Source organism: Streptomyces sp. 7R007, assembly GCF_054850255.1.
In genome coordinates this window covers 224627-281332 of sequence record NZ_JBTWMV010000004.1, presented here as the reverse complement: position 1 = coordinate 281332, position 56706 = coordinate 224627, and the positions used below count along the sequence as shown (strand labels likewise).

The following is a 56706-nucleotide window of genomic DNA, read 5'->3' as shown; positions in this document are numbered from 1 at the left end:
ACCGTGAAGTGGCCCTGCTGACCAGGGGACTTGGCAAGATCTTCCCCGACGCCTTCGCGCGCTTCCGCGCCGAACTCCCGGCAGCGGAACGGGAAGGCAACCTCGCCGCCGCCTGCAATCGGCTCCTCGAGTCGCCCGACCCCGAGGTGCGCGAGCGGGCGGCGCGGACCTGGACCGACTGGGAGACGGCCACGATCCCCGCCCCGCCGCGCTCCGTCGAGCGGTTCGAGGACCCGGCGTTCCGTATGGGCTTCGCCCGCACCGTCACCCACTACTGGGCCAACGACCACTTCCTGGGCGAGGACAACGACGAGGGCGTGGTGCTCCGGGACGCCCCCGCTCTGCGAGGCATCCCGGGCACCCTGGTCCAGGGCAGCCTCGACTTCGGCAACCTGCTCGGCATCGTCTGGCGGCTCCACCGGGCCTGGCCCGGCAGCGAGTTGACGGTCGTGGACGAGGTCGGGCACGACGCGGGGGCGCCGGGCGTGGTGGACGCGCTGGTCGCGGCGACCGACGGGTACGCCCGGCGCTGAGACTCACACCAGCCGGGCCGCCGCCACCGGCCGCGCGGTGACGTCGTAGGTCCCCGTCGTCTTGGACGAGTTGACGCTCCACCGGTACCGCGTGAACTCGCCGGTGGCGTCGGAGGCGTAGAACATCATGTGGCCGATGCCGACGCCCTCGAAGTTCTCGCCGTCGACGTTGGAGACCATGCGGGTGTCGGGGTACTTGGGGTAGTTGGTGAGCGCGTACACGCCGTGCGGGTCGGAGGTGCAGTCGACGATCTCCACCGCGTACTGGGTCTCGCCGGTGAAGTCCGCCGTGCCGCTGAAGACGCCCTTGACCTCGCGGACGACCACGATGTGCCCGGTGTTGTCGGGGTCGGAGCCGTTGTAGTCGACGGCGACGATGTCGCCGGGCTGGAGGTCGGCGACCTTGGTGACACGGCGGAAGCGGGGACCGGCGGTGGCGTTGCGGAACGCCGTGCAGTAGTCGGCGGCCTCCGGCACCCGGTCCTGGAAGTACTGCGTGAAGTAGTCGTCGCTCGCCCAGCCGTAGGTGTGCTTCAGGACGGCGGTGACGAAGGAGGAGCAGCGGGCGCGCGCCATCCAGCTCGCCGGGTCGCCCGGAGTGCCCCAGGTGACGGTCGCCGCCGAGCCGACCAGATAGACGTTGTTCTGCCGGGCGGTACGGCCGCTGAGCAGGGCGATCTCGTCGGCGCCCAGGGCGCGGTCGTAGGCGCGTACGTCGTCGATCGCGCCCTTGAAGCGGTTGACGGGGGCGCCGTCGAAGCGGGCCCGGCCGATGTTGAAGCCCTGGGTCGCCGCCCAGGACAGCGTCGTCGCCGCGCTGCCCTCCTGCTGCCCGTCGACGTACAGCAGGATCTGCGTGCCGTCCCACACTCCGGTCAGGTGGGTCCACACCCCGAGCGCCGCCCTGGTCGTCGCGACCGCGGAGACCTTGCTGCTCTGGTCCTCGGCACGGACCTTGAACGCCCAGGTGCCGGCCGTGTTGTCGTACTGGAGCAGGAAGCGGCTGGCGGTGGTGCCGTCCTGGCTGACCGCGGTGTACATGCTGGCGAGGTCGGCGTCGGCCGCCAGGCGCACCCAGGCGGAGACCGTGAAGGGCGCCGTCGTGTCCAGCACCGAGCCCGTCGCCGCGTACGCCCCGGACGTCCCGTCCAGGCTGAGCTCCCCGCCCGCCCGCAGGGCCGTCCAGGTCGCGCCGGAACCGGGCGTGACGGCGTGCTCCCGGCCCGAGCGGTCGGCGCCGGTGCCGTCCAGCGGCCAGTGGCCCACCAGGCCGGTCGGCACGTACCCGGCGGCCAGCAGCCGCTGGTAGCGCACCATCCGCTCGGCCTCCGCGAGGTGCGGTGTGCCGACGGGCGTGAACGGCGTGTCGAGCGGTTCGTCGGCCGCGGCGACCCCCGCCCCGCCGCCCACCAGACCCACGCCGAGAAGCGCGGCCCCGCCCAACAGCCCACGTCTGCTGACCATCTATGTGTTCCCCCCCGGCGGTGGGCGTTTCCTAGGCCCCCGCCTCCGGCTCGATGTCACCGAACAGGTGTCTGACGGTGGAACGATAGTTGGTCCGCACATGGGCCAGGGCGTGGGCCCGGGCGCGCTCCGGGTCGCCGGAGGCGATCGCCTCGTACAACTCGCGGTGCTCCACGAGGAGTTGGGGCCACTCCTCGTTGCGCCGGGTCATCCAGCGCAGCCGGCCCGCGACCGGTTCCAGGGCGGCGACGATCAGGCTGTTGCCGGCCATCGCCACGATCCGGTCGTGCAGCCGGCTGTTGACGTCCGTGATCGCCTCGGCGTCCCCCGCCTCGGTCGCGGCGGCGGCCCGGTCGAGGAGTTCCTCCGCCTCGGCCAGGTCCCGCGGTGTCGCGTGCGCGGCGGCGAGCCCGGCCGCGTAGACCTCCAGGGCCTCGCGCAGTTCGAACAGTTCCCGGACGTCGTTCGGGGTCAGCCGGCGTACGACCGTACGGCGTGGCGTCTCGAAGTGGACGAAGCCCTCGGCGACCAGCGCCCGGATCGCCTCGCGCACCGGCACCCGGGAGACTCCGAAGCGGTCGGCCAGCTCACGCTCGACCAGCCGGTCACCCGGGCGCAGGCGGCCGGCGATGATCTCCTGCCGCAGGCTGGACAGGACGCGCTCGCGGACGGCGCCCAGCGGTTCGATCTTCGTCGCGGAGCTCATGGGGCCATCTTCCTCATGGGGCCATCTTCTCCGACGGGCGCCGCTTGCCGGGTCCCCGGGTGTCCCCGCCGGGTTCCGGGGTGCTTGCAGGCGGGTTCCGGGGTGTCTTCAGCCGCATTCCCGGGGTGTCTTCAGCCGGGTTCTCGGGGTGTTTTACGGGTCCTTAACAACCGCGACATCGGTCCGAACGCTTGACGACGGGACCATGGCGGCAGTTTGGTATACCAAACGGCTGCCGTCCTCCGTCCCCTCGCCCATGGAGGCCCCGTGTCCCTCGCCGACCGTGCCGAAGCCACCGGCGCCCCAGCGTTCGTCCCCGACCCCCGGCTCACCAACGAAGACCTCGCGCCCGCCGGCCGGCGGAACTGGAAGGTCTTCGACCTCTTCGCCCTGTGGATGTCCGACGTCCACAACCTCGGCAACTACACCTTCGCCGCCGGCCTGCTGGTCCTCGGCATGAACGTGTGGCAGGTCTTCACCTCCCTCCTCGCCGGCTTCGTGCTCATCTACATCGGCATGAACTGGATGGGCCGGATCGGCCAGCGCCACGGCGTGCCCTTCCCGGTGGTCAGCCGCATCAGCTTCGGCGTCTGGGGCGCCAACATCCCGGCCCTGATCCGGGCCGTGATCGCCATCATGTGGTACGGCATCCAGACCTACCTGGCCTCCGTCGCCGTCAACGTCATGCTGCTGGCGGCCTGGCCGGGCCTGGAGTCCTGGACGCACCACTCCTTCCTCGGGCTTGACGCGCTCGGCTGGTGCTCCTTCGTCTCCCTGTGGCTGATCCAGGCCCTGATCATCAGTCAGGGCATGGAATCCGTACGGAAGTTCCAGGACTTCTGCGGTCCGGCGATCTGGCTGGTGATGATCGCGCTCGCGGTGTGGGTCCTGGCCAGGGCCGACTGGAGCATCTCGCTCACCTCCACCCCGCACCCGGTACCGGTGGGCGAGCAGTGGCGGCAGTGGTTCGGCGCGATCGGCCTGATCCTGGCCACCTACGGCACCCTGATGCTCAACTTCTGCGACTTCTCCCGCTTCGCGCCGGACTACAAGACCGTCCGCCGCGGCAACTTCTGGGGCCTGCCCGTCAACTCGACGGCCTTCGTGGTCGTTTCGGTGATCGTCACGGCCGGCTCACTGGAGGTGTTCGGCACGGCCATCACCGACCCGGCGGAACTCGTCGCCAAGATCGGCAACACCTGGGTGCTCGTCGTCGCGGCCTTCACCTTCGCCGTGGCCACCATGGGCGTCAACATCGTCGCCAACTTCGTCTCACCGGCGTACGACCTGGCCAACGTCTGGCCGCAGAAGATCACCTTCAAGGTCGGCGGCATGATCAGCACGGTCGCCGCGCTGGTCGTGACCCCCTGGAACCTCTTCTCCAACCCGACCGTCGTCAACTACTTCCTCGGCGGCCTCGGTGCCTTCCTGGGCCCGCTGTTCGGCGTGATCATGGTCGACTACCACTGGGTCAAGCGCGGCCGCGTGAACGTGGACGAGCTCTTCGACGCCCGCCCCGGCTCGCGCTACCACTACCGCAGGGGCGTCAACCCCAAGGCGCTGTGGGCGTTCCTGCCCTCCGCCGGGGCCGCCGCGGTGCTCGCGCTGGTGAAGACCTTCAGCGACGTGGCCCCGTACTCCTGGTTCATCGGCACGGCGCTGGCGGCCGGGCTCTACCTGCTGATCTGCCGGTCCGAGCGCACCGCTGCTCCCGAGCCCTCGGAGGTCTGACGGACGTGCGGATCGTCGTCACCAACTGCAACACCACGCAGGAGATGACCGAGGAGATCGTACGAGGTGCCCGGGCCGCGGCCGGCCCGGGCACCACCGTGACCGGACTGACCCCCGCGTGGGGACCCCAGTCCGTGGAGGGCTGGCTCGACAGCCACCTCTCGGCCGCGGCGGTCATCGACCTGCTGCGCACCTACGACGGTCCCGCCTACGACGCCGTCGTGATGGCCGGCTTCGGCGAGCACGGGCGGGAAGGCGCACGGGAGTTGGTGGACGTGCCGGTCGTCGACATCACCGAGGCCGCGGCGCACCTGGCCTGCCTGCTGGGACGGCGGTACGGCGTCGTCACCACCCTCGAACGCTCCTGCGGGCAGATCGAGGACAGCCTGGAGCTCGCGGGAGTGGGCCGCAACTGCGCGGCGGTCGTCGGCACCGGCCTGGGCGTCCTCGACCTCGGCGACACCGACCGCACGGAGGCGGCCTTCCTGACCGCCGCGGAACGGGCCCGCCAGGCCGGCGCCGAGGTCCTGGTGCTCGGCTGCGCCGGGATGACGGGGTTGCAGCGGGTGGTGGGGGAGAAGCTGGGGCTGCCGGTCGTCGACGGGGTCGGGGCGGCGGTGAGGCTCGCGGAGTCGCTGGTCGCGCTGGGGCTGACGACCAGCAGGGCGGGCAGTTACGCGAAGCCGGTGCCCAAGGGCCGTTTGTGGGGCCGGTGTCCGGAGGGTGGTGGGGCTTCGTGAGTGCGTGGGGGGTGATGGGGCTTCGTGAGTGCGCGGAAGGTGGCGAGGCTGTGAGCGCGCCGAGGGTGGTGGGGCTTGGTGAGTGTGCGGAGGGTGGTGGGGCTTGGTGAGTGTGCGGAGGGTGGCGGGGCTTGGTGAGTACGCGGAGGGCGGCGGGCTTCGTGAGAATGAGCCGCATGAACCTTCCTGACAAGCTCGTCCTGCTGGCCGACGGACTGCATCTGTGGGCCCCGCCCCACACCGGCACCTGGGGCTTCGCCAACTGCCTGCTCCTCACCTCCGGCGATCAGGCGGCCCTGATCGACACGCCCTACGACCGGCCGATGACCGAGGCCCTGATCGCCGCCGCCCGCCCGGTCCTGCCGGCCGGCGCCGCCGCCGTGGGGACGATCGTCAACACGCACGCCAACGGCGACCACACCTTCGGCAACGCCTGCTTCCCGGGTGCCGAGATCATCGCCACCAAGGCGAGCGCGGAGCACCTGTGCCGCGAACCCTCGCCGCAGCAGATGCACTTCCTCACCCATGGCACGCCGGCCGACCAGCCGCTCGGCTGGTACGCACGGGAGCACTTCGGCCGCTACCGGTACGACGACCTGGAGGTGGTGGCGCCCACGGTGACCTTCAGCGGCCGGCACGCACTGCGGGTCGGCACCATCGAGGCGGAACTGATCGAGGTGGGGCCGGCGCACTCGGCGGGCGACCTGATCGTGCATCTGCCCGCGCAGCGGGTGGTGTGCGCCGGGGACGTGCTGTTCAACGGCGACCATCCCGTGCACTGGAACGGCCCGCTGGCGCGGATCGCGGACGCGTGCGAGACGATCCTCGGACTGGATCCCGAGGTGGTCGTCCCCGGCCACGGCCCGCTGATGAGTCCCCAGGACGTGCGGGGTTACGTCACCTATCTCCGGGAGCTCGAAGCCCTGGTCCACGCCCGCCACGCGGCGGGGATGCCTGCCGGTGAGGCGGCGGAGGAGATCCTGGCGGGCGGGTCGCCCGGGTTCCACGAGGGGGACCTGGGGCTGCCGGAACGGATCGTGATCCTCACGGCGGTCGAGTACCGGCACCTTGACGGGGTCGCCGGGGACCCGGACCTGGTGCAGCTGGCGGCGCAGGCGGCCGAGTGGGCGTATCGGCGTCGGTGAGGGCCGTGGACCTCAGGGCTGCCAGACGTACCGCACGTCCGGCTCGTGCTCTTCGTTCCCGCTGCCGTCCGTGTACTCGACGGGGACGAAGCCGTGGCGTTCGTAGAAGCGATGCGCGGGCTGGTTGACCTGGAAGGTCCACAGGCTGAGGCCGCCCGGATTCCGCTCCTTGGCCAGCGTGACGAACCGGTCGCCGATGCCACGTCCACGCCAGTGGGGGGAGAGGTAGAGCTGTGACAGCTCGCCGTCGTGCAGCACCATGACCCCGACGACGTCACCCTCCGCCTCCGCCACCCACGTCTCCCGGTACGGCACCACCACGTCCCGGAAGTAATGGCGCACCTCCTCGGCGGACCTGGGGCTGACGACCGTCGGCAGCGCGGCGGCGAAGGACCGCAGCCAGACGTCGGCGGCGGGGCGGGCGTCCGGGGCGGTGGCTCGGCGGAGGGTCACGGGGGCGACCGGTTCGGTGGGCAAGGGCGGATCCTGTCAGTCGTCGAGGGGGTGGTCTTCGAGGTGGGCGCCGTAGAAGTCGGCCTGGCGCGCCATGATGTCCCGCATGGAGGTGCCGCGCGGCACGCCGTACACCGTGCCGGGGAAGTCCAACTCCCGCTGCACCTCCCAGAGCTGGTCGTGCTGCTCCGGTGCGAATAGCGAGGCCGCCGGTCTGCCGACCGCGATCCACCCGATGGGCACGACGGTGCCGGGTGGCAGCACGGAGTTGACCTGGAGCACGCTGTTGATCCGCAACTCTGATCCGGCGCCGACGACGGCCCCCGGGAACACGGAGGCCCCCGTCGCGACGAAGACCTCGTCCTCGATGGTGGCCCCGTTGATGTGGGCGTGCGGTCCGACGAGCACGGCGTCCCCGATCACCGCGGGGTGCGCGGCCCGTCCCCGCACCAGGGCGTTCTCCATGACGACCACGTCCGAGCCGACGCGCACCTCCCCGTCCTCGGCGCTGAGCACGGCACCGTGCAGCACCCGGGTGCGCTCGCCGAGGGTGACGGCGCCGCACAGCACGGCGGTCGGGGCGACGTAGGCGGACTCGGGGACGACGGGCCGTCGGCCTCGGTGCTCGATCAACATACGGCGGCTCTCCTGTTCTTACGGCTTCTTACGGCACGGCTTCTTACGGCACGTCGGGTACGACAGCGGTAGCCGTAATCTCCACCAACTGCCCGGCGTACCCGAGACACGCCACACCGAGGAGCGTCGAGGAATGCGGGCCGGCGCTGAGCCCGGAGGCCTCGACGACCTCCCAAACGGCGGAGAGCGTCGCAGTTTCCGTGCTCACGACGTACACGTCGGTCGCCACGACGTGCGCCAAGTCGCTGCCGACGGCGCGCAGTTGCTCGACGAGGTTCGCGATGACCTGCTCGGCCTGCCGCACGGCATCCCCGTCCCCGACCAATTTCCCGTCGGCGTCCAAGGGCACGGCCCCGGCGAGAAAGGCCAGCCGGGTACCGGCCTCGACGACGGAGGCGTGGGAGTACGTGGGCGGCGGGAAGAGAGCGGGGACGGTGACACGACGCATCATGACGGCGGCTCCTAGGATGGCTGACTCCCAGATCCTCCGGTCACGCGGGCGGGACCGCACCCGAATTTCCACCGGGATGCCACTGGGCCTACGGCACCCACGGGAGTCACGGCAGCCCGAGCCGCCGCTCGCACTCCCGCCCGAGCTCCGGGTAGACTTCGGCGATGGCCCCGTAAACGCGCCGCAGCAACAGCCCCTCGGCGACACCCAGCCCCGAGGCCCCGGACAGCACGTCCATCAACTCGTCGCAAGAAACGACCTGCTGCACCAGATAGTCGACCTTCCAACGATCGAGCACACGCCGCTCCACACTCTCCGCGAACGCGAACGCGAACGCGAACGCGGACGCGGACGCGGACGCGGACGCGGACTCGAACGCGGACTCGGCCCCAGACCCAGACTCGGCCCCAGACCCAGACTCGGCCCCAGACCCAGACTCGGACCGGGACCCAGATGTGGACTGGGACGCGGATTCGGAACCGGACCCGGACTTCGAGCCGGCCCCAGCCCTGCACCCGGGTTCAGCCCTGCACCCGGGCTCAGCTCTGCACCCGGGTTCAGCCCTGCACCCGGGCTCAGCCCTGCACCCAGCCCCATCCCCAGCCCTGCACCCATCCCCAGCCCCAAGGGCCCACCCCTCGCCCGCCCGCTCCTCCTCTTCCTCCGCTCTCACCGCCCTCCTGTAGTGATGCTCGACGGCGAGGGCCGTCAGCCTGCGCGCCTCCAGCTTCGGCACCTCGACCGGCCCCGCCGCGATGCGCGCCAGCACCTCCCGCCGACGGCGCCGCGCAGCCGCCCGCGCCGCCTCCGACCGCCGGGCCGCGGTCGCCGTCATCGCCCGGAACTCCGCACTGCGCTCGGCGCCCTCGACCCGTTCCACGCGATACAGCCCAGGCGGCGGCCCGTCGGCGCCGAAGCGCGGATCCGCCCACCGCAGATCGGGCTCCCCGAGCAACCGCCGCACCATGCCCCGGGTCCACCCCCGCGCCCGTAGCCCGGCGGCGGACACATACCGACGCCGCTCCGACCCCACCCCACCACAGGACGTCACAGCAACCTCCCCCGCGATAACACTGAGTGACGACTCCATTGATAACGCCTGGCACTGACAACGGCCTCCGAGGCAGCCTGAGACCCATGCGAGCGACACCCACCCTGGACGACGAGACGTTCCTCTCCACCACCACCGACCGCCTCGCCACCCTCCCCACGGTCCAGGCCGTCGCCCTCGGCGGCTCCCGCGCCCAGGGCACCCACCGCCCCGACAGCGACTGGGACCTGGCCCTCTACTACCGCGGCCCCTTCGCCCCCGCCGACCTCCGCGCCCTGGGCTGGGAGGGCGAGGTCTCGGAGATCGGTGGCTGGGGCGGCGGCGTCTTCAACGGCGGCGCCTGGCTGACCGTCGACGGACGCCGAGTCGACGTCCACTACCGCGACCTGGACGTGGTGGAAAGGGAACTGGCGGAGGCGGAGGCAGGACGCTTCCGGGTGGAACCCCTGCTCTTCCACCTCGCCGGAATCCCCACCTACCTGCTCGTCGCGGAACTGGCGATCAACAAACCCCTGACGGGTGACCTCCCCCGCCCTGCCCACTACCCACCCGCACTGCGCGCGACCGCCTCCGAACGCTGGCACAACACAGCCCGCGCCACCCTCGCCTACGCCAGGACGGGCCACGCCCCCAGGGGCTCAGTCACCCAGGTCGCCGGCGCCGTCGCCCTCGCCACAACCCAGACCGCCCACGCGGTCCTCGCCGCACGCGGAGAATGGGTCACCAACGAAAAGGGCCTCGTCCACCGAGCGGGCCTGACCAAGGCCGACACCCTGCTCGAACACCTGCCGGCAACCCCCGACGCCCTCACCCGCGCCCTCACCGAAGCCGAAGAACTCCTCGACCGCGCGGTGCAGTTGTCTCGATCGAGTCAGTGAGCGACCGGAACGACGGACGACGTCGAGGGGATCACGAGTTCGCGCAACTTGGCCCGGGTTTCCGCGTCGGTCGAGTAGATCACCGTCCCGATCATCCCGCGGGTCAACAGCACCTTGTACGTGTTGCGGATCAGCCGGTCCACGTCGGCGTCCGGCGTGGACCTCTTGAAGACCGGATCCTTGGAGGCCGTGCGGTCGACGATCCATCGGTCGCCGCGCCACACCAGATCGGGGCCGATGATGACGCCGTTCCAGTCGTACTCGAAACCCTGCGCGGTGTAGACGCAGCCGACCTGGCCGAACCCGGCGGGATCCGTGGCCCACAGAGCGGCCGGGGGAGCGCCGTTCACGGCACGCTCGCCGAACACGTTCCAGGGACGAGCCCAGTCGCCGATCACGACGTCCGCAGGCAGGGACTGACCGGGTGGGACCTTCTTGGTCCAGGGCCAGCAGTATCCGGCGGTCATGCGGGCGCCGTATCCCTGAGCCCGCCTGGCGGCGAGGAGCTCCTCCAACTCCTGCGGGCTGTCGACCACTTCGAGAACGACTTTGCCGTCGTCCTCCCACGGGACCGGGCCGCCGCCCTCCAGACCGAGCAGGCGTACGACCCACCGCAGATACGCGTCGCTGCCGCCGCACCGGAACTGACTGTCCAACTCCACGACCCGGCACCGCAGTCCGCGCGCCGCCGCGGACGACCTGATCTCCTCCACGGTGCCCATTTCTCCCGGCCGTACCACCTGGTGCTGGTCCAGGAGGAAGACGGGTACCCGCGCCACGTCGATGAGCTCGTCGATCTGCCGTTTGCCGGTGCGGTGCGTGGCGGGGGTGTAGCGGTTGGCCGAAGTCTCCCGGATGCGGTGGGCCTCGTCGCAGATCAGCACCGTGAGGCTGTTCTTCGGCGCCGTCACGAAGCTGTTGAAGTACTTGAAGAGATCCTGGACCTCGCGCTTCCGGGCGCCCGCGACCTTGCGCATCGTCTTGGTGAACGACTGCGAGCCGGTCGCGTGCAGGGCGGGCACACCCCGCCGGTACAGCTCTCCGAGCAGCGACAGGGCGATCACGCTCTTGCCGGTACCGGGTCCGCCCGTCACCACGACGACTTCCTTGTGGTCCGACTCCTCGGCCCTGCGGATCGCCGCGAGCACCAGCTCGTAGGCCACCTTCTGCTCGTCCAGCAGCACGAACTGCTCCCGCTCACGCACTTCCTGAGCCGCCACCGTCATCAGCTGACGCGACGGCCCGGGCTTGCCGGCCAGCAGGGCGTCCGCCTCGGCGGCGCCCGGCCGCGGTGCGAGTCTCGACCGCAGGTAGTCGAGGAACTCACCGCGCCGCTCGGCGGTGAACATCCGTCCGTACTCGCTCTGCCGCACTTCGTACAGCCCGCCCACACCGAACTCCGTGGCGTTGTGAAGATAGGCCACACCGGCGATCCGCTCCGGATGACCGGCCAACGCCCCGTTGAAGCCGACCAGGTAGTCGCAGTAGCCGCGCACCTGCTCGACGGGGTTGAGGACGGGCTGGGCGTACGAGTCGACACGGCACAGGAGGGGATCGCCCTCGTCCGGATACGCCTGGCTCCACTGCTTCAGTTCGACCACCACGTACGACGGCTCACCGGTCCTCGGATGGACGCCGGCGAGCACCGCGTCCGCCCGCTTGCTGGTGAGGGGGAGGGCGTATTCGAGCAGCATCTCCACCTGCCCCAGCCCGGCGTCGACCAGGGCACGGCTGAGCGCGGGCAGCGAACGCTCCCAGGAGCGGGCTTCCGACGGCCCGGGCCGGTAACCGTGGTGGTGCACGAACTGCTCGGCGAGGTGCAGGAACAGCGAACCGTCAAGGGCCCGCGCGGTGATCGCTTCTGCGGACTCGCGGAACAGCAAGGAACGCCCCCAGGCAGCACGAAATGACTCGTGCGGGTGGGGGCATGTCCTTCAGGACCCCGCGGGAGCGGAGCGGAAGCCCGGCGGGCCGCAATGACGACTAGTCGAACTCTATCGCGAGCCGCTGTGCGACGATGTGCTCGGCCTTGCTGACCTGCGGCGGAAGCTTCTTCTTCGGAGGTCTGGCCAGGGGGGAGTCGGCGACCGTGCCGCAGATCAGCCTGCGCAGGGCGTGGCGCGTGTCCGTGTCCTCGGCATAGATGACGACGCCGTTGCGGGCGCGGGTGAGCAGTACGTGGTAGGCGTGTCTCACGAGGCGGTCCACCTGCGCGTCGCTCACCTTGGCGGATCTGAGTTTGCTGTCATGGGTCTTCGTACGGTCGACGGTGAGGCGGCCTTCTCGCCACACCAGGTCCCGGCCGATGATGACACCACTCCAGTCGAACTCGAAGTTCTGCGCTGTGAAGATGCACCCGATCTGCCCGAAGCCGCGGGGATCGGTGGCCCACTGGCTCGTCTCGGGTACGTCGTCGAGCGACACGCCGTCCTTCGCGTTCCAGGGACGATGCCAGTCCCCGATGCGCACTTCGAGAAGCAGTTCGCCGTCTTCGGGGGTCTTCCACTCCCAGCAGAAACCGGCGGTCATGCGAGCCTGCGCGTTGTCCTTGCGGATACGTTCCTCGAGGAACGTCTCCATCTCCTCAGGGCTCTCCGCCAGGCGCACGTCGATGCGGCCGTCGGGCACCCAGGCGGGCGCGGTCGTCGGCTTGAGACTCAGCAGCTTCGTCACCCAGTCACGGAACGCGGCGCTTCCCTCGGCGCGGAACATGCCGGGCAACTCGATGACCTCGTGGTCGCAACCGAGGGCCTCGGCCCGTTCGACGAGATAGGCGACCGAGCCGACCTCGTCGGGGCGCAGCGACTGCCAGTCGTCGAGGAGGAAGACCGGTACCTCGGCAGCGAGGATGAGCTCGTCCGCCTGCGGAAGACCGCGCTCCTTGACCCACCTCCTCACATCACGACCGCTGGACCTGATCCGAATACGGTGGGCTTCGTCGGCGATGAGGACGTCGAGGGAGTTCTCGGGCAGGTGACCGAACTGCTGGAAGTACCGGTAGTCCTCGAGCGCCTGCTTCTTCGCGGCGCCCTTCTTGCCGCGCGGTGCGGCGTCCACGGCGGCCTGACGCAGGTTCTTGGTGAACGATCGGGAACCGCTCGCGTGCACGACCTGGTGTCCCTCCTGCCGAAGGGTGCGCAACAACTCCACGGCGACTGCCGTCTTACCGCTGCCGGGACCGCCCTGGATGATGACGACCTTCTTGCGGCCCCCCTTCGCTCCGCCGGCGCGCACCTTCTCGTACACCTCCTGGAAGGCGATCTCCTGTTCCTTCTGGAGAGCGAAGACCGGGTGCGGGCTGCCGACCCTGCTGAAGGCCTCGCTGGACGACGGCGCCTCGTACTGCGCCGCCTGACACAGGACGTCCGCGGCTCGGGCGCCGGAGACTCCTGCCTCCAGACGTGAGGCGAGAAACGCCTCGAACGCGCCGAGTTGATCCCTCGTGTACAGCCGCCCGTGATCGTTGGTCGGCAGGTCGAAGAGGGCGGCCACCTCATGCCTGGCGTTGTGCAGCAACGCGACTCCGGCGACACGTCCGGGATGGCCGTGCAACGGCACCAGGTGCTGGACGAGGTACTCGCAGTAGCGCTGCACCTGGCGCACCGGGTGGAGCTTGGGCTTGTCGTAGCCGGCGTCCACGGCGATCGGATTGGTGGGGGACACCAGCGCCTTGCGCCACTGCTTGAGTTCCACCACCACGTACGAGAGGTCTTTGGTCGTCGGATTGCGCCCCGCGAGGATCACGTCGGCTTCGCCCGCCATGCCGGGGGTCGCGTACTCGATGAGTACCTCGACCTCGTCGAGCCCGCGGGCGAGGAGTGCCTCGATGACGTCGGGGAGACTGTGGTCCCAGGAGGCCACGAGCCCGTTGCCCGGTTGCTTCTTGTTGGGGTGCGACTGGACGTACTCGTTGATCAGCCGCTGCGTCAGCGGCAGATACTTCCCGCCGACGGGAACGATGAGCGGACGCAGATCGGCGACCGACTTCCGGAGCAGCACAGGTACTTCCCCCGCAGGCACGACAGAACTCGTGCGGGTGGGGGCGTGTCCTGGAGAGGAAGCCCGTCGGGCCGCGATGACAGCTTTCGAAGGGGCGGACCCGGAGGCCCGCCCCGCTCCCCGGTCAACCGAGGAGGTGCGCCGCAGCCTGGACGAGGATCCGAACCAGGTCCGAGCCGAGGCTCGCGGCGACACCGACGAGGATGTCGCGGATCCAGGTACGGGGGCGTTCAGGCTTGTACTCGACGGGGCTCATCCGAGAGCGTCTCCTTGCGTCGGTCGGATGGCGGGGAGGGCTCCCAGCCGGGAGCGTCCTGAAATCCGTCCGACCTCGGCGAGGGACACGCACTCGCGGGCTCACGTCGGTACGCCCTCCGCGGAGGGCTGTGGCGCGAGTCAACGCTATCCCACTGCCGAGGTCGGTGAGCAGGGATTTCGGTAGTGCGCGGGGTGGTGGGGCGGCGGGAATCGGCCACTTGAAAGGGTGCCGGGTCCTGGTGTGCTGTCAGCTCGATGCGAGTGGTGGTGGGCTCGGTTCCTGCCACTTGTGGAGGGTGCGTGGGTGGGAGGGAGTTGTCTCGCCGAGGCGTTCGCACAGGTGGTGGTGGCGTTCGATCGCGTCGGCGACCATCTGGCGCCACCACATCAGGCGCTCCCAGCCCGCATGAGTCGACGTCAGTTCGGCGTGCAGGGCGAAGAGTTCGCAGAGCGTGTGGCGTCGCGTTTCCGGTACGGCGGCGGGGCTGTTGTCGAAGCGGTCCAGGGAACGGCCCTCGCAGACACGGCAGTCGCACGGCCAAGGGCCGATCACCGCCGTCCAGTCGCGGAGTTTCGCCACGCGTCTGTACTCCAGGAGCTCCCGCACGAGGACCACCGGATGAGGTGAGCCCGGTGGACCCCCGCTCCTGACGCGCGGGACGAGGCCGTGCCGCAGGGCGGCCGTCATGCCGACCGCGCCGCCGATCGCCCCGTGGGCCAGCGCGTCGAACACGGCCAGGTCGGTGCGCCACAGCAGGAGCCCCGGGCAGGACCGGCACAGTAGCCGCAGTCCTTCGATCACGCCCCTCGCCCGCAGGGGATCGTCCGAGTGCTGCATGATCAGCGCCACGGGGTGGCGGCTCGCCCGGACCTGTTCGACCAGGTGGCTGAGGGAGCCGTCTCGCAGCCAGCGCCAACTGCACGGCAGCAGCACCACGGTGTCCGTCCGCCTCAACCGGTTCGCTTGTCCGATCACCGCCTTCAGGACGCGTGCGTCTCCGGCCTCGTCCTCCCGTATGAAGGCTGTCGGCGTCACCGCGAACGCGGCCTTGTTGGCCAGTTGGCCGTTGAGGATCTCCTCCACGCCCGCGAGGCCGAGGGCGTGCCAGCCCCCGTCTTTCGACCGGTAACCGAAAGGGTGCGTCGGCGTGGCCACCGAGTGTTCGTGTCCGGCGAGGTCGACGGCCACCACGACGTCCGGGAACCTGTTGCGCAGATGCCGGCACCGGCTCGGCGCGTCGGCGCCCGTGAGGACCAGGCCTCCGGTGCGTACGTCCACGTACGGCAGCAGGTCGATCGCCGACCTGTCGTTCGTCATGATCAGCAATCGATCGTTCAGCAGGCGCAGTAAGTCGGCGTTGTCGTCGTTGCCGTCGTTGCTCTCTGCCATGCGGCCCCCTCACGGTTCCCTGCGCAGCCCCGCTGTCATAAGTGTCGGTTCTGATCGAAAGCGAGCGCAAGATGGTCGTAATCGGGCATCTTCGTGAGGGGTCGTCGCGCCTGAGAGTGAAACCGCGCGGCCGTGGGTGGCTGGAAGACGGCTCTCCTGGGTCTGCCGGTGCGTGCTCGCGGGAATGCGGGGCGGGGCGTGAAGGGGCCGGGCGGCTGAGGACGAGCGGGTGCCGGGGATGCGGGAGGGTGGGCGGTCGGCATCGCTTTTCGGTCGATCTTGGACGGTCGTCCCGTAGGTACAGTCCGGCATCCGCTTGTGCGGGGGCGGAGGCGGTTGTCCTGCTCCGCTTACCCCGCGCCCAGGACCACGAAGGGCATGCCGTCACCATGGACACCTGTATCCCGCTCAAACCCCGGACGTGGAACGGGCGTTCCCTGTGGCGGGGCTTGCCTGCCCTGTGCGCTCTCGCCGCGCTGCTCACCACCTCCGCCGGCGTGGCGGGCGGGGCCGCCGGGGCTGTTGCGCGGGACGTTCGGGCGTCGGGTGGGCTGACCCGGATCGAGTTGGCCTCTTTCGAAGGGGACGCGTCGGTCCGGCCGCTCACCGCATCCGCGCTGGAGGACGCCGGGAAGGTGGACGGCGTGCGTCGAGTCGTCGCCGACTACCCCTCCGTCCTCTACGCCGAGGACGACGGCACGTACGACCTGACCAGTCACACCCTCACCCCGGGCGACGACCTGCCCGTCACCCGGGGTGAGGTCCCCGCGCGCGGGCTCGGCCCCCGCGACATCGTCCTGCCCGCCACCGCGCAGGGCACCGACTTCGTCCCGCTCCTCGGTCGTACCGTCGCCTTCGGATACACCAAGGCGACCGGGGCCGCTTCCGGTACGACCGAGGTGGTGCGGCTGAGGGTCGCCGCCCTGTACGACCCGAGGTGGCAGGCCGACGGACCCGGTGTCGCCTACCTCGCCGAGGACACCGCCGCGATGCTGGCCGCGGCCCGTGTCGGGCAGGACGGGGAGGCCTTCCGGCGGAAGGAAGGCGCGCAGTCCGCCGTCGTCGTGGTGGGGCGGCAGAAGCAGGTGGCCGGCGTGACCCGGGCGCTGCAGGAGGGCGGGTTCTCGGCGTCCCCTGTTTCCGACCGCGTCCGTGATCTTCCCGGTCTGTTCGGTGTCGCCGATCTCGCCATGCGGGTCGGGGTGCTGGTGCTGGCGGTCGGCGCCGTCGCGCTGGGGGCGGTCCGGGCCGCGGACAGTGCGCGGGCCCGGCTCGGGCAGTTCGCCGTGTTGCGGATCCTCGGGTCGGGGCGGGGTGAGCTGCGGCGGATTCTGATCGGGGAGGCCGTGCTGTCGGGAGCCGTCGCCGGTGTGGTTGGGGTGGTCGTCGGCACCGGGATCTCCGTGCTGCTGGCCCGTCCTCTCAGCGGCACGCTCGGACTGCCCATCACCGTCGCCGACGCCCTGCCCGGGCCGTTGTGGGCCGCCGCGGCACTGACGCTGCCCGCCATCGGCCTGACCGCCGGCACCCTCCTGGGCAGCCGCGAGGCCCTCCGCCGCGACCCCTACCTCACGGCGCGGGCACACGCGTGAGGGCACCCTCCTCGGCAGTCGCGAGCTCCTCCCCGTGACCCCCGTCTCACGGCGCAGGCGCGCGTGGGCCGATTGCGTTCATAAAGAACGTGTCGTTTCCATGCATCGTCACACCGCGGTAATACGAGCGTTCCACGCCCTCCAAGCCCACCGTCTAACCTGGAGATCACAGCCTCCCCGCCCGGCCACCGTCGTCCGAAGGCACCCGCACCACCCGCCGCCCTCGCCGACAGGAGCCCCGTGACCCCCGCCGTTCCGCCCTGGCTCGCCCACGCCCTCCGTGCTCAGCGTGGCCCGGTTCCCTGGAGCGCGGTCACCCGGGGCGCGCTGGCCGCCGGGCCCCTCCTCCTGCTCGCCGTCCTCCTCGACCGCACCTCGCTCGGTGTCGTCGCCGCCATCGCCGCCATGCTCGCCGGCATCAACGACCGCCCCGGCAGCCGCCGCGCGTCGGTCCGGCGGCTCGGCGCGCCGGCCCTCGCGGGAGGTGCCGGCCTGCTCGTCGGAACGTACGCGGGCGCACATCTCGGAGCCGTCACCCTCACCCTCGTCCTCACCGGACTCGGACTCCTGGCCGGCGCCGTGAGCGCCGTCGGACCGACGGCGTCCGCCGCCGGCACGCAACTGCTCGTCGCGTCCGCCATCGGCGCCGGCATGCCCGCACCGGAGAGCGGTCCGCAGCGCGCCCTCGCCTTCCTCGCCGGCGCCGGCTGGCTCATCGCCCTGCGCCTCGCGCTGCCCACCCCCGGCGCCACCGCCGGCGACTTCCGGTTCGACGGCGAACGCGCCGCCGTGGCCGCCGTCTACGACGCGATCGCCGACCTCCTCGACGCCGCGGGAACACGGCACGCCACCGCGCGGCGCGTCGCGCTCACCGCCGCCCTCGACCACGCGCAGGACGCGCTCGCCGGGCCCCGCCTGCGCCGGTACGCCTCCTCGGCCGCCGAGCGGCGGCTGCACGCGCAGTACGCCGCCGCCCTCCCGCTGGCCGAGGCGGCGACCGCGCTCGCCTGGGCCGGGGAGGCCGTCGCCGGGCGAGCCTCCGAGGGACCGCGGCGGCTCGCGGCGGCCGTACGCGGGAACACGCACACCGGTCCGCTGCCCGCGCCCCACCGTTCCGCCCCCGCCCTGCGCGCCCTCGACGACGCCCTCCTGCACGCCGCCGAGGCCTTCGACCGGGGCCGGCCGACCGACCTGCACACCCGGCGCCGTACGGCCCGGACACTGCTGCGGGTCGTCTTCGGAGCCGGCGGGCGGGAGTACGGGCTTCGGGTCGCCCTGTGCTTCGGAGCCGGCGCCGCCGTCGCGCAGGCGCTGCACCACGCCCGCTGGTACGGGCAGCACCAGCACTGGTATTGGCTGCCCGCCACCGCCGTCTTCCTCGTCAAGCCCGATCTCGGGCCGCTCGTCTCCCGGGTGCTGTGCCGGGCGGCCGGGACCGTGCTCGGTGCGCTCGTCTTCGCCGGATTCGCGGCCGTGCTGCCCCGGCCGGAAGGGCTCGTCGTGCTCGTCGCCGTCTGCGGGGCCCTGGTGCCCGTCGCCACACGGCACTTCGCCGCCCAGACCGCCGTCGTGACCGTGCTCGTGCTCAGCCTCGTGATGGTCGGCGGCGAGCCGCAGGCCTCCGTCAGCCGGATCGGGGAGACGCTGCTGGCCTGCGCGATCGTCCTCGTCGTCGGGCATCTGCCGATGCCGGGGCAGCACGGCGGCACGGTACGGGCCCGGCTCACGGCGGCGGGCGGCGCGGCGCACGCGTACCTCGCGCACGTGCTCGGCCAGTCGCCCGACCGCGCCACCCGCTGGACCCTGCGCCGCGAGGCCTACCGCACCCTCGCCGAGGCTCGCACCGCCATCGCCCTCGCCGCGGCCGAACTGCCCGCGCTGGCCCGGCACTCGGCGGGCGCGGACGAGGTCGTCGCCACCCTCGAACGGCTCGTCGACACCACCACCGCCTGCGCCGTCCAACTCGACGACTCAGGACGCCTGTCGCCCCGCCAGGTCGACCAACTCACCCAGCTGCTGGCGGAGTTCGAGGAGGGGAAGGAGCGGACGGGGATACGGCTGCCCGACCTGCCCCTCGCGGTATAGGGGCCACCACCAGGCGCCCCCCACCGCGTCCAGACGCCCCCCAGCGCCCTTCCGCAACCAGGTGCCCCAGACCGAGCGCCACCTCGCGACCAGATGCCACCACCAAGCGCCCCCTGCCGGCAGATGTCACCGAGCGCCCCCCGCCACCAGATCGATGCCACCACCGACTGCCACCTCGCCCCCCGCCACCAGGCGCCCCCCGCCAACGGACGCCACCGAAGCGCCACCAGCACGCACCCCAGCCCACCCGCCGCCCCAAGACCGCTCAGCGCAGCAACCTCCGCTCCTTCGCCACCGCCACCGCCCCCGCCCGCGTGTCCACCCCCAACTTGCCGTAGATCCGCCCGAGATGCGTCTTCACCGTCGCCTCGCTGATGAACAGCGCCCGGGCGATCTCCCGGTTGCCGAGGCCGCGGGCGAGCTGGCCGAGGATCTCGTGCTCGCGCTCCGAGAGGGCGGGACGCGGGTTGCGCAACTGGGCGAGGAGACGGTCGGCGACCGGGGGCGAGAGCGCCGTACGGCCGGACGCGGCGCTGTGGATCGCGGCGAACAGTTCCTCCGGGCGCTCCGCCTTCAGGAGGTAGCCCGTCGCGCCCGCCTCGATCGCCCGCGTGATGTCCGCGTCCGTGTCGAACATGGTCAACACCAGCACGCGGACGGGGTGTTCGGCGGTCGTGAGGTGTCGCGTCGTCGTCACTCCGTCCATGCCGGTGCCTAGTTGGAGGTCCATCAGGACGACGTCGGGGCGCAGTCGGGCGGCCAGCGCGAGGGCCTCCTCGCCGCCGCCGGCCTCGCCGGCCACCTCGATGCCGTCGGCGCTGGACAGCAGGGCGCGCAGGCCGGCCCGGACGACGGCGTGATCGTCGCAGAGGAGGACGCGGACGCTCACGGGACCAACTCCCCGACGGGACGCGCCAAGGGAACGGCGACCGACACGACCGTGCCCTCGCCCGGCACCGACTCCACGCTCAGCGTGCCGCCCGACTGCCGGGCCCGGATCCGCATCGCCGGCAGCCCGTGCCCGCGCCCGGGGCCCGCCGCCACCCCACGTCGGCTCCCGGCGTCCGCCTCCGTCCGCAGGCCCAGGCCCTCGCCACGCCCTCCGCCCGATCGCGCACCCACCTCGAACCCCCGCCCGTTGTCGGCCACATCCAGCGACACCTGATCCTCCAGGCACGTCAGCGTCACCGCCGCTCGCGTGGCCGCCGCGTGTTCCCGTACGTTCGCCAACGCCCCCTGGGCGATGCGCAGAAGAGCCGCCTCGACCCGTTCCGGCAGCGGGACGGGGTCGCCGTCTAGGTGGAAGCCGACCGTGAGCCCGGGGCCGCTCTCCCGTTCGGCGAGCGCGGCCAGCGCGGCGGGCAGGGAGTGTCCGGCCAGGTCGGCCGGGCCCAGGTCGTGGACGAAACGGCGGGCCTCGGCCAGGCCGCGGGAGGTGATCGCGGCCGCCTCGCGGACGTGCGCGCGGGCCGCGTCGGGGTCCGTCTCCCACACCCGCTCGGCGGCCTGGAGCAGCATCCGCTGGCTGGACAGGCTCTGCGCGAGGGTGTCGTGGATCTCCGTGGACAGCCGCTGCCGTTCGGCGAGGACGCCCGCCCGCCGCTCCGTCGCCGCGAGGTCGCGGCGGGTGCGGACCAGGTCGTCGATCAGCTCCCGCTGGCGGGCCGACTGCCGCCGCAGCCGCACCAGTACGGCGGTGGCGACGGCGGCGAGCGCCGGCGGGGCGACGACCATGTTCGGGTTGAGGGCGCCGTCGGCGACCCGGATCTCGGAGACGACGACCAGCGCGGTCAGTACGGCGGCCAGCGGCACCGCCCACCGCGGGGGCAGGGCGTACAGGCCGGCGAACAGCAGCGGCATCGCGCACCAGGTGGCGCTCGGCGCGAGGGCGAGCAGGACGGTCCAGGTGGCGGACACCGAGGCCAGCCAGACGAGATGGCGTGCGGTGGGCCGGGAGCCGGGGCGCGGGGCGGGCGCCAGGAAGTGGCCGAGGACGTAGAGGAGCGAGAAGAGGACGTACAGCGCCGTCACCCAGGCCGTACGCGCCGTGCCGTCGGCGTGGTCGCGGGTCAGGTAGCGCACCGACGACGAGCACAGCAGCAGGAAGAACGCGGTGTGCACGACCGCGGCCAGCGCGCGGTCGTCCGGGTCGGTGGTCATCTGCTCGGGGCTCATCCTCCGTGTCTAACGGCATCCACAACGCGGCGCATCAGCCGATCGGTTGACATGCGCCTCGGCCGGACCGCCCCGGCACCGGCGCCTGTTGCCCGACCGAAGGGCCGTTCCGGCGCACCGAGGCTGGGAGGTGCCGCCCCTCCCGTCCCGGAAAGGCACCGGACCATGCCCGCCAGAAACCTCACCGCCAACCGCTCCACCCTCGGCCACCGCCTCACGTACGCCCTCCGCCACCCCGACCGGGTCCCGCGGCACCTGGCCCGCGCCGCCCGCGACCTGTGGCTGAGCCGGCGCCACCCCGACCACGTCTCCTACTACCGCGCCGTGATGCGCTCCGACACCCGTGCCGACCCCGACGCGGCGGTCGGCAGCCGCAGCCGCGAACGGTGGTTGGCGCTGGGCGCGTTGCAGTTCGACTACCTCGTCGGCCACGGCCTGCGCCCCGAGCACCGCATGCTGGAGATCGGCTGCGGAAACCTGCGCGGCGGCTGGCGGTTCATCCGCCATCTGCAGCCCGGGCACTACTACGGCGTCGACATCTCCCCGGACATCCTCCTCGCCGCCCAGGACACGATCGTGGAGATGGGCCTGCAGAAGCGGCTGCCGACGCTCACCCCCGTCCGCGACCTCACCCTGGCCTTCCTGCCCGAGGCGCACTTCGACGTCGTCCACGCCCACAGCGTCTTCTCGCACTCTCCGCTGCCCGTCATCGACGAGTGCCTGGCCCATGTGGGGCGGGTGCTCGCGCCGGGCGGCTGGTTCGACTTCACCTTCGACCGCACGGAGGGCGAGGAACACCACGTGCTGCGGGAGGACTTCTACTACCGCACCGAGACGCTCCTCGAACTGGCCCGACGGCACGGACTGCGCGGCGAGTTCATGGACGACTGGGAGCGGCTGCCGCACGGCCAGTCGAAGATCCGGGTCCGGCGGGCCGACGCCTGACGGTCGCACGGGCGGCGCCGGCATCGTACGTTGGCGCCATGACCGAGACCCCCGCCGATCTCATCATCACCGGGTGCACCGTCCTCGTCCACGACGACCAGGAGCGGGTCGGGTTCGAGCAGGACGCGGCCCTCGTCGTCCGGGACGGAGCCGTCGAGACGGTGACGACGGCCGCCGCGGTCGAGGGGACGGCCGCCGTCGAGCGCGTCGACGCCCGCGGCCAGGTCGCCCTGCCCGGGCTCGTCAACTGCCATACGCACGCGCCGATGGTGGCGCTGCGCGGGGTCGCCGAGGACCTGCCGACCGACGCGTGGTTCAACGACGTCGTCTGGCCGATCGAGTCCAACCTGACCGAGAGGGACGTGGAGTTGGGGGCGCGGCTCGCCTGCGCCGAGATGATCCGGGGCGGGGTCACGTGCTTCGCGGACCACTACTTCGCCATGGACGCGGTGGCCCGGGTGGTGGCGGAGTGCGGGATGCGGGCCCATCTGGGCGAGGCGTTCTTCTCCTCCCAGGGGGCCGAAGGGCGGGAGCGGTCACTGGAGTTCGCGCTACGGCACCGGGGCGGCGCCGACGGCCGCATCACCACCGCCCTCGCGCCGCACGCGCCGTACACGGTCGACGACGCCGACCTCGCGGCCACGGCCGACCTCGCCCGCGCACACGGGCTGCCCGTGCACCTCCACGCCGCCGAGAACCTCGACCAGACCGAGGCGAGCCTCGCGCGCCACGGAGTGACGCCGATCGAGGTGCTGGAACGAACCGGAATCCTCGACACCGACGTCCTCATCGCCCACGGCACCGGCATCCTCGACCGCGACCTGCCCGTGCTGCGGCGGGCGGGCGGTCGTACGTCCGTCGCCACGGCACCCCGCACCTACCTCAGGTTCGGCTGGCCCACGACCACACCGATCCGGTCCCTGTACGACATCGGCGTGCCCGTCGGACTCGCCACGGACGGGGCGGCGTCCAACAACTCCCTCGACGTGTGGGAGTCGATGGCACTGACGGCCCTCATCCAGAAGTCCACCACGGGTGATCCGCGCTGGCTGACGTCCCGTCAGGCCCTGCACCACGCGACGCTGCAGAGCGCCCGCGCGGTGGGCCTGGGCGACAGTCTCGGCACCCTCGCCCCGGGCCGCCGCGCCGACATCATCCTCGTCGACCTCACCGCCCCCCACACCCAGCCCGTCCACGACCCGGCCGCCACCCTCGTGCACAGCGTCCGCGCCTCCGACGTCCGCACCACGATCGTCGACGGCCGCGTCCTGATGCGCGACCGCGAGCTCCTCACCCTTGACGTGCCGTCGGTGACAAGGGAGTTGGCCGAGCGTCTGCCCGCTCTCCTCGACCGCGGCCACGGCAGGCGGATCCAGGACTACAAGACCTGAGATCCGGTCAGGGAGGGGCAATATGCCGCCAACCGCCCGTGACCGGGCGTCGCGCCGGGTGGTTTCACGCTACACAGAAGACGGAGTCCACGCGTCGACGGGGAGGGCCGGTCTCGTGGAGCTGACGATCGACGTCACGGTGCTGCTCGCTGTCATCATCTTCGTGCGCATCCGGCGCAAGGTTCAGGCCCGCAGCCGTTCCGACCAGTGGCTGACCGTCTTCCTCGCCCTGGCCTTCGGCGTGCTGATCGCGCCCACCGCCTTCGGCCACGGCGTCGCCGACGTCGTCGGCCAACTCGCCCAGGGCGTCACCCGGTCGGCCAACCCCTGAGCCCTCCGGCCCGCCGGAAAAAAGTTCCGCGGCGGCGATGAGTTCCGCCCGCGCCCCCGGTCACCACTGTGACGGACCAGTGCACAGGAGGGGCCATGTCGCTTCCGGAGATCGTGACGCGTGAGGTGTGGCAGGCGGCGCGGGCCGAGTTGCTCGTGAAGGAGAAGGCGCTCACGCGGGCGCGGGACGCGGTGAACGCCGAGCGGCGCGGGCTGCCCATGGTGGAGGTGGAGGAGGAGTACCTCTTCGAGGGCGGCGACGGCAAGGCCACGCTCCTCGACCTGTTCGAGGGACGGCACCAGCTCGTCGTCTACCACTTCATGTTCGCCCCGGAGTGGGACGCCGGCTGCCGCAGCTGCTCGGCGTTCCTGGACCAGATCGGACATCTCGCCCATCTCCATGCGCGCGGCACGTCCTTCGCGGCCGTCTCCCGGGCGCCGTACACGAAGATCCTGCCGTTCAAGGCGCGGATGGGCTGGACCCTGCCCTGGTACTCCTCCCACGGCGGCGACTTCAACCGCGACTTCGAGGTGACGCTGGAGCACGAGGGCGAGCTCGTCGAGCGGCCCGGGGTCAGCTGCTTCCTGCGGGACGGCGAACGGGTCTTCCACACGTACTCGACGTACGAGCGCGGGCTGGACGGTCTGGGGTCGACCACCAGCTTCCTGGACCTGACCGCACTGGGCCGCCAGGAGGAATGGGAGGAACCCAAGGGGCGCGCGTCGGCTCTTGGGGCGCCGGCAGGCAGCTCCCGTATCCGCTATCACGATGAGTACGAGGACTGACACATTCCGTGCGGATGATGTTCGGAAGGTGACGGAATCCTCACGCTCCGCAGTGAACGAGTGTCAACTATGTCTCAGTACCGCAACCGAGCGAGGCTTTCGGGCACCGGAAGGCGTTAACTCCTACAAGCACGACGCTTTCTGGAGGTGCGAGATGGTGAACGGGCGAACAGTGCTCGAACGCTTTCCCGCGGGTGGGCCGCGGGGTTCGTGGCCGGCCGAGGAGTTCGCGCACGCGCGACGCCTGGAGGGACTGGCCGCCGAGGTCGTCATGGACCTCGCGACGGACACCTTCCTGGTGATCGTCCGCAGTGGTGAGGCAGCCGACGCGGCAGCCTGAGGATGGCGTCAGCCCGCCTTCGGGGCGGGCAGACGTGTCGTGAACTGCTCCGCCTGGAGCGCGTACAACTCCGCGTAGATGCCACCGGCCGCCAGAAGCTCCTCCGGCGTCCCGGACTCCGCGAGCCGCCCCTGGTCAAGGACGTGCACCAGGTCCGCGTGCCGCACGGACGCCAGCCGGTGCGTGATGAGGATCACGGTCTGGCCGGCCGAGGCCAGCGCCCGGATCTTCTCGAAGACCTCCAGCTCGGCGCGTGCGTCGAGAGCCGCCGTCGGCTCGTCCACGATCAGAATGCGGCCCCGCCGGTAGGCCGCCCGCGCGATGCCGAGCCGCTGCCACTGGCCGCCGGACAGCTCGTGCCCGCCGCTGAAGTTGCGGGCGAGCAGCGTGTCCAGCCCGCGTGGCAGACCGGCCACGACGTCCCCGGCACCCGCCTCGGCGACCGCGGTGGCCAGCCGTTCCTCGGTCAGCGGCACCTCCGGACGGCCCACGGCGACATTGACCCGTGCCGTGAAAGGCCAGCGCTTGAAGTCCTGCGCGACCATCGCGATCCGCTCGGCGAGCAGACGCCGGTCGGCGGTCGCCGCGTCGACGCCGTCCCACAGGATGCGGCCCCGGTCCGGGGTGTACAGCCCCGCCAGCAGCTTCACCAGGGTGGTCTTCCCGGAACCGTTCTCCCCGACGAGCGCCACGATGCGGCCCAGGGGGAGCGTGAGGGTGACGTCGTCGAGGGCGGGCCTGGCCGACTCACCCGGATAGCTGAAGGTGACGTTCTCGAAGCGGATCTCCCGCGGGTCGTCGGGCAGCGGCTCCCCGCCCACCGGAATCGCCCGTTCGGCCGCCTCGACGTAGAGCTTCTGCAGATCGCCGACGAAGAGGGCCTCCTGGTGGAGCGCGTTGATCTCCAGCACGAGGTTGTCGAGGCTCGACGACCCGGTCCGGATCGCGATCACGGCCGTACCGGCCACCGACAGCGCCATCGCGCCGGCCAGCAGCAGCCCGCCGAGCGTCGCGTACGTCGCCACGGTCGCGAGGCCGGTCCAGGCCGACGCGATGAGCCCGGTGCGGGCGGCGAGCCGGGCCAGCCGCGCCTGCTCGGCCTCCGCCGTCTCCGACATCGCGTGGAAGTGGCGCAGCAGGAAGGGCCCCACCCCGTGCACCCGGATCTCCGGCGCGGCGGCGGGCTCGATGAGCAGACTGCTCAGCAGGTTCCCGGCGCGGGCATGCTGCACCCAGGTGTGGAAGGACTCGTAGCGGCGCCGGGCGTTGGTCAGGGCGCTCCAGGCGCTGGGCAGCGTCATCGTCGCGAGCAGCGGGAGCAGGGCCGGGTGCAGCACGGTCAGCACGCCGGCCGCCGCGACGAGCGAGATCGTCGCGTTCACCACGCGCGCGGCGTACGAGATCATGCGGCGGGCCGACGCGGCGCCGTACTGGGCGGTGTCCAGCAGCTTGTGGAAGGCGTGGTCCTCGATCGCGGCCAGCTCCACGGCCGCCGCCCGCTCCAGGTACAGCTCGGTGGCCACGCGCTCCACCTTGGGCTCCAGCCGCCCGGTGGCGTACGTCGACGCGGCGCGCAGCAGGGCTCCCACGAGGGTGACGGCGGCCATCGCGACGAGTGCGGGGGCGGCGCCGTGCAGCCGGTCCTCGATCGCGCCGCCCCTGAAGACACGGCCCAGCACGCTGTTCACCGCCAGCAGCGTCACCGCCTGCGTGCCGCCCCGGCCGACCTCGGCCGCCAGCACGATACGGGCGGCCCGCGGGTCGGCCCGCCAGGCGAGCCGGAAACTCGACGCGAGCAGGGCGGGGAGCCGGCTGAGCGTGGCCCTGAACCCCAGCTCGAAGTTCCGCTCCCGGATCGCGCTCCACCCCATGTCGTACCGGAGCGGCCCCCCGAACAGCAGCCGCTCCGACTCGGACACCTCAGCCGCCGCCGCGTCCCGCTTCCTGCCCACGCCCCGCCCTCCCCCGTTCACGGCCGGAGGCCACTATCGCGGGGTGGGCAGGGGGAAGGGAGGGCGCGCGGGGGAGCGGGGGGTGTGCGGGGGCGTACGCGGGACGCCTTCGGTGTGCGCGGCGACCGCTCCGGCGTTCGAGGACACGGTCCGCCACACGACGGGGACGCCGGTTACGCGGACACCGGCCGGGACCACGTGGGCGTCGTCCCCGTCACCCGGCACAGCGCCAGATACAACGGAATCGGCGGTGTGTACGGCAACGTGCCGTCCGGCTTGTGGATCAGGCCGGGGACCGCCGGGGCGTCCGGAACAACCGCCCCGGCGGCGTACTGCGCGGGCGCGGGCCACTCCAGCGCGTAGTCGGAGTCGGAGGGCACCAGCCACCACCAGTGCGCCTCATCGGCGTAGACGCACCCCACCCTCGGCAGCCGGGGCAGCACCAGCGGCCCGAACCGCGCCGGCACCGCCACCGCGTCGCACCCCAGCGGCGCGGTCATCCCCTCCGGCACCTGCAGCCGCCGTACGGACCTCGGCGTGTGCAGTCCACGCCGCAGGCGCACCAGCGTGTCCAGGCTCATCGCCTGGCCGCCGGACGCGGCCCTCACCCCCATGAGCGCTCCGTCCCGTGCGCGTCGTGCCGCGCCTCCCCCTCGTCCTCGTCGCCCGAACCGCCCGCCGGTCCGGGCTTGGGCCGGGCCCCCCAGCCCAGGTCGTTGCAGGGACCGCAGTCGTGCCGCGGCCCGTCGGCCTTGCGCGGCAGCTCCGCCCAGACCAGCAGCCCCACCCCGTGTTCCTGCGCCCCCCAGGCGTGACAGAGGGAGTCGATGAGAAGCAGTCCCCTCCCGTGCTCCTCCTCGGGCCGAGCCCGCGACGGATGAGGCTCACCCGGCGCGCACCCCTCGTCACGTACGGCTATGCGCACCAGGTCGTCGCCGTCGTGCAGCTCGCAGACTATGAGGCTGCTCGCTGTGTGCACGAGGGCGTTGGTGACCAGCTCGGAGATCACCAGGGCGGCCGTGTCGCAGGTGTCCTCGCACACCGACCAGCCCGTCAGCCGGGCCCTGGTCAGGCGTCTGGCCTGCGCGGGAGAGCCCGGATGGGCGGCCAGCTCGAAACGGAACCGGCGCTCGGCAGGGGCCTTGTCGGGACCCACTCCCGGGGCGGCGCCGAAGCCGGACGGGCGGCCTCCGGCGGCGTCTGTTCCTAAGGGCGCGGACGGAATCACGCTTGCCACTATCGCCCCGCCGTGAACACTTGGCAAGTGTCACTCTGAAAAATGCAGAGTGCTGTGTGACGACGTGGGCGGCCATGGCACACTGCTCGCAACAGCATGTCGCGCGGCGCCAATTGGGATCACCGGAGATCCGTCCAGATCTTCGAATGGGTCTTCGAATGGCGCCGTCGGGCTGTCAGCATTCTTTTGTGGTCCGGCCCGTCAGCAACTTCGTGGAGGTGGAGCGTGAGCGAACCGCGGTCCGCGCCGACGGTCGGCCAGGTCGTCCTCGGCCGACGGCTGCTGGACCTGCGGGAACGCGCCGGCCTCAAGCGCGAGGAGGCCGCCCGCGTCCTGCGTGTCGCCCCCGCCACCGTCCGCCGCATGGAGATGGCCGAGGTCGCCCTCAAGATCCCCTACCTCCAGCTGCTGCTGAAGTCCTACGGCGTCTCCGACGAGGAGGCCGAGGACTTCGTCAAGCTCGCCGAGGAGGCCAACAAACCCGGCTGGTGGCAGCGCTTCCACGACATCCTGCCGGGCTGGTTCTCCATGTACGTCAGCCTGGAGGGCGCCGCCGGTCTCATCCGCAGCTACGACCCGCACTTCGTGCCGGGGCTGCTGCAGACCGAGGACTACGCCCGCGGGGTGCTGCGTTCGGGTGCCATCGGGCAGACCCAGCCCGAGGACATCGAGCGCCATGTCGCGCTGCGCATACAACGACAGGAACTGCTCACCCGTCAGGACGCGCCCCGATTCTGGGCCGTGTTCGACGAAACCGCGCTGCGCCGCCCCGTCGGCGGCCCGGAGGTGATGCGTGCCCAGATCGACAAACTGCTCGAAGCCACGAAGCTGCCCAACGTGACGCTGCAGGTCGCGCCCTTCACCAACGGGCCGCACCCCGGCACGTACGGGCCCTTCGTGCTGTTCCGATTTGCCATGCCCGAACTTCCGGACATGGTCTACAGCGAGTACCTGACCGGCGCCGTCTACCTGGACGCGCGCGCGGAGGTGGCGACCCACCTCGAGGTCATGGACCGCATGGCGGCGCAGGCCGCTACGGCACATCGCACGAAGGAGATCCTCCGGGATCTCCGCAAGGAGCTGTGAATGGATCGCATCAAGCCGCGCAAACACGTCTACAACGGCATGCCCGCGCGGGAGTTGGGCAGTGAGGGCTGGCACAAGCCGTGGAGCGGCGGCAACGGCGGCAACTGCCTGGAGGCCATGAAGCTCGCCGACGGCCGGATCGCCGTCCGCCAGTCGACCGACCCGGACGGACCGGCGCTGATCTACACCACCGACGAGATGACCGCGTTCATCGAGGGCGCGAAGGCGGGGGAGGCCGACTTCCTGCTGTCGTGAGGTTGTTGAGTGAAGCGTGTTGACTTGATGGGTAATGATGACGGGTGTTGACGAGTGCTGACCGATGTTGATGACGTGGACCGCAACTACAGCCACGACCACATGCGCCGAGGCGCATCCACCAGCCGGCTGACGGCCACCACCGGCCACGGGGGCTGCGCCGGCCGCCCCGGGCCCAGACTGAGGCCGTAGTAGATCTGCTCGATCGACGGCGGTCCGACCGCGAGGTTGCGCCGGACCGCCGCCGGCGAGGCCAGCTCCCCGGTCTGCACGAGATACGCCGCCGCCATCGTGCCCGTACGGCCCACCCCGGCGCCGCAGTGCACGAACACCCGCCCGGGTGCGGCGGCCACGACGTCCAGGAACCGCCGAACCTGCGCGGGCCTGGGCGTCTGTCCGTCCCTGATGGGCAGGCGTACGGCGGTCAGACCGGCCTTCTCCGGCCCGGCGAGCTGGGCCGCGGTCAGGTCGTCCTCCGCCCGCAGGTCGACGACGGTCGTGAACCCCATGCCCGCCAACGCCCGGTAACCGGCGGGCGACGGCGCCGAACCGCGCCACAACCGCCGCTCGGCGTCCACGGGTTGGAAGTGGTGGATGCCCTGGACGGTACGGGTCCCGGGAGGCGCCGGGGTCTCCGCCCGCGCCCAGTACGACAGGGCCAGGACGCCGAGCGTGCCGGTGGCCCACAGGGCGAGGTAACCCAGCAGTACGGCGACGAGCACCCTCACCGCGCGCCGTGGCACCCCGCCGGCGAGCGGGCCGGGTCGGGGCAGCGGCATGCGGACGACGGCCATGGGCGACCCGGGTGGCTCGGGGACGGGGGCGCGCCTGCATCGTAACCCGGGTCGCCCGCAGGCGAGTTGTCCACGGCGCTGGAGCGCCCGTCAGTCGTCGTCGGCATCCGCGTCCCCGATGCCGACCACCGTGAGGTGGGCGCGGTCGAGGGTGGTGTCCTCCAGGCAGCCGCGCAGCCGCATCCGGTCGTGCTCGGTGAGCGCGGGCCGTACGACCCCGGCGAACATGCCGCCGCCGAGGTCGCCGAGCGCCGCGTGGTTCAGCGGCACGGACGTGGAGTCCCGGCACCGCTCCCACACCTGCTCGGCGGCCAGGGCACGCCGCTCGCCCGTCATTCCGGGGCCGCGGGTGTCGACCTGGACGAGGACGGAGGTCGCCTCGCTGTCGTTCTCGTGCTGCTCCCGGGTCTGGGTGAGGTCGGCGAGGCCGACGACGAGCGCGGCGAGCAGGGCGGCGCCGATGACGCAGACGGCGGCGAGACGGGCGACGCGGCCCCTGGCGGGGCGGGGGAGCGGGGGGAGGTCCTCCAGGTCGCGGTCCGTGCCGGGGGCGGGGGCGGCGAGGGCGGCCAGCCGTCCCGCGAGCCGCCGTTCGGCGGGCCTGGCGGTCGCGGACGCGATGCGCTGCACCAGCCAGGCGAGCCCGGACAGGAGCACGCCGGTGACCATCAGGACGGGGACGAAGACGTAGGTGCGGTCGGGGGTCTCCTCCAGCCAGCGGAAGCGCACAGCCGCGCTCTCCAACGGCGCCGCCTCACGCAAGCGCGCGAGCACGTCGTCCTGACGCGTCGTCAACTCCCGTTGCCGCAGGTCACTGTCGCGCAGTCGCTCCTCGATCCGGGCCAGCCGCCCCAGCAGCACGATCCCGAAGAGCATGACCTCGACGACGAGCAGCAGGACGCCGCACAGGATGGCCCGCTGCCACTGCCAGCGGTAGAGGTAGACGACCGTGTACGTCCCCGCCCCGGCGGCGGCCAACCCCCCGAAGACGTAGGCGATCCGCCGCATCACGCGTCCTCCGGCCGTACGTCACCGGTGCCGCCGTCGACGACGACACGCGTCCCCGGTGGGAAGCGCCGTACCGCGTCCGCCGCCCCGACGACCGCGGGCAGCCCGAACTCCCGTGCCAGCACGGCGAGATGCGACAGCGGGCTGCCGGTCTGCGCGACCAGGGCGGCGAGCCGGGGCAGGAGCGGGGCGAGGGCGGGGTCGAGGGTGCGGACGACCAGCACGGCGTCCGGCGGCGGGGACCCCGAGCCGTCCCACACCGTCCCCACGGCCCGGCCACCGGAGACGCCGCGGCCTGGAACGCCGCCGTCACCGCGCTCGAAAGCGCCGTGGCCTGGACCGCCGGCGGTGCGCTCGGCGACCACCTTGCCGCCGGCCAGCCGGAAGGCGTCCGGCAACGGCGGCGACTCGGGTTCCGGCACGCGCGCGCGGACATCGGCGGGCAGCGCACCGCCGTCGAGCGCGGCGGCCACTTCGCCCCACCGCAGCATCCCGACCCGCTCGACCCCCACGCCGAGGCGCCACGCCAGCTCCCGTACCAGCCGCACCTGCACCTCCTGCACCCAGCGCACACGCAGCCGAAGGGCCTCCCGCGGGGGCAGCGCGGCGACGAGGGCCCCGGAGGAGACACGGGTGGCCGCCGGCCGGCGGCTCGAATGACCAAGGGAGATGGGCGACTTGTGCTGCGGGCGTTCGACGCCGGGGTCTCGGTGCGTGTCGGCGGCCGACGCCCCGTCTTCCGGCGCGTGCGCTGCCGCCGCATCGCCGCGCAGCGTTTCGGCTCCACCCTTGCGGGCGACGCGGTGGCGCGCCGCCACGTCCCGCGCGGGCACCGCCGTCCGTATCGCCGCCTCGCCGACTGGTGCTTCGACTCCGTTCTCGCCGACGTGCGCCGCTGCGCCGGGCCTCGCCGTGTGCGACACCGTATGCCGCGGCTCGTCGAGCGGGCCACTTTGGGCGGGCGTGGCCGTGCTGGGTTTCGGTGTGGGTGTCGGCGTTGGGCTTGGGGTGTCGGCCGGGGCACTCTGGAGGAGCGTCGCTGTGCTGGGTTTCGGTGTGGGTGTCGGTGTAGGGCTTGGGGTGTCGATCGGGGCGCTTTGGACGGGTGTCGTGGTGCTGGGTTTCGGTGTGGGTGTCGGCGTTGGGCTTGGGGTGTCGGCCGGGGCGCTTTGGACGGGTGTCGTCGTGCTGGGTTTCGGTGTGGGTGTCGTCGTAGGGCTTGGGGCGTCGATCGGGGCACTCTGGAGGAGCGTCGCTGTGCCGGGTTTCGGTGTGGGTGTCGGCGTACGGCTTGGGGTGTCGGCCGGGGCACCCTCGACGGGCGTTGCCCTCCCGCCTTCCGGTGTTCGCGCAGCCGGCCCGTCCGGGAGCCGCGCCGCTGCCCGCAGGCCAGGTGCCGTCAGGGCCAGGAGCAGCGGTTCACTCGCCGTGGCCTGTTCGTCGGGTATCCCTCGGGACCGGCTCTCCGCGAGGGCGGTCAGGGCCGCGCCCGCCGCCGTGCGGCTCTTCGCGGGGTCGGTGAGGAGGGCACCGGCCAGGGCCTCCTGCGCGTGCAGCGGGACCAGGGCCGCCCGACTCCAGCGCAGCTCGGCGAGCAGGTCGGGGCCGGTGAGCAGGGTGGGCGGCGGGATCTCCGCCAGATGCCGGTCGACGTCGGCGACGAGATCCGTGGCCAGACCCGGCAGCGCCGCGCTGAGGCGCCCCACCCGCCACGCCGCCGCGAGCCGCCGCGCCCCCGGCGCCGGGTTGAGCAGGGCGAGCCACCGGTGCCTCGGCGCAACGGCCCCCAGCAGACGCAGGTCCGCGGCGGCCCGCCCGCCGACGGTCGTCACCACCGGCACCGTCCGCAGCAGCCGACGCGGCGCGCTGCCCCCGATGTCCAGCGCGGCGGCGAGTCCACGGGCCATCGGCGTCACCCACAAGTCCTGCTCCAGCGGCAGGAGTTGGCCCGGCAACGTCTCCGCGACCGGCCCGGGCCCGAGCAACCGCGCCCGGCGCGGCGGCCGTACCGCCATCGCCGTGATCGGCCGGCTCTGGAACAGCCACAGCCGCCCGTCCCCGTCGAACCCGAACTCGACGTCCTGCGGCCCCCCGAACACCCTCCGGACCCGCCGCGCGAGCCGCGCCAGCCGCACCAACTCGCCGCGTGTGAGCAGCGCCACGGCGTCCGGCGGCTCGGTCCGCAGCAGTCGCCCCCGCCGGCTCAACCAGTAACTGTCACCGGCCTGTTCACCGCTGACCAGACTGTCCGGCCCACCGCGCACCGCGCTCACCAGCATCCGGTCCGCGCGCCCCTCCACCGGGTCCGCGCCGAACATCACCCCGCCGATGCGAGCGGTCAGCATCGGCTGCACCAGCACCGCCATGGGCGTGACGGTCCCGTCCGGCCGCCGCGCCGAGTCGCGCACGGTCCGCACCGCCGTACGGAAGTCCGCCCAGCCGCGCACGTCGAGCACGGACGCGAACTGCCCGGCCAGCGAGGAGGATTCGGTGTCCTCCTGCGGGGACGAGGACCGTACGACCAACGGCCGGGCACCCCCCTCGGACAGCTCCTGCCAGGCCCGCCGCACCGCGGCGGCCTCGGGTTCCACACCGTCGGCGATCACGAACCCGGGAAGCACCGGGAGCCCGGCACGAGCGGCACGCGCGAGGTTCGCGGCCTTGGAACCGGCGATCCGTACCTGCGTGGCGATCGGCTGATCCAGGGAAACGGCGGCGGGCTCCCGCGCCCCGACCAGCCCGTGACGTTCGTCGAGCGTCGTCATCAGCACCCTCCAGGACCGACCGCCAACAGGGGGGACGCGCGGGGGTGGCCCTGCGCCTGACGGCGGAACGAAGGATGGGGCGCGCACGGTCGCCCCTGCACCCGGGCCGACGGCACCACGCCTCCGACCCCCATGGTCCCACCCCCGTTGGCCCGCAGGCCGAACGGAAGACACTTTCCGGCCGCCCCCGCGGGGAATTCGTAACCGCGGACGACCCGACCCGCTCGCCCTCGTCCCGCAGCAGTACGCCGGACCTCCTCCGCAGGACCGAGAGACCGCCCCTCAGCCGTCAACCCGCCTGACGTCGGCCCCGCTCCGACTCCCGCATCCGTCACACGGCCATCGGCCGGTCGTACGGCGAGATGGGCGCCGGCAACTGCGAACTCCCCGTCAGGTAACGGTCGACCGCCGCCGCCACCGCCCGCCCCTCCGCGATCGCCCACACGATCAGCGACTGCCCCCGCGCCGCGTCTCCCGCCGCGAACACTCCGGGCACGTTCGTCGCGAAGCCGGCGTCCCGGGCGATCGTCCCGCGCGGCTCCATCGCCAGCCCGAGCTGATCGACGAGTCCGTCCGCCCGGTCGGGCCCGGAGAACCCGAGCGCGAGCAGCACCAGGTCGGCCGGAAGCGCCCGTCCGGTCCCCGCCACCGGCCGCCGCGCCGCGTCCACCTCGACCAGGTGCAGCGCCCGTACATGCCCGCTCTCGTCACCGGTGAAGCGAAGCGTCGACGCCGCGAACAACCGCGCGTCCGCGTCCGCGGCCGGCGCCGTCTCCAGATCCCGTGCCTCCTCGTGCGCGGCCGACAGCCGGTAGATCTTCGGATACGTCGGCCACGGCTCCCGATCCTCGTCCCGCTCCGCACCGGGCTGCGCGTAGATGTCCAACTGCGTGACGGACGCGGCCCCTTCCCGCACCGCCGTCCCCAGGCAGTCGGCCCCCGTGTCGCCGCCCCCGACGATGACGACGTGCTTCCCGGCGGCGGACATCGGCGACTCCTCAAGGTCCCCCTCACACACCCGGTTGGCCAACGGCAGGTACTCCATGGCCTGGTGTACGCCGCCCAACTCCCGCCCAGGCACGGGAAGTTCGCGCCACGCCGTGGCCCCCGTGGCGATCACCACCGCGTCGTACCGCCCCCGCAACTCGGCCGCGCCGACGTCCCGCCCGACGGCGACCGACGTACGGAACTTCGTCCCCTCGGCCCGCATCTGCTCGATCCGGCGCTCCAGATGGCGCTTCTCCATCTTGAACTCCGGGATCCCATAGCGCATCAGCCCACCGAGCCGGTCGTCCTTCTCGTACACGGCGACCGTGTGACCCGCCCGCGTCAGCTGCTGCGCCGCGGCCAGCCCCGTCGGCCCCGACCCGATCACCGCGACGGTCCGCCCGGACAGCCGCTCCGGTGGCCGCGGCGGGGCGAGTCCCAGTTCCCAGGCCCGGTCGGCGATGGCCACCTCGACGTTCTTGATGGTGACCGCGGGCTGGTTGATGGCGAGCACACACCCCGCCTCGCACGGCGCCGGACACAACCTCCCCGTGAACTCGGGGAAGTTGTTGGTGGCGTGCAGCCGGTCCGCGGCCTGCCGCCAGTCGTCCCGGCTGACCAGGTCGTTCCACTCCGGGATCAGGTTGCCCAGGGGACAGGCGTCGTGGCAGAACGGTATCCCGCAGTCCATGCACCGGTCGGCCTGCTTGGCGATGATGGGCAGCAGTGCCCCGGGGACGTAGACCTCGTTCCAGTCCCGGACCCGCTCCGCCACGGGCCGGCGGGGCCAGTCCTGGCGAGGAGTGGTCATGAATCCCTTGGGATCGGCCATGGCCGTCTTCCTTGCGTCCGCGTGCGACAGGCCGTGCGTCTTCGGGCGGCACTCTTTCGGCCACCATACGACTCATCGGCCACGGGCGCAGAGCCTGGGGACAGCGCTTTCCGCCGCTCCTTCCCAGGGTTTCCCCAGTTTCCGCCGGGAACACCTCAGCCGCCCCTCAGGTGAGTGCCAGCATGTACGCCACCGCCGCACCGGCCGAGGCGACCATGCGCACGTGGTTCCACCTCGTCCACTCGCGCACATACGCCGGCCAGTACGCGGCCGCTTCCGCGGTGCCCGGGTCCAGCCGCAGCAGCACGTCGTTGCGCGGCACGTTCGCCACCATCGTCACCCCGAACGAACCGAACAGGTACAGCGCGCTGCCCACCAGCAACTCCACCGTCCCGTCATCCGGCCACAACACGAACGTCACCACGCCGATCACCGAGCACAGCACCGCCGACCCGACGAACACGATCATGAACGCCGGCATCACCGCGTTCACGTTGATCGCGTTCATCGCCGCGACCCCCTGCGCCGGCGGCAGCGCCGCGAGCCCCCGCATCACGAAGGTGGAAAACCCGCAGAACACCCCCGCCACCAGCCCGGTCCCCAGCACGCCCAACACCGTCAGCCAGAGATACGGTCCCTCGATCACGTCTACGTCAACTCCCCGTATAGACCCAAGACCCTCCCCGTCCCCATCCGCCGCCACACGTCCGTTCCCCCGACCGTTTCCACTTCCACTGCACCGGACCTCACCCCACCTCGGTCGGCATGGTCCCGCCGCGACGGCGAGCGCCCCCTACGGCGCCCCTCGGCAGTGCCCAGCGGCCTCAACCGACCTCCCTCACCGCCTCCGCCTCCACCCCCACGTCCGTCCCTGTCTCGCGCCACCCCCGCAGCACCCCCTCCACTTCCGGCCTGATCCGACGTCGAGCCTCGTGCCGCGGCACCCCGCTCATCAGCAACTGGTCGTACGGCGTCTCCAGATGCCGCACATGCGCCACCACCGCGGACACCACGGCCACCTCCGACAGCGCCCGCCCGGCCGCACTCCGCCCCACCCGTCCGCTGCCCCGCACCGACGCATGCCCGGCGATCACCCGCGCCCGCTCCGGCGGACACCCGGGAAACAGCCGCCGTATCTCCGCCGCGAACGCCTCCGCGAACCGCACGTCCTCCGCGGCCCGCCGCCGCGCGTCCCGCACCCGGCGCCGCCGCCGCGCCTCCGCGTCCGCCAGGCACCGCGCCTCGGCCCGGGCGAGCCCCGCCTCCTCGACCAGGACGCCCTGCCGCTCGTACCGCCCCTTGCGCCGGTTGAACCGCACGGACCACCGCCGACAGCGCACTCTCCTCCCGCGACCTGCGCGTGAGCGCCGTGTCGCCGCGCGGCAGATACACCAGATGCCCGAGATCGGCGCAGTCGAGACAACGCGGCGCCCCCTCTTCGAGCACCAGCATCGCCAGCGGCCCCGCATGGCACTCCGCGCAGTGCCGTCTCCTGAGCGGCTGTATGACGAGAAGCCCGGTACGCGGCGGCGGAGTTGCGAGAGGTGCCATGCAGGTTTCCTTCCCCGCCCACGCCCGCCGTCGCTCAGGACCGCCCAAAGCGTCCTGAACCCAAGACCCCAACCCGGGCCGACCCCGCCGCTCGACCCACCGGCGCCACTCTCCAGCCTGCCCGCACCGCTCGACCCGCCCGCGCCGCACCCGGGCCTGCCCGCGCCGCCACTCGCGCCGGGTCCCGGCCTGCCCCCACCGCATCCCGGCCGGCACCTGACGCCCCGGCCTGCCCGCGCCGCTACTCGCGCCGTGTCCCAGCCGGCCCCCGCCGACGCATCCCGGCCTGCCCGCGCCGCATCCCGGCCCAACCCCCGCCGCTCGACCCGCCCGCGCCGCATCCCGGCCTGCCCGCGCCGCTACTCGCGCCGTGTCCCGGTCCGCCCCCGTCGCATCCTGGCCCACTCGTGCCCCACCTCGGCCCACCCCCGCCGCACCCCGACCCCCGCCTGACGCATCATGGGCCGTGTGCGACTCGAAGCGATCACCTGGGACCGGCTCGGCGACCTCCTCGCCGAACGTCTGCTCGACCTGAAGCCCGCCGACGGCGGTTCCTGGCCCCGCGTCGCCTTTGACGGCGCCCCCGCGGCCCGCCCGGGCGACCTCGCCGAACGCGTCGCCGAGACACTGCGCGTCCACGGCCGCCCCTCGCTGGTCGTCGGCACGGACGGCTTCCTGCGCCCGGCCTCCCTCCGCCTCGAACACGGCCGCCGGGACGCGGACGCCTACTACAACGGCTGGTTCGACACCGGCGCCCTGTGGCGCGAGGTCTTCGGTCCCCTCGACCCCGGCGGGGACGGCCGCGTCCTGCCCGACCTGTGGGACCCGGCCACCGACCGCGCCACTCGCAGCCCCTACGTCCAACTCCCGCCCGGTGGCGTCCTGTTGCTCCACGGCCCCCTCCTGCTGCGCCACTGGTTCCCCTTTGACCTGACCGTCCACCTCCTCCTCTCGCCCGGCGCCCTGCGCCGCCGCACCCCCGAGGCGGACCACTGGACGCTCCCCGCCTACGAGCGCTACGAGGCCGAGACCGACCCGGCCGCCACGGCCGACGTCCTGGTGCGCGCCGACGACCCTCGCCACCCGGCCTGGAGCGGCTGAGCCCAGCCGATCCGGCCTATGGCTTTTCAATGCACGTGCATGCAATTACGCTGTCCCCATGACGACCTCCCCTTCCACCCCCGTCGCCTTCGACGACTCCGTCCGCGCTCTCCTCGACGGCAGGAACTTCGCCAGCGTCGCCACCCTCGGCCCCGACGGTGCCCCGCAGAACTCGGTCGTCTGGATCAAGCGCGAGGGCGACACCGTGCTCTTCTCCTCCACCGATGGGCGTCAGAAGGTGCGCAACCTCCGCCGAGACCCCCGCGTCAGCGTCTCCGTCTACGACCTGGCCGACCCCTACACCTCGGTCGAGATCCGCGGTACCGCCGAGATCCTCCCCGACGAGGGCAAACGCCTCCCGCACGAGCTGTCGCACAAGTACCTCGGCATCGACCCGCCCGCCGAGAAGGACGACGAGGTCCGCGTGATCATCCGCGTGACCCCGAGGAAGATCGTGGGATTCTCGGCCTGATCCGGTGCGGCCTACAGCCAGCCGTTGCGCCGGAAGCCGCGGTACAGCACCAGACAGGCCGCCGATATCACCCCGATGACGAGCGGGTACCCGAACCTCCAGTGCAGCTCCGGCATGTACTGGAAGTTCATGCCGTACACCCCGCAGACCATCGTCGGTACGGCGATCACCGCGGCCCACGCCGTGATCTTCCGCATGTCCTCGTTCTGAGCGACCGTCACCTGCGCCAGATGCGCCTGGAGGATCGAGTTGAGGAGCTCGTCGAAGGCGGCGATCTGCTCCTTCGCCCGCATCAGGTGGTCGAGGACGTCCCGGAAGTAGGCCTGTATCTCGGGGTCGATCACCCGGATCGGCCGCGTCGCGAGCTCCTCCAGCGGACGGCTCAGCGGCACCACCGCCCGCTTCAGCTCCAGCAGTTCACGCTTCATCTGGTAAATGCGTCCCGGATCGGCCCGCGCGCCGTTCTCCGCGAACACGTCCGTCTCGACCTGGTCGATGTCCTCCTGCACCGCGTCGGTGACGTTCAGATAGTCGTCGACGACATGGTCCGCGATCGCGTGCAGCACCGCCGCCGGGCCCTTGGCGAGCTGCTCCGGCGCGGCCTCCAACTCCTCGCGCAGCGGGCCCAGCGAGCCGTGCCGGCCGTGCCGGACCGTGATCACGAAGTCCTCGCCGGTGAACACCATGATCTCGCCGGTGTTCACCACCTCGCTCGTCGCCGTCAGTTGCTCGTGCTCGACGTAGCAGACCGTCTTGAACACCGCGAACAGCGTGTCGCCGTAGCGCTCCAGCTTCGGGCGCTGATGGGCCTCGACCGCGTCCTCGACCGCCAGCGGATGCAGGTCGAAGAGCTCGGCGATGCCCGCGAACTCCCGGTCCGTCGGCTCGTGCAGACCGAGCCAGACGAATCCGTCGCGGCTCTTGCGCACCCGCTCCACCTCGTCGACCAGGTCACCGCTGCCGGCCAGCCGCGCGCCGTCGCGGTAGGTCACGCAGTTCACCACGGAGGAGCCCAGCGGGGACCGCGCCGGATGGCTCAGGTCGACGCGGGTGCGCCGCCTGGCCAGCCGCGCCACCTTGCGGAGGCCGCCGACCTTGCGCAGGCTCGTGACCTTCCGCAGATTCCCTGCCATGGACATCTGGATCTCCTCGCGTGGATCTCCCCGGACTCGGTGCCGGGTCCGTGCGTGCGCCGTACTGCTCAGGCGTACCGGGTTCCTGCGCCGTGACGCGTCAGTCTGCCAGGTCCGCGTAAGGGGCGGGTGAGCCTGTGTGAACAGCGGCTTCCGCTTTGTTCCCGCCTGTGGACGAAGGGCGGACGACCGGCGCGCCGGCCATCGGCCAACCCGGCGCCGGCATCGCGTCGCCTCCTCTCGCCGAGCGGGACAACTGGGATGATCGCGGCATGACGCGATCCGACGGGTATCTCCTCGACAACCGGCGGTCCGAGGCGCAGGAACGCTTCGACGCCTTCGCCGCGCTCTTCGACCCCACGACCTTCCGGCACCTCGAAAGGTTCGGCATCGGACCCGGCTGGCGCTGCTGGGAGGTGGGCGCCGGCGGCACCTCCGTGGTGTCCTGGCTGGCCAAGAAGGTGGGCCCGACCGGAAAGGTCGTCGCCACCGACATCGACACCTCGCGGCTCGCTGCCGCCGCCCGCCCGCCGGTGGACGTCCGCGTCCACGACGTCGGCGCCGAGGAGCCGCCGGGGGAGGGCTTCGACCTGGTGCACGCCCGGCTGGTCCTCGTCCATGTGCCCGACCGGGAACGGGCCCTGCGCTCGATGATCAAGGCGCTGCGTCCCGGCGGCCGGCTCCTCGTCGAGGACGCCGACCCCGCACTGCAGCCCCTCGTCAGCCCGGACGAGCACGGTCCCGAGCAGCGCCTCGCCAACCGCCTGCGGCACGGCTTCCGCCAACTCCTCGCCGACCGCGGGGCCGACCTCTCCTACGGCCGCCGCCTCCCGCGCCTGCTGCGCGAGGCCGGCCTGCGCGGCGTCGAGGCCGACGCGTACTTCCCGGTCGCCTCGCCCGCCTGCGACGCCCTCGAATCCGCCACCATCCGCCATGTCCGGGCTCAGCTCGTCGAGGCGGGCCTGGCCACGGACGAGGACATCGACCGCCACCTGGCCAACGTCGAGGCCGGCGGGATGGACCTGGCCACGGCCCCGATGATCTCAGCGTGGGGCCGCAAGGCGTAGCGCCTCGGACACGTCGCCCTGGCAGCCAGGCGAGGCCACGTCCTCGGAACGCCGACCTCGCCCCGGCTGCCCTGGCCTCCGGCCGGCTCCGGACAACACGTGTCGGCCGCCCCGGGCTTCGGCTGGTTCCGGACAACACGTGTCGGCCACCCCGGGCTTCGGGCGGCTCCGGACGACACGCGCTGGCCGCCCCGGGCTTCGGCTGGCTCCGGACACAACACGCGCCGGCCACCCCGGCCCCGTCGCTGCACCTGAACCAGCCTCTGCACCTCACCCCTGGCCTACTGCCCCGCCTCCCTTTCCCCCAGTCCGGGCGGCCGTCCCCCCACCCGCTCCACGGCCAGCGCCCCGGCCCGGCACCCTTCCTTCGTCGCCTCCTCCGGGCCCGCGCCCGCCAGCAAGGCCGCGAGGAACGCTCCGGTGAAGGCGTCCCCGGCCCCCGTCGTGTCCCGTGGCTTCGCCGGTGCGGCCGGGATCCGGGCCGTCACGGTGCCGCCCCTGGCCACCAGCGCCCCTTCCGCCCCCTGCTTGGCGACGACCAGAGGAACATGCCGGCTCAACTCCGCCGCCGCGTCCGCCGCATCCGGCAACCCCGTCAGCAGACACGCCTCGTCCCGGCTCGGCAGCAGGACGTCCACGCCGTCGACGAACTCCAGGAAGCGATCCACGCCCAGTTCCACGAGGAACCCGGCCGACGCGGGGTCCAGGCTCACCGGCACGCCACGCGCGCGTGCCGCCTCCAAGGCGACCGCCACCAACGCCCGACTCGGCTCGGCGAACAGCAGGTAGCCCGACAGGTGCAACCGCGCGACGCCGTCGAGCAGCGCGTCCGACCAGTCGGCGGGTTCGAGCCGCAACGAGGCCCCGCTGTCGGTCAGGAACGTCCGCTCCGCCGCGTCCCCGGCGTCCACCAGACAGATCACCGTCCCGGTCGCCGCCTGCGGATCGACGACGAGACGCGGCCGCACGCCGGCGGCTGCCAGCTCCCGCTCGTGCCAAGCCGCCGCCTCGGCGCCCACGCGCCCGAGCAGCCGTACGTTCGGACAGCCCCGATGCGCCGCCCAGCAGGCCACGTTGGCGCCCGCCCCACCCGGCACGGTCCGGATCGTCGCCGCCGTGTCCGTCCCCGACGCGAGCGGCCCCCGGTGCCGGGCCACCACATCCGTGACCACGTCCCCGACGACCAGCAGCGCACCCCCGGAGCCCGCCGGCGCCGCCCGGGACCCGGGGCCGTCGGCCTCAGTCCCCGTCCCGCCCGGCCCCGCCGTCACGTCACGCCCCCGACCAGGCCGCCGCGATCCCCGCCGCCAGCCGTACGTTGCCGCGCACCGCCGCGAGGTTGGCGCTGAGCGAGGCACCGTCGGTGTGCCGCACCAGGTAGTCCAGCAGGAACGGCGTCACCGCCTGACCGCTGACCCCCTCCGCCTCGCACGCGTGCAGCGCGTCGGCGAGCACGCGCGCGTGCAGCCCGGGATCCAACTGCTCCGCCTCCGGTACGGGGTTGGCGACGATCAGCGCCGACTCGGGTCCGCCGACGGCGTCCTGGGCCCGCATCACGTCCGCCACCTCCTGCGGGGACCGCAGCGTCCAGTCCACGGGATGCCCCGAGTCCGACAGATAGAAGCCGGGGAAACGATCGGTCCCGTACCCGGCCACGGCGACTCCCAGCGTCTCCAGCCGCTGCAAGGTGGCCAGCACGTCCAGGATGGACTTCACGCCGGCGCACACCACCGTGATCCGGGTACGCGCCAGCAGCCCGAGGTCGGCCGACTCGTCCTGCGTCACCGTCCATTCCCGGTGCACCCCGCCGAGCCCGCCCGTCGCGAACACCCGCACACCCGCCAGGGCCGCCAGCAGCGCGGTCGCCGACACCGTGGTCGCCCCGCTCACCCCGGCGGCCACAGCGAGCGGCAGGTCGCGATGGCCCAGCTTGCGGATGCCGTCCTCGTTCGCGACCCGCTCCAACTGCTCCTTGTCCAGGCCGACATGAGGCCGTCCGTCCAGCACCGCGATCGTCGCCGGTACGGCACCCTCCCGCCGTACGACGTCCTCCAGCTCCAGCGCCACCTGCAGGTTCCGCGGCCGCGGCAGCCCGTGCGCGATGATCGTGGACTCCAGGGCCACCACGGGGCGACGCGCGTTGATCGCCTCCCGCACTTCTTCGGACACCACCAGCACCACGCGCCTGCCTCCTGTCGCTCGGTCTTCCCTCATCTCTGGCGGGCGGCAGGCTCCGTCAAACCCTTGCGGCCTGTGGGGGACGCCACCAGCCTGGGGTGCATGACGGACAACACGGCACGTCTCGACCACGTCGTCCTGTGGGTGCGCGACCCAGTGGCGGCGGCCCACTTCTTTGAGAAGACGGTCGGTCTGGAAGCCGTACGGCTGACCGACTACGCCGCGGGAACGGTGTCGTTCCCCTCCGTACGGCTCAACGACGAGACCATCCTCGACCTCATGCCGCTCACCATGGCGGAGCGCATGACCATGCTCCCCGGCGCCCCCGACAGCTCGGGCCACCCGGTCAACCACGTCTGCCTGGCCCTGCCCGCCGACGGCTTCGACGCCCTGCGCAGCCGCCTGGAGGAAGGCGCGGTGCCCGTCTCCGACATCTCCCACGACTCCTTCGGAGCCCGGGGGATGGCCAAGCGCAGCTTCTACTTCCGCGATCCCGACGGGAACGTCTTCGAGGCCCGGCACTACGACTAACGGGCCTCTGCTCTACGACTGATCGGGCACGGGAGGGGGCCACGCGCGCGTGGCCCCCTCCACGACGTCACACGGGCCGTACGCCGGCCAGCGCCCCGTGCGGGTCGAGGACGTACTTGCGGCTGGCGCCCTGGTCGAACTCGGCGTAGCCGCGCGGCGCGTCCTCGATGCCGATGACCGTCGCGTTGACGGCCTTGGCGATGTGCACGCGCCCGTGCAGGATCGCCATCATCAGCCCCCGGTGGTACTTCATCACCGGGCACTGTCCCGTCGTGAACCGGTGGCTCTTCGCCCAGCCGAGGCCCAGCCGGACCTTGAGCGTCCCGGTCTTCGCGTCCTCGTCGACACCGCCGGGATCGTCGGTGACGTACAGGCCGGGGATGCCCAGGGCGCCACCCGCGCGGGTGATGCCCATCAGCGAGTTGAGGACCGTTGCCGGCGCCTCCGGGGCGTCCGGGCCGTGCGCCCGGGCCTCGAAGCCGACCGCGTCGACCGCGGCGTCCACCTCGGGCTCCCCCAGGATCTGCGCGATCTGGTCCTCGACGCCGCCCTGGGAGACGTCGACGGTCTCGCAGCCGAAACTGCGCGCCTGGGAGAGGCGCTCGGCGTTGAGATCCCCCACGATCACCACCGCGGCACCCAGCAACTGCGCCGACGCGGCCGCCGCCAGCCCGACGGGACCGGCCCCGGCGATGTACACCGTGGAGCCGACACCGGCGCCCGAGCTCACCACGCCGTGGAAGCCGGTCGGGAAGATGTCCGACAGCATGGTCAGATCGAGCAGCTTCTCGCGCGCCTCGTCCCGGTCGGGGAACCTCAGCAGGTTGAAGTCCGCGTAGGGGACCATGGCGTACTCGGCCTGGCCGCCGACCCAGCCGCCCATGTCGACGTAGCCGTACGCCGCGCCCGGGCGGGAGGGGTTGACGTTCAGGCAGAGGCCGGTGTTGCGCTCCTTGCAGTTGCGGCACCGCCCACAGGCGATGTTGAACGGTACGGAGACGATGTCGCCGACGTCGACGGTCTCCACGTCGGGACCCCGTTCGACGACCTCTCCGGTGATCTCGTGTCCGAGGACCAGCCCCTCGGGCGCGGTGGTCCGCCCGCGCACCATGTGCTGGTCGCTTCCGCAGATGTTGGTGGCGAGCACCTTGAGAATCACACCGTGCCGGCACGTGCGGCCGACGTTCTCCGGTGCGACCCCCGGCCCGTCCTTGAGTTCAAGCGTCGGGTAGTCGATGGTCCTGACCTCGACCGCGCCCTGCTTGAGATACGCGACTGCCCTGTTTCCGCTCATGCGTGATCGCCGTCCCTTCGGCTCCGAGCCCTCGGATGCCAGTGGCTGTGCGCAAGGCGGAGTCTGCTACCGCGTGCGCGGTCCGGCCAGGCTCCGCGCGAGCACGCCGGAACCGGGCGGGCACTCAGAACAACGGCTCGGGCAGCACCCCTTCCAGCGCGAGGAGTCTCCGCTTCGTCTCCAGACCGCCCCCGAACCCGCCGATGCCTCCGTCGCTCTCCACGACCCGGTGGCAGGGCACCACGACCGGCAGGGGATTGGACCCCATCGCCACGCCCACCGCCTGGCTCGCGCCCGGCTGGCCCACGCGCCGGGCCAGGTCGCCGTAGCCGACGACGGAGCCGAACGGCACGCCCGCCGCCAACTCGCGCAGCACCTGCCGGTTGAAGCCGGATATCAGGGACCAGTCCAGCGGCAGCTCGAAGTCGTGCCGCTCACCCGCGAAGTACGCCTCGACCTGCCGTATCGCCTCCGCCAGCAGCGGCGAGTCCGGCGCCTCGACGGGCTCCGTGCCGAGCCGGGACGCCAGCCGGCCGAGTGCCTTGTCCCGCACGGCGTCGCCGGCGTGGAAGACGACGTTGACCAGGCCCTCGCGGGTCGCGGCCAGCAGCAGCGGGCCGATCGCGGTGTCCACGACGGCCCACACGACCCGCTGCTCGTTGTGCCCATGGCTGTCCATGCGCCCACCGTACGGCCCCCCACTGACAACGCCCGGTGACCAGCGCCTTCACGGGGCCTGGAGCGCGGCCCGCACCAGGTCCGGCTTGTTGGTGATGACGCCGTCGACGCCGTACCGGGCGACCCGGCGGGCGGTGTCGGCGTCGTCGACGGTCCAGGCGGAGACCGTCAGGGGCCTGCCGTGCGGCCCGGTGAAGGCGTGGACGGCGGCGACGTAGGCCGTGGAGAGCGTGGCCTGCGAGGGGTTGATCCCGTCGGTGAAGGTCGCGTACGAGGGCAGCTGCGACACGGGCGGCGTACCGAGGAAGGCCGTCCGGACGCCTGGCCTGAGGTCGTGGACGATCTTCAGGCTGTCCGCGCTGAAGCTCTGCACGACCAGCCGGTCCGCCAGGTGCCGCCGGTCGAGCCAGCCCTCGTTGGCCAGCACCTTCAGCGTCTGCTGCTCGATGCCGGGATACAGCTCGGGGTTCTTGATCTCCAGCAGCAGCTTCTGGTGATTGTGCTCGACCCGTCGCATGTACTGCGTCAGCGTCGGCACGCGCGTGCCCGCGAAGGAGGTGCCGTACCAGCTCCCGGCGTCCAGACGCGCGATCTCGGCGGCGGTGAAGTCCTTCACCTTCCAGGGCGCGCGGTCCGGGTAGACGTCCTCGGCGTCGGTCGTGCGCTTGAGGCTGTCGTCGTGGATGACGACCAGCTCGCCGTCCCGGGTGCGCTGGACGTCGTTCTCCACCCAGGGGACGCCCAGTGCGGCCGCCTTGTCGATGGAGGCCAGGGTGTTCTCGGGCGCGTAGGCGGAGGCGCCCCGGTGGCCGATGACCAGCGGCGGCTCGCCGATGTCGCGGGCCCGGGCGTCGGAGGTGGGAAGCAGGAGGGCGGCGGTGCCCAGGAGTGCGGCGGTCAGGGCGGCGATTACGCGCGCGTACATGCGTACTCCTCGCGTCGGGCGTTCACGTACGGATCAACTGTGACAGCACAGCGTCACCATCGGCGCGGTACGGAACGGCCACAGATCGAATGGAGTCGCCCAAGTCCGCTCACCGGTGCCGCACAAGTGGGGCAAGGGCGTGTTTCTTTGCCGGAAAATCGTTCGACCATTCCGGTGGGGGTCATACTCTCTGCCTCAGCCCTGGCCGCTCGGGCGGTGCTGGGAGGGGGAGCATTTCAGGAAATTCCGGGACGCAAAGGGTGGGAAGGGCAACCGCGCATGCAAGGCACGGTCGACGGTTTCAGCTACGGACTCGTCACACCGCTGGTGGCCTACCTCATGGCCTGCCTCGGCGGTGCGCTCGGCCTGCGCTGCACGACCAGATCCCTGCTCGTCGCCCGCTCCTGGCGCCCGGGCTGGCTCGCCCTCGGCTCCGCCGCCATCGGCTCCGGGATCTGGACCATGCACTTCGTCGCGATGATGGGGTTCAAGGTCCGGCAGGCGCCCATCCACTACGACAAGCCCCTCACCTACGCCAGCCTCGGCGTCGCCATCGTCATGGTGGGCGTCGGGATCTTCATCGTCGGCTACCGGGGCCCCCGAGGGGCCGCCCTGTTCACCGGCGGCACCATCACCGGACTCGGCATCGCCACCATGCACTACCTGGGCATGGCCGCCATGCAGCTGAACGGCAAGCTCGAATACAACACGTTCCTGGTGGCCGCCTCGGTCCTCATAGCCATGTGCGCCGCCACCGCCGCCCTGTGGGCCGCCGGCCAGGTCAGGGGCTTCCTGTGGAGCGTCGGCGCGAGCCTCGTCATGGGGCTCGCCGTCAGCGGCATGCACTACACGGGCATGGCCGCCCTCTCCGTCCACCTGCACGGCACCGGCGACCCCGCCACCGGTGACTCGCCGGCCGCACTCCTCGCACCCATGCTGATCGGCCCGCTCGCCTTCCTCCTCCTGGCCGGCGTGGTCGTGCTGTTCGACCCGCTCATGGTCATGGGCAGGCCCCCGGCCCCCGTCGAGCACAAACCCGGCGTCCCAGCCCACCCCGCCGTGCACCATCCGGCCCACCGCCCGCCGCTGCGCCCGGTCCGCCAGCCGGGCCGACGCAGCTCCCGGACCCCGCAAAACCGCTGATCACGCCACGTTGTCAGTGGCGGGTCGTACGGTGGATGACATGCGGCCCGTATCTCACATCGAACGCACGGTGGCGCCCTTCGAGGTCGTCAGCCCCTACCAGCCCAGCGGCGACCAGCCGCAGGCCATCGCTGAGCTCGCCCGGCGCATCGAGGCAGGCGAGAAGGACGTCGTGCTGCTCGGCGCGACCGGCACCGGCAAGTCCGCCACCACAGCGTGGATGATCGAGAAGCTCCAGCGCCCCACGCTGGTGATGGCGCCGAACAAGACCCTGGCCGCCCAGCTGGCGAACGAGTTCCGCGAGCTCCTGCCGAACAACGCGGTCGAGTACTTCGTCTCGTACTACGACTACTACCAGCCCGAGGCCTACGTCCCGCAGTCGGACACCTACATCGAGAAGGACTCCTCGATCAACGAGGAGGTCGAGCGCCTGCGCCACTCCGCGACCAACTCGCTGCTCACCCGCCGCGACGTCGTCGTGGTCGCCTCGGTCTCCTGCATCTACGGCCTGGGCACACCGCAGGAGTACGTGGACCGCATGGTCCCGCTCAGGGTCGGTGACGAGATCGACCGGGACGACCTGCTGCGCCGCTTCGTGGACATCCAGTACACGCGCAACGACATGGCGTTCACCCGCGGCACCTTCCGCGTCCGCGGCGACACCATCGAGATCTTCCCGGTCTACGAGGAGCTCGCCGTCCGCATCGAGATGTTCGGCGACGAGATCGAGGCCCTCTCCACCCTCCACCCGATCACCGGCGAGATCATCAGCGACGACCAGCAGCTGTACGTCTTCCCGGCCTCCCACTACGTCGCCGGGCCCGAGCGCATGGAGCGGGCCATCAACGACATCGAGAAGGAGCTCGGCGAGCGCCTGGCCGAGCTGGAGAAGCAGGGCAAGCTCCTGGAGGCCCAGCGCCTGCGCATGCGCACGACGTACGACATCGAGATGCTCCGCCAGATCGGCTCCTGCTCCGGCGTGGAGAACTACTCGATGCACTTCGACGGCCGTTCGCCCGGCTCCCCGCCCAACACCCTGCTGGACTACTTCCCGGACGACTTCCTGCTGGTCATCGACGAGTCGCACAACACCGTCCCGCAGATCGGCGCCATGTACGAGGGCGACGCCTCCCGCAAGCGCACCCTTGTCGACCACGGCTTCCGCCTGCCCTCGGCCCTCGACAACCGCCCCCTGAAGTGGGAGGAGTTCCAGGAGCGCATCGGCCAGACCGTCTACCTGTCGGCCACCCCCGGCAAGTACGAGCTCTCGCGCGCGGACGGCGTGGTCGAGCAGATCATCCGCCCCACCGGCCTCGTCGACCCGGAGGTCGTCGTCAAGCCCACCGAGGGCCAGATCGACGACCTGGTCCACGAGATCCGCAAGCGCACCGAGAAGGACGAGCGCGTCCTGGTCACCACGCTCACCAAGAAGATGGCCGAGGACCTCACGGACTACTTCCTGGAGCTCGGCATCCAGGTCCGCTACCTGCACAGCGACGTCGACACCCTGCGCCGTGTCGAGCTGCTGCGCGAGCTGCGCTCCGGCGAGTTCGACGTCCTGGTCGGCATCAACCTGCTGCGGGAGGGCCTCGACCTGCCCGAGGTGTCCCTGGTGGCCATCCTCGACGCCGACAAGGAGGGCTTCCTGCGCTCGGGCACCTCCCTCATCCAGACCATCGGCCGCGCCGCGCGCAACGTCTCCGGTCAGGTCCACATGTACGCCGACAAGATCACCCCGGCCATGGAGCGGGCCATCGAGGAGACCAACCGGCGCCGGGAGAAGCAGATCGCGTACAACAAGGAGCGGGGCATCGACCCCCAGCCGCTCCGCAAGAAGATCAACGACATCGTCGCGCAGATCGCCCGCGAGGACGTCGACACCGAGCAGCTGCTCGGCTCGGGCTACCGCAAGTCCAAGGACGGCAAGGGCGCCAAGGCCCCCGTGCCCGCGCTGGGCGGCAAGGCGGCCAAGGGCGCCAGGGGCAAGGCCGGGGAGACCGTGCCCACCGACCGCCCGGCGGCCGATCTCGCCGAGCAGATCGAGGAGTTGACGGCACGCATGCGTGCCGCCGCCGCGGACCTGCAGTTCGAGATCGCGGCCCGGCTGCGTGACGAGGTCTCCGAGATGAAGAAGGAACTGCGCCAGATGAAGGAGGCCGGCCTGGCCTGACCGCCCGCGGGCCGCCGCCCGACCTCGGCGTATGCGCGCTGTGTTGCAAGACCGACACAAAGTAGGAGCCGGGCTACGGCATGGTCGGCGGCCCTGCGTAGGGTTCTGGTCAACCGCGGACTTTGCGGCAACAGGGGACAGTTCGAGAGGGGAATCAGCGCGTGACCGTCAACATGACCAAGGGTCAGGCCATCAGTCTGCAGAAGAACGACGGAGGCAGCCTGACCGCGGTGCGCATGGGTCTCGGCTGGCAGGCGGCTCCCCGGCGCGGCCTGTTCGGCTCGCGTACGCGGGAGATCGACCTGGACGCCTCCGCCGTCCTCTTCGCGGACAAGCAGCCGGTCGACGTCGTCTTCTTCCGCCACCTGGTGAGCGACGACGGCTCGGTACGCCACACCGGCGACAACCTCGTCGGCGGTGTCGGCCAGGGCGGCGACGACGAGGCGATCCTCGTCGACCTGCAGCGCGTCCCGGTCCACATCGACCAGATCGTCTTCACCGTGAACTCCTTCACGGGCCAGACCTTCCAAGAGGTGCAGAACGCCTTCTGCCGTCTGGTCGACGAGACGAACGGCCAGGAGCTCGCCCGCTACACGCTCGCCGGCGGCGGCGCCTACACGGCCCAGATCATGGCGAAGGTGCACCGTGCCGGCCCCGGCTGGACGATGACGGCCCTCGGCACCCCGGCCAACGGCCGGACGTTCCAGGACTTGATGCCGGCGATCCTGCCGCACCTGTAGGCACGGACGGCGAGCGGTACACGACACGACACACCAGCGACACAGGGGGACAGGCGATGGCGGCCGAGCTGGTGCGGGGGCAGAACCACCCGCTCTCCCAGGCCCGTCTGGAGATCCGGGTCTCGGCCGGCAAGCCCATCGTGGCGGCGGCCACCCTCAGCGACGAAAGCGGCAAGGTCCGCGGACTGGAGTGGACGGCCCATCCGGGCGCGCCCACCCTGCCCGGCCTGGAGGTCTCCCGGCAGGCGGCGGCCGATCACCGCCTCGCGGTGGATCTGGACGCCATGCCGGAGGCCGTGCACCGCGTCAACGTGCTGCTCGCCCTGCCCGTGGGGGTCGCCGGTCCGACCCGGTTCGGTGCCGTCGCCGCCCCCTTCGTCGCGGTCACCGGCCTCGACGGCACCGAGGTGGCCAGCTACACCATCACCGGTCTGGACGCCGAGTCGGCCGTCGTCGCCCTGGAGCTGTACCGCCGGCAGGGCGCCTGGAAGGTGCGCGCCGTCGGCCAGGGCTACGCCGGCGGCCTCGGCGAACTCCTCACCGACCAGGGCCTGCCCGAGGCGCAGCGGCTCGCGGCGGGCATCCACGAGGCGGTGGCCCAGGGTCTGGCCCGCTCGGTGCCGGCTCCGCAGCCGCAGGCGACGGACGGCGACCGCAGCCGCCAGACGCCCGCTGCGGCGCACGGCCCCGACCAGGGCGGCTCCGTCCCCGGTCCCGTACCGCCGTACCCGCCGCAGAACCCCGAGCCCGGGTATCCGGCCGGCTCCCCCGGCCCCGCCGCCGGCCCCCAGCCGTCCGCCCCGATGACCGGCGGACCGATCGACTACACCCACCCGGGCAGGCAGACCGCGGCACCTCCGCCGCCCCCGCCGACCGCACCCCCGGCGCAGCCCGGACAGCCCGCGCAGCCCGTCGCGGGCGACGCGACCGGCTGGTCCATGGACGAGCGGCTCTACAACCAGGTCTGGGGCATGTTCGAGGACCTGGCCCGCACCACGGCCGCGTACCGCAGCGCCGTCGACTTCGCCGACTCGCGCATGGAGAAGGAGCTCGACCAGGTCCTGTCCGACCCGCGCAGCAGGATCGGCGGACAGGGCGACGCCGCGCGCGAGGCGGCCCGCGCCCGCCACACCCACCTCGTCGACCAGGCCCGCCAGGCCTTCGACCGGGACCTGGCCCAGCTCACCGCCGAGTCCGACGTCGTCGAACCGGCACTGCCGCCGGCGTACGCGCGCTGGGACAACCCCGTCTGGCACGGCTACCGGGTGCCGATGGAGATGCCCATGGCCGTGCGCGTGGGCGACCTCTACCTGCCCGAGAGCGACCCGCTGCGCATCCCGATGCTGGTCCGCCTGCCGCTCGAACGCGGGCTGTGGATCGACAGCGGGCGTACCGGTCTGCTCGACGAGTCGTTCGCCGACGACCACGAGATGCGGCGCCTCGCGATGGAGACGGCGGTGGCGCTCGCGGCCCGGCTGCTCGCCATCCACCCGGCGGGCGAGTTCAGTGTGCACGTCATCGACCCGGCCGGCGCCGCCGCGCAGCCGCTGGCGCCGCTGGTGCGGACGGGGGTGCTCGCGGCCCCGCCGGCCCGGGGCGCCGCAGGGGTCGCGGAGGTGCTCGCGCGGCTGACACAGCGCGTCGACCTGGTGCAGATGGCGGTACGCGGCGGTGCGGCCGACTCCCTGCCGCCCGGCTTCGACCTGGCCCAGCAACTGCTCGTCGTCAACGACTTCCCGCACGGCTTCGACGACCGTGCCGTGAACCAGCTGCGCTACCTCGCCGACGAGGGGCCGGCCGTCGGCGTCCATCTGATGATGGTCGCGGACCGCGAGGACGCCTCCGCCTACGGGCCGTTGCTCGACCCGCTGTGGCGTTCGCTGCTGCGACTCACGCCGGTGCCCGACGACCACCTCGCCGACCCGTGGGTGGGCCATGCCTGGACGTACGAGCCGCCGCTCGTGCCGCCGGGCAGCGAGGTTGTCCAGCAGGTGCTCACCCAGGTCGCGACGGCTCGCACCAAGTATGCGTAAAGCGCCCTGAGCTGCTACTTTGACCTTTCTTTTGCCAATCGCTTTACCTTTTCTTGGTGGTTGGGGTACTCTTTTCGCACGGAGGGGAGTACTCCCTACCTGCTGCGGCGTACCCGTCAATACGGATCAGGCCAGATCCCGGGGCGTCGGCCCGGGTGCCTGCCTCCCGGGTGGAAGAGACCTCCGGTAGCGACGACGCTGACATTTGCCGTTACGTACTGCCGGAGGCGCAGTGGATGTTTCCGTGACCCTGTGGGTCCTGACCATCGTGGGCCTTGCCGCCCTCATCGCGGTCGACTTCTTCATCGGCCGCAAACCGCACGACGTCTCGATCAAGGAAGCCGGGATCTGGACGGTCGTGTGGATCGCCCTCGCCGGACTCTTCGGCCTCGGCCTGCTCGTCTTCGGCGGCGGACAACCCGCCGGCGAGTTCTTCGCGGGCTTCATCACCGAGAAGTCGCTGAGCGTGGACAACCTCTTCGTCTTCGTTCTGATCATGGCGAAGTTCGCCGTGCCCTCGCAGTACCAGCAGCGGGTGCTGCTGGTCGGTGTCCTCATAGCCCTGGTGCTCCGCGCGGTCTTCATCGCCGCGGGAGCCGCCATCATCGCCAGCTTCTCGTGGGTGTTCTACCTCTTCGGCGCCTTCCTGATCTGGACCGCCTGGAAGCTCATCCAGGAGGCCCGGGCCGACGAGGAGGACGAGGAGTTCGAGGAGAACAAGCTGCTCAAGGCCGCCGAGCGCAAGTTCGGTGTCGCCGACCGCTACCACGGCACCAGGCTGTGGATCCGGCAGAACGGCAAGCGGGTCATGACCCCGATGCTGGTCGTGATGCTCGCGATCGGCACCACGGACGTCCTGTTCGCGCTCGACTCGATCCCGGCGATCTTCGGCCTCACGCAGGACCCGTACATCGTGTTCACCGCCAACGCCTTCGCGCTGATGGGTCTGAGGCAGCTGTACTTCCTGATCGGCGGCCTGCTCAGGAAGCTGGTCCACCTCAGCTACGGCCTGTCGATCATCCTCGGCTTCATCGGCGTCAAGCTGGTCCTGCACGCGCTGCACGAGTCCGGGGTGCACGTCCCGGAGATCTCCATCCCGGTCTCCCTCGGCGTCATCTGCTCGGTCCTGATCGTCACCACGATCACCAGCCTCCGGGCCTCCAGGAAGCAGGCGGCGGCCGAGACGGCGCAGCCGGAGAGCGAAGGCGCTCCGAAGGACAGCATCCAGGCCTGACCACGACCGACGTAGGAACAACCAGCACCGGGAGCACCTCAGGATGAATTGCCGACCCCCGCTCCCGGTGCTTCGTTGGGTGCTGAGCGCTCCCGCCCCGGGGGAGCAACGACCGGGTGGAGGCATCCGTGGAGGCACCGCTGAAGTTCGTGCAGATCGTCGACTTCGAGACCGACCGGATGGAGGAGATGCGGGAGCTGTCGCAGGAGATGGAGGCGACACTCGGCGACCGCGAGGGCGGTCCGACGCACCGGCTCGTCCTGCGCGACCGCGCCAACCCCGACCGCTATCTCGTCGTGATCGAGTTCAACTCGTACGAGGAGGCCATGCAGAACAGCAACCACCCCGAGACCACCAAGTTCGCGGAGCGGATGGCCGCGCTGTGCACCAGGGCGCCGTCCTTCACGGACTGCGACGTCGTGGACATCACCCAGTTCAAGTGACCTGCTGCGGGCCCCGCACCGCCGGGGTGCGGGGCCCGCGCCCCTCTGGGACGATCACCGCATGATCGCCGGGCTCAGGTCGCTCACCACGCAGTGGACGTTCCTCGTGCCGGGACTGGCGGTCGCCCTGCTGGCCTTCACCTGGGGGCGGGACCTGCCCGGCACGGTCGTCGTGGTCGTGACGCTCGTCCTCGCGGGCTCGGTGCTGGCCGCCGTGCACCACGCGGAGGTGGTCGCCCACCGGGTCGGCGAACCCTTCGGCTCGCTGGTCCTCGCCGTCGCCGTGACGGTCATCGAGGTCGCGCTGATCGTCACCCTCATGGCGGACGGCGGCGGCAAGAGTTCGACGCTGGCGCGGGACACGGTCTTCGCCGCCGTGATGATCGCCTGCAACGGCATCGTCGGCCTCTGCCTGCTGACCGCCTCCCTGCGTCACGGCACCGCGGTCTTCAACCCCGAGGGCACCGGCGCCGCCCTGGCCACCGTCGCGACCCTGGCCACCCTCAGCCTGGTCCTGCCCACCTTCACGACGAGCAAGCCGGGACCGGAGTTCTCCGGTGTCCAGCTCACCTTCGCCGCACTGTCCTCGCTGGTCCTGTACGGCCTGTTCGTCGCCACCCAGACCGTGCGGCACCGTGACTACTTCCTCCCCATCTCCCGGGAGGGCGAGGTGATCACCGCCTCCGACCACGCCGAGCTGCCCTCCGCCCGCACCGCTCTGACCAGCCTCGGTCTCCTGGGCCTGGCCCTGGTCGGCGTGGTCGGACTCGCCAAGGGCGTCTCGCCCACCATCGAGTCGGGAGTGGAGGCGGCCGGCCTGCACCACGCCGTCGTCGGCGTGATCATCGCGCTGCTGGTGCTGCTGCCCGAGACCATCGCCGCCCTGCGCTCCGCCCGCCGCGACCGCGTGCAGACCAGCCTGAACCTCGCGCTCGGCTCGGCGATGGCCAGCATCGGCCTGACCATCCCCGCAGTCGCCCTGGCCTCCGTCTGGCTGTCCGGGCCGCTCGTCCTCGGCCTCGGCTCCACGCACATGGTGCTGCTCGCCCTGACGGTGGTGGTGAGCTCGCTGACGGTGGTGCCGGGCCGGGCGACCCCGCTGCAGGGAGGCGTCCACCTGGTGCTGTTCGCGGCGTATCTGGAGCTCGCGATCAACCCCTGACGGCAGGGGAGCGCGTCAGTACGTGACGGTGATGCGCCGGCCCGGACCGTCGACGCGGACGACACCGCCGTACGGGATCACCAGTTGCGGATCGGTGTGCCCGAAGTCGACATCGAAGACGATCAGGGTGTCGGGGGCGTACACGCGCATCGCCCGCAGGACCGCCTCGCGCTGGTCGGCGGCGTAACGGGCGGCCTCCTCGGAGCTGTTGGGGCGCTCGAAGGACCACGTCTTGGCACGGCCCATCAGCAGCGCGGAGAAACGCCGGAGCAGCCCGCGCTCGCCCATGTTCCGCAGCGTCCGGAAGACCTCCGCGGCGCTCGGCATCTCCTCCGAGGTCTCCAGGATCAGCACCCCCTCGTCGTACTCGGCCAGATCGTGCGCGATCTCCCGGTCCGCCATCAGCATCCAGCCGACGATCTCCAGACAGCCGCCCCAACTGCGGCCCTCCACGACCCGGTCGGGGTTCACCCAGGTCCAGTCGGCGGCCGGCCGGGTCTCCGGCTCCGCGTCGAAGGTGGCCGGGTCGGCCCAGTCGCGGTTGACGTCGTTCCAGCCCTCGGCGGGCCGCAACTCGTACGCGCCCGACGTGAACAGCGCCGCCCGGAGCGAGTCCGCGGTCTGCGGGTGCATGGCTCCGGGGCGGCCCAGCTCGCACATCACGGTCGCGCCGTGGTAGCTCACCATCCCGGCGTTGCGCAGGTACATGAGGAGATTGGTGTTGTCGCTCATCCCGAAGAACGGCTTCGGGTTCGCCCGGATCAACTCCCGGTCCAGCAGGGGCAGCACGGTGATCTGGTCCTCGCCGCCGATGGACGCGATCACCGCCTTCACCTCCGGGTCGGCGAAGGCGGCG

Annotated in this window: 52 protein-coding genes and 1 pseudogene (2 of these 53 only partly in view); 25 read left to right on the top strand and 28 right to left on the bottom strand. The window is 71.8% G+C overall.

What is annotated here, in order from left to right; translation table 11 throughout:
• Nucleotides 1-533 carry the 3' portion of a prolyl aminopeptidase gene (gene pip / locus ACYF6T_RS08040; RefSeq protein WP_461694663.1) on the top strand. The gene continues 430 nt to the left of window position 1, outside the view, so the window shows 533 of its 963 coding nt (coding positions 431-963); its start codon lies beyond the left edge, outside the window; the stop codon is at nucleotides 531-533.
• 3 nt (nucleotides 534-536) lie between these two features.
• Here pip and ACYF6T_RS08035 read toward each other — a convergent pair whose 3' ends face one another.
• Together ACYF6T_RS08035 and ACYF6T_RS08030 are read right to left on the bottom strand one after the other, a co-directional pair.
• On the bottom strand, nucleotides 537-1997 hold the full coding sequence (locus ACYF6T_RS08035; protein WP_461694661.1) for a LamG domain-containing protein: 1461 nt from the start codon (nucleotides 1995-1997) through the stop codon (nucleotides 537-539).
• A gap of 31 nt (nucleotides 1998-2028) precedes the next feature.
• The gene (locus tag ACYF6T_RS08030; RefSeq protein ID WP_461694660.1) at nucleotides 2029-2703 is read right to left on the bottom strand and encodes a GntR family transcriptional regulator; all 675 of its coding nucleotides are present in this window, start codon (nucleotides 2701-2703) and stop codon (nucleotides 2029-2031) included.
• A gap of 267 nt (nucleotides 2704-2970) precedes the next feature.
• Here ACYF6T_RS08030 and ACYF6T_RS08025 point away from each other — a divergent pair, with 267 nt between their 5' ends.
• The 3 genes from ACYF6T_RS08025 (at nucleotide 2971) to ACYF6T_RS08015 (ending at nucleotide 6319) form a co-directional block, all read left to right on the top strand.
• Nucleotides 2971-4434, top strand: a complete 1464-nt coding sequence (locus tag ACYF6T_RS08025) for an NCS1 family nucleobase:cation symporter-1 (RefSeq protein WP_461694659.1) — start codon at nucleotides 2971-2973, stop codon at nucleotides 4432-4434.
• Between the two features lie 5 nt (nucleotides 4435-4439).
• Nucleotides 4440-5174, top strand: coding sequence for an aspartate/glutamate racemase family protein (locus tag ACYF6T_RS08020; protein ID WP_461694657.1), 735 nt, complete (start codon nucleotides 4440-4442; stop codon nucleotides 5172-5174).
• A gap of 176 nt (nucleotides 5175-5350) precedes the next feature.
• Nucleotides 5351-6319 carry an MBL fold metallo-hydrolase gene (locus ACYF6T_RS08015; protein WP_461694656.1) on the top strand — a complete coding sequence of 323 codons (969 nt, stop codon included), beginning with the start codon at nucleotides 5351-5353 and terminating at the stop codon, nucleotides 6317-6319.
• 12 nt (nucleotides 6320-6331) lie between these two features.
• Here ACYF6T_RS08015 and ACYF6T_RS08010 read toward each other — a convergent pair whose 3' ends face one another.
• The 4 genes from ACYF6T_RS08010 to ACYF6T_RS07995 form a co-directional block, all read right to left on the bottom strand.
• A complete protein-coding gene (locus ACYF6T_RS08010; RefSeq protein ID WP_461694654.1) occupies nucleotides 6332-6796 on the bottom strand; it encodes a GNAT family N-acetyltransferase in 465 nt (154 codons plus the stop codon).
• A 12-nt stretch (nucleotides 6797-6808) separates the two neighbouring features.
• A complete protein-coding gene (locus ACYF6T_RS08005) occupies nucleotides 6809-7408 on the bottom strand; it encodes a gamma carbonic anhydrase family protein (RefSeq protein ID WP_461694653.1) in 600 nt (199 codons plus the stop codon).
• A 43-nt stretch (nucleotides 7409-7451) separates the two neighbouring features.
• The gene (locus ACYF6T_RS08000; RefSeq protein WP_461694651.1) at nucleotides 7452-7859 is read right to left on the bottom strand and encodes a RidA family protein; all 408 of its coding nucleotides are present in this window, start codon (nucleotides 7857-7859) and stop codon (nucleotides 7452-7454) included.
• Nucleotides 7860-7965: 106 nt separating this feature from the next.
• Nucleotides 7966-8157, bottom strand: a complete 192-nt coding sequence (locus ACYF6T_RS07995; protein WP_461694649.1) for a hypothetical protein — start codon at nucleotides 8155-8157, stop codon at nucleotides 7966-7968.
• 839 nt (nucleotides 8158-8996) lie between these two features.
• Here ACYF6T_RS07995 and ACYF6T_RS07990 point away from each other — a divergent pair.
• Nucleotides 8997-9788, top strand: coding sequence for a nucleotidyltransferase domain-containing protein (locus ACYF6T_RS07990; protein ID WP_461694648.1), 792 nt, complete (start codon nucleotides 8997-8999; stop codon nucleotides 9786-9788).
• Here the strand turns inward: ACYF6T_RS07990 and ACYF6T_RS07985 are convergent.
• From ACYF6T_RS07985 to ACYF6T_RS07970, 4 genes are all read right to left on the bottom strand, one after another.
• Entirely contained in the window at nucleotides 9782-11671 is a 1890-nt protein-coding gene (locus tag ACYF6T_RS07985; protein ID WP_461694647.1) for a DNA/RNA helicase domain-containing protein, read from the bottom strand. The two genes, ACYF6T_RS07990 and ACYF6T_RS07985, sit on opposite strands and share 7 nt — an antisense overlap.
• A 100-nt stretch (nucleotides 11672-11771) precedes the next feature.
• Nucleotides 11772-13787 (bottom strand): DNA/RNA helicase domain-containing protein, encoded by a 2016-nt coding sequence (locus ACYF6T_RS07980; protein WP_461694646.1) that lies wholly within the window; start codon nucleotides 13785-13787, stop codon nucleotides 11772-11774.
• Between the two features lie 124 nt (nucleotides 13788-13911).
• Entirely contained in the window at nucleotides 13912-14043 is a 132-nt protein-coding gene (locus tag ACYF6T_RS07975) for a DUF6408 family protein (protein WP_461694644.1), read from the bottom strand.
• A 249-nt stretch (nucleotides 14044-14292) separates the two neighbouring features.
• Nucleotides 14293-15435, bottom strand: coding sequence for a hypothetical protein (locus ACYF6T_RS07970; RefSeq protein ID WP_461694643.1), 1143 nt, complete (start codon nucleotides 15433-15435; stop codon nucleotides 14293-14295).
• Between the two features lie 389 nt (nucleotides 15436-15824).
• Between ACYF6T_RS07970 and ACYF6T_RS07965 the strand changes: the two genes are divergently transcribed.
• Both ACYF6T_RS07965 and ACYF6T_RS07960 read left to right on the top strand, forming a co-directional pair.
• Nucleotides 15825-17027, top strand: coding sequence for an FtsX-like permease family protein (locus tag ACYF6T_RS07965; RefSeq protein WP_461694641.1), 1203 nt, complete (start codon nucleotides 15825-15827; stop codon nucleotides 17025-17027).
• Between the two features lie 240 nt (nucleotides 17028-17267).
• A complete protein-coding gene (locus ACYF6T_RS07960; protein ID WP_461694640.1) occupies nucleotides 17268-19112 on the top strand; it encodes an FUSC family protein in 1845 nt (614 codons plus the stop codon).
• 265 nt (nucleotides 19113-19377) lie between these two features.
• Here ACYF6T_RS07960 and ACYF6T_RS07955 read toward each other — a convergent pair whose 3' ends face one another.
• Nucleotides 19378-20001 (bottom strand): response regulator, encoded by a 624-nt coding sequence (locus ACYF6T_RS07955; RefSeq protein WP_461694638.1) that lies wholly within the window; start codon nucleotides 19999-20001, stop codon nucleotides 19378-19380.
• Nucleotides 19998-21287: a sensor histidine kinase gene (locus tag ACYF6T_RS07950; RefSeq protein WP_461694636.1), complete on the bottom strand. Its 1290-nt coding sequence runs from the start codon at nucleotides 21285-21287 to the stop codon at nucleotides 19998-20000. Before ACYF6T_RS07950 ends, ACYF6T_RS07955 begins: the two co-directional genes overlap by 4 nt.
• A gap of 165 nt (nucleotides 21288-21452) precedes the next feature.
• Here ACYF6T_RS07950 and ACYF6T_RS07945 point away from each other — a divergent pair, with 165 nt between their 5' ends.
• The 5 genes from ACYF6T_RS07945 to ACYF6T_RS07925 all read left to right on the top strand — a co-directional run bounded on the left by ACYF6T_RS07945 (nucleotide 21453) and on the right by ACYF6T_RS07925 (nucleotide 25079).
• Nucleotides 21453-22232 carry a class I SAM-dependent methyltransferase gene (locus ACYF6T_RS07945; protein ID WP_461694634.1) on the top strand — a complete coding sequence of 260 codons (780 nt, stop codon included), beginning with the start codon at nucleotides 21453-21455 and terminating at the stop codon, nucleotides 22230-22232.
• Nucleotides 22233-22270: 38 nt separating this feature from the next.
• Nucleotides 22271-23623 carry an amidohydrolase gene (locus ACYF6T_RS07940; RefSeq protein WP_461694633.1) on the top strand — a complete coding sequence of 451 codons (1353 nt, stop codon included), beginning with the start codon at nucleotides 22271-22273 and terminating at the stop codon, nucleotides 23621-23623.
• Between the two features lie 115 nt (nucleotides 23624-23738).
• Nucleotides 23739-23954, top strand: a complete 216-nt coding sequence (locus tag ACYF6T_RS07935) for a hypothetical protein (RefSeq protein ID WP_461694631.1) — start codon at nucleotides 23739-23741, stop codon at nucleotides 23952-23954.
• Between the two features lie 95 nt (nucleotides 23955-24049).
• On the top strand, nucleotides 24050-24739 hold the full coding sequence (locus ACYF6T_RS07930; RefSeq protein WP_461694630.1) for a DUF899 domain-containing protein: 690 nt from the start codon (nucleotides 24050-24052) through the stop codon (nucleotides 24737-24739).
• 154 nt (nucleotides 24740-24893) lie between these two features.
• Nucleotides 24894-25079 carry a hypothetical protein gene (locus ACYF6T_RS07925; protein WP_461694629.1) on the top strand — a complete coding sequence of 62 codons (186 nt, stop codon included), beginning with the start codon at nucleotides 24894-24896 and terminating at the stop codon, nucleotides 25077-25079.
• An 8-nt stretch (nucleotides 25080-25087) separates the two neighbouring features.
• Here ACYF6T_RS07925 and ACYF6T_RS07920 read toward each other — a convergent pair whose 3' ends face one another.
• From ACYF6T_RS07920 to ACYF6T_RS07910, 3 genes are all read right to left on the bottom strand, one after another.
• Entirely contained in the window at nucleotides 25088-26950 is a 1863-nt protein-coding gene (locus ACYF6T_RS07920) for an ABC transporter ATP-binding protein (protein WP_461694772.1), read from the bottom strand.
• A 254-nt stretch (nucleotides 26951-27204) separates the two neighbouring features.
• The gene (locus ACYF6T_RS07915) at nucleotides 27205-27645 is read right to left on the bottom strand and encodes a hypothetical protein (protein ID WP_461694627.1); all 441 of its coding nucleotides are present in this window, start codon (nucleotides 27643-27645) and stop codon (nucleotides 27205-27207) included.
• Nucleotides 27636-28268, bottom strand: coding sequence for an ATP-binding protein (locus ACYF6T_RS07910; protein ID WP_461694626.1), 633 nt, complete (start codon nucleotides 28266-28268; stop codon nucleotides 27636-27638). The genes ACYF6T_RS07915 and ACYF6T_RS07910 overlap by 10 nt, the downstream gene beginning before the upstream one ends.
• 225 nt (nucleotides 28269-28493) lie before the next feature.
• Here ACYF6T_RS07910 and ACYF6T_RS07905 point away from each other — a divergent pair, with 225 nt between their 5' ends.
• Both ACYF6T_RS07905 and ACYF6T_RS07900 read left to right on the top strand, forming a co-directional pair.
• Entirely contained in the window at nucleotides 28494-29354 is an 861-nt protein-coding gene (locus ACYF6T_RS07905) for a helix-turn-helix domain-containing protein (RefSeq protein WP_461694624.1), read from the top strand.
• Nucleotides 29355-29609, top strand: coding sequence for a DUF397 domain-containing protein (locus ACYF6T_RS07900; RefSeq protein WP_058925966.1), 255 nt, complete (start codon nucleotides 29355-29357; stop codon nucleotides 29607-29609). It begins immediately after the preceding gene.
• 86 nt (nucleotides 29610-29695) lie between these two features.
• Here ACYF6T_RS07900 and ACYF6T_RS07895 read toward each other — a convergent pair whose 3' ends face one another.
• The 6 genes and pseudogenes from ACYF6T_RS07895 to ACYF6T_RS07870 form a co-directional block, all read right to left on the bottom strand.
• Nucleotides 29696-30403 carry a protein-tyrosine phosphatase family protein gene (locus tag ACYF6T_RS07895; protein ID WP_461694623.1) on the bottom strand — a complete coding sequence of 236 codons (708 nt, stop codon included), beginning with the start codon at nucleotides 30401-30403 and terminating at the stop codon, nucleotides 29696-29698.
• A gap of 90 nt (nucleotides 30404-30493) precedes the next feature.
• Nucleotides 30494-31411, bottom strand: coding sequence for a hypothetical protein (locus ACYF6T_RS07890; RefSeq protein ID WP_461694622.1), 918 nt, complete (start codon nucleotides 31409-31411; stop codon nucleotides 30494-30496).
• A complete protein-coding gene (locus ACYF6T_RS07885; RefSeq protein ID WP_461694621.1) occupies nucleotides 31411-34176 on the bottom strand; it encodes a PEP/pyruvate-binding domain-containing protein in 2766 nt (921 codons plus the stop codon). Before ACYF6T_RS07885 ends, ACYF6T_RS07890 begins: the two co-directional genes overlap by 1 nt.
• A 331-nt stretch (nucleotides 34177-34507) precedes the next feature.
• Nucleotides 34508-35995, bottom strand: a complete 1488-nt coding sequence (locus ACYF6T_RS07880) for a glutamate synthase subunit beta (RefSeq protein ID WP_461694620.1) — start codon at nucleotides 35993-35995, stop codon at nucleotides 34508-34510.
• Between the two features lie 166 nt (nucleotides 35996-36161).
• Nucleotides 36162-36641 carry an anthrone oxygenase family protein gene (locus ACYF6T_RS07875; RefSeq protein WP_461694619.1) on the bottom strand — a complete coding sequence of 160 codons (480 nt, stop codon included), beginning with the start codon at nucleotides 36639-36641 and terminating at the stop codon, nucleotides 36162-36164.
• A 178-nt stretch (nucleotides 36642-36819) separates the two neighbouring features.
• Nucleotides 36820-37546: pseudogene (locus ACYF6T_RS07870) on the bottom strand (DUF2293 domain-containing protein).
• A 459-nt stretch (nucleotides 37547-38005) separates the two neighbouring features.
• Here ACYF6T_RS07870 and ACYF6T_RS07865 point away from each other — a divergent pair.
• The gene (locus ACYF6T_RS07865; RefSeq protein WP_461694617.1) at nucleotides 38006-38647 is read left to right on the top strand and encodes a nucleoside/nucleotide kinase family protein; all 642 of its coding nucleotides are present in this window, start codon (nucleotides 38006-38008) and stop codon (nucleotides 38645-38647) included.
• A gap of 58 nt (nucleotides 38648-38705) precedes the next feature.
• Nucleotides 38706-39119, top strand: a complete 414-nt coding sequence (locus tag ACYF6T_RS07860) for a PPOX class F420-dependent oxidoreductase (protein WP_461694616.1) — start codon at nucleotides 38706-38708, stop codon at nucleotides 39117-39119.
• 11 nt (nucleotides 39120-39130) lie between these two features.
• On the opposite strand, the gene corA is transcribed toward ACYF6T_RS07860, so the two are convergent.
• A complete protein-coding gene (gene corA / locus ACYF6T_RS07855) occupies nucleotides 39131-40258 on the bottom strand; it encodes a magnesium/cobalt transporter CorA (RefSeq protein ID WP_461694614.1) in 1128 nt (375 codons plus the stop codon).
• Between the two features lie 266 nt (nucleotides 40259-40524).
• On the opposite strand from corA, the gene ACYF6T_RS07850 reads away from it, so the two are divergent.
• Nucleotides 40525-41319 (top strand): methyltransferase, encoded by a 795-nt coding sequence (locus tag ACYF6T_RS07850; protein WP_461694613.1) that lies wholly within the window; start codon nucleotides 40525-40527, stop codon nucleotides 41317-41319.
• 281 nt (nucleotides 41320-41600) lie between these two features.
• Here the strand turns inward: ACYF6T_RS07850 and ACYF6T_RS07845 are convergent, their stop codons facing one another.
• On the bottom strand, nucleotides 41601-42590 hold the full coding sequence (locus tag ACYF6T_RS07845) for a carbohydrate kinase family protein (protein ID WP_461694611.1): 990 nt from the start codon (nucleotides 42588-42590) through the stop codon (nucleotides 41601-41603).
• 1 nt (nucleotide 42591) lies between these two features.
• Complete coding sequence (locus ACYF6T_RS07840) at nucleotides 42592-43500, bottom strand: pseudouridine-5'-phosphate glycosidase (RefSeq protein WP_461694610.1); 909 nt, start codon at nucleotides 43498-43500, stop codon at nucleotides 42592-42594.
• Nucleotides 43501-43599: 99 nt separating this feature from the next.
• On the opposite strand from ACYF6T_RS07840, the gene ACYF6T_RS07835 reads away from it, so the two are divergent.
• Entirely contained in the window at nucleotides 43600-44028 is a 429-nt protein-coding gene (locus ACYF6T_RS07835) for a VOC family protein (protein WP_461694609.1), read from the top strand.
• Between the two features lie 67 nt (nucleotides 44029-44095).
• On the opposite strand, the gene fdhA is transcribed toward ACYF6T_RS07835, so the two are convergent.
• From fdhA to ACYF6T_RS07820, 3 genes are all read right to left on the bottom strand, one after another.
• Nucleotides 44096-45322, bottom strand: a complete 1227-nt coding sequence (gene fdhA, locus ACYF6T_RS07830; RefSeq protein WP_461694607.1) for a formaldehyde dehydrogenase, glutathione-independent — start codon at nucleotides 45320-45322, stop codon at nucleotides 44096-44098.
• A 124-nt stretch (nucleotides 45323-45446) separates the two neighbouring features.
• On the bottom strand, nucleotides 45447-46001 hold the full coding sequence (locus ACYF6T_RS07825) for a methylated-DNA--[protein]-cysteine S-methyltransferase (protein WP_461694605.1): 555 nt from the start codon (nucleotides 45999-46001) through the stop codon (nucleotides 45447-45449).
• A gap of 48 nt (nucleotides 46002-46049) precedes the next feature.
• Nucleotides 46050-46925 carry a glycerophosphodiester phosphodiesterase gene (locus ACYF6T_RS07820; RefSeq protein ID WP_461694604.1) on the bottom strand — a complete coding sequence of 292 codons (876 nt, stop codon included), beginning with the start codon at nucleotides 46923-46925 and terminating at the stop codon, nucleotides 46050-46052.
• 279 nt (nucleotides 46926-47204) lie between these two features.
• On the opposite strand from ACYF6T_RS07820, the gene ACYF6T_RS07815 reads away from it, so the two are divergent.
• The 7 genes from ACYF6T_RS07815 to ACYF6T_RS07785 all read left to right on the top strand — a co-directional run bounded on the left by ACYF6T_RS07815 (nucleotide 47205) and on the right by ACYF6T_RS07785 (nucleotide 55850).
• A complete protein-coding gene (locus ACYF6T_RS07815) occupies nucleotides 47205-48068 on the top strand; it encodes an MHYT domain-containing protein (protein ID WP_461694602.1) in 864 nt (287 codons plus the stop codon).
• A 40-nt stretch (nucleotides 48069-48108) separates the two neighbouring features.
• Nucleotides 48109-50238, top strand: coding sequence for an excinuclease ABC subunit UvrB (gene uvrB, locus ACYF6T_RS07810; RefSeq protein WP_461694600.1), 2130 nt, complete (start codon nucleotides 48109-48111; stop codon nucleotides 50236-50238).
• Between the two features lie 161 nt (nucleotides 50239-50399).
• The gene (locus ACYF6T_RS07805; RefSeq protein WP_461694598.1) at nucleotides 50400-50978 is read left to right on the top strand and encodes a TerD family protein; all 579 of its coding nucleotides are present in this window, start codon (nucleotides 50400-50402) and stop codon (nucleotides 50976-50978) included.
• Between the two features lie 56 nt (nucleotides 50979-51034).
• Nucleotides 51035-53011 (top strand): TerD family protein, encoded by a 1977-nt coding sequence (locus ACYF6T_RS07800; protein ID WP_461694596.1) that lies wholly within the window; start codon nucleotides 51035-51037, stop codon nucleotides 53009-53011.
• Nucleotides 53012-53243: 232 nt separating this feature from the next.
• On the top strand, nucleotides 53244-54245 hold the full coding sequence (locus tag ACYF6T_RS07795) for a TerC/Alx family metal homeostasis membrane protein (RefSeq protein WP_461694594.1): 1002 nt from the start codon (nucleotides 53244-53246) through the stop codon (nucleotides 54243-54245).
• 128 nt (nucleotides 54246-54373) lie between these two features.
• Nucleotides 54374-54688, top strand: a complete 315-nt coding sequence (locus tag ACYF6T_RS07790; protein WP_461694592.1) for a hypothetical protein — start codon at nucleotides 54374-54376, stop codon at nucleotides 54686-54688.
• Between the two features lie 61 nt (nucleotides 54689-54749).
• Complete coding sequence (locus tag ACYF6T_RS07785; RefSeq protein WP_461694590.1) at nucleotides 54750-55850, top strand: calcium:cation antiporter; 1101 nt, start codon at nucleotides 54750-54752, stop codon at nucleotides 55848-55850.
• A gap of 15 nt (nucleotides 55851-55865) precedes the next feature.
• Here ACYF6T_RS07785 and ACYF6T_RS07780 read toward each other — a convergent pair whose 3' ends face one another.
• Nucleotides 55866-56706, bottom strand: the 3' portion of a protein-coding gene (locus ACYF6T_RS07780) for a S66 family peptidase (RefSeq protein WP_461694588.1). The gene runs 206 nt beyond the window's last position; 841 of the gene's 1047 nt are visible here — the last part of the coding sequence; the start codon falls outside the window, past its right edge; the stop codon is at nucleotides 55866-55868.

Coding starts and splice junctions, on each gene's coding strand:
- ACYF6T_RS08035 (WP_461694661.1), bottom strand. CDS start 1,997: ATGGTCAGCAGACGTGGGCTGTTGGGCGGGGCCGCGCTTCTCGGCGTG.
- ACYF6T_RS08030 (WP_461694660.1), bottom strand. CDS start 2,703: ATGAGCTCCGCGACGAAGATCGAACCGCTGGGCGCCGTCCGCGAGCGC.
- ACYF6T_RS08015 (WP_461694656.1), top strand. CDS start 5,351: ATGAACCTTCCTGACAAGCTCGTCCTGCTGGCCGACGGACTGCATCTG.
- ACYF6T_RS08005 (WP_461694653.1), bottom strand. CDS start 7,408: ATGTTGATCGAGCACCGAGGCCGACGGCCCGTCGTCCCCGAGTCCGCC.
- ACYF6T_RS08000 (WP_461694651.1), bottom strand. CDS start 7,859: ATGATGCGTCGTGTCACCGTCCCCGCTCTCTTCCCGCCGCCCACGTAC.
- ACYF6T_RS07990 (WP_461694648.1), top strand. CDS start 8,997: ATGCGAGCGACACCCACCCTGGACGACGAGACGTTCCTCTCCACCACC.
- ACYF6T_RS07975 (WP_461694644.1), bottom strand. CDS start 14,043: ATGAGCCCCGTCGAGTACAAGCCTGAACGCCCCCGTACCTGGATCCGC.
- ACYF6T_RS07970 (WP_461694643.1), bottom strand. CDS start 15,435: ATGGCAGAGAGCAACGACGGCAACGACGACAACGCCGACTTACTGCGC.
- ACYF6T_RS07965 (WP_461694641.1), top strand. CDS start 15,825: ATGGACACCTGTATCCCGCTCAAACCCCGGACGTGGAACGGGCGTTCC.
- ACYF6T_RS07950 (WP_461694636.1), bottom strand. CDS start 21,287: ATGAGCCCCGAGCAGATGACCACCGACCCGGACGACCGCGCGCTGGCC.
- ACYF6T_RS07945 (WP_461694634.1), top strand. CDS start 21,453: ATGCCCGCCAGAAACCTCACCGCCAACCGCTCCACCCTCGGCCACCGC.
- ACYF6T_RS07940 (WP_461694633.1), top strand. CDS start 22,271: ATGACCGAGACCCCCGCCGATCTCATCATCACCGGGTGCACCGTCCTC.
- ACYF6T_RS07930 (WP_461694630.1), top strand. CDS start 24,050: ATGTCGCTTCCGGAGATCGTGACGCGTGAGGTGTGGCAGGCGGCGCGG.
- ACYF6T_RS07925 (WP_461694629.1), top strand. CDS start 24,894: ATGGTGAACGGGCGAACAGTGCTCGAACGCTTTCCCGCGGGTGGGCCG.
- ACYF6T_RS07920 (WP_461694772.1), bottom strand. CDS start 26,950: ATGGGGTGGAGCGCGATCCGGGAGCGGAACTTCGAGCTGGGGTTCAGG.
- ACYF6T_RS07915 (WP_461694627.1), bottom strand. CDS start 27,645: ATGGGGGTGAGGGCCGCGTCCGGCGGCCAGGCGATGAGCCTGGACACG.
- ACYF6T_RS07900 (WP_058925966.1), top strand. CDS start 29,355: ATGGATCGCATCAAGCCGCGCAAACACGTCTACAACGGCATGCCCGCG.
- ACYF6T_RS07895 (WP_461694623.1), bottom strand. CDS start 30,403: ATGGCCGTCGTCCGCATGCCGCTGCCCCGACCCGGCCCGCTCGCCGGC.
- ACYF6T_RS07890 (WP_461694622.1), bottom strand. CDS start 31,411: ATGCGGCGGATCGCCTACGTCTTCGGGGGGTTGGCCGCCGCCGGGGCG.
- ACYF6T_RS07885 (WP_461694621.1), bottom strand. CDS start 34,176: ATGACGACGCTCGACGAACGTCACGGGCTGGTCGGGGCGCGGGAGCCC.
- ACYF6T_RS07880 (WP_461694620.1), bottom strand. CDS start 35,995: ATGGCCGATCCCAAGGGATTCATGACCACTCCTCGCCAGGACTGGCCC.
- ACYF6T_RS07865 (WP_461694617.1), top strand. CDS start 38,006: ATGGGCCGTGTGCGACTCGAAGCGATCACCTGGGACCGGCTCGGCGAC.
- ACYF6T_RS07860 (WP_461694616.1), top strand. CDS start 38,706: ATGACGACCTCCCCTTCCACCCCCGTCGCCTTCGACGACTCCGTCCGC.
- corA (WP_461694614.1), bottom strand. CDS start 40,258: ATGTCCATGGCAGGGAATCTGCGGAAGGTCACGAGCCTGCGCAAGGTC.
- ACYF6T_RS07850 (WP_461694613.1), top strand. CDS start 40,525: ATGACGCGATCCGACGGGTATCTCCTCGACAACCGGCGGTCCGAGGCG.
- ACYF6T_RS07835 (WP_461694609.1), top strand. CDS start 43,600: ATGACGGACAACACGGCACGTCTCGACCACGTCGTCCTGTGGGTGCGC.
- fdhA (WP_461694607.1), bottom strand. CDS start 45,322: ATGAGCGGAAACAGGGCAGTCGCGTATCTCAAGCAGGGCGCGGTCGAG.
- ACYF6T_RS07825 (WP_461694605.1), bottom strand. CDS start 46,001: ATGGACAGCCATGGGCACAACGAGCAGCGGGTCGTGTGGGCCGTCGTG.
- ACYF6T_RS07820 (WP_461694604.1), bottom strand. CDS start 46,925: ATGTACGCGCGCGTAATCGCCGCCCTGACCGCCGCACTCCTGGGCACC.
- ACYF6T_RS07815 (WP_461694602.1), top strand. CDS start 47,205: ATGCAAGGCACGGTCGACGGTTTCAGCTACGGACTCGTCACACCGCTG.
- uvrB (WP_461694600.1), top strand. CDS start 48,109: ATGCGGCCCGTATCTCACATCGAACGCACGGTGGCGCCCTTCGAGGTC.
- ACYF6T_RS07800 (WP_461694596.1), top strand. CDS start 51,035: ATGGCGGCCGAGCTGGTGCGGGGGCAGAACCACCCGCTCTCCCAGGCC.
- ACYF6T_RS07785 (WP_461694590.1), top strand. CDS start 54,750: ATGATCGCCGGGCTCAGGTCGCTCACCACGCAGTGGACGTTCCTCGTG.